The 56,930-nt window shown below is 70.9% G+C and carries 48 protein-coding genes and 3 riboswitches (2 of these 51 only partly in view); of the genes, 16 read left to right on the top strand and 32 right to left on the bottom strand.

The window, feature by feature from the left end; translation table 11 throughout:
- The 5 genes from U5A56_RS22540 to U5A56_RS22520 form a co-directional block, all read right to left on the bottom strand.
- Window positions 1-367: the 5' portion of an MFS transporter gene (locus U5A56_RS22540; RefSeq protein ID WP_321924652.1), read on the bottom strand. It extends 962 nt beyond the left edge of the window; only the first 367 of its 1,329 coding nucleotides appear in the window; its start codon is at window positions 365-367; the stop codon falls past the left edge of the window.
- A gap of 164 nt (window positions 368-531) precedes the next feature.
- The gene (locus U5A56_RS22535; RefSeq protein WP_321924650.1) at window positions 532-1,587 is read right to left on the bottom strand and encodes a 3-keto-5-aminohexanoate cleavage protein; all 1,056 of its coding nucleotides are present in this window, start codon (window positions 1,585-1,587) and stop codon (window positions 532-534) included.
- Between the two features lie 120 nt (window positions 1,588-1,707).
- Window positions 1,708-2,556, bottom strand: a complete 849-nt coding sequence (locus U5A56_RS22530; RefSeq protein WP_321924648.1) for a TauD/TfdA dioxygenase family protein — start codon at window positions 2,554-2,556, stop codon at window positions 1,708-1,710.
- Between the two features lie 10 nt (window positions 2,557-2,566).
- Entirely contained in the window at window positions 2,567-3,547 is a 981-nt protein-coding gene (locus U5A56_RS22525; protein WP_321799563.1) for a quinone oxidoreductase, read from the bottom strand.
- Window positions 3,548-3,580: 33 nt separating this feature from the next.
- On the bottom strand, window positions 3,581-4,549 hold the full coding sequence (locus U5A56_RS22520) for a universal stress protein (RefSeq protein WP_321924645.1): 969 nt from the start codon (window positions 4,547-4,549) through the stop codon (window positions 3,581-3,583).
- 254 nt (window positions 4,550-4,803) lie between these two features.
- Between U5A56_RS22520 and U5A56_RS22515 the strand changes: the two genes are divergently transcribed.
- The 3 genes from U5A56_RS22515 (at window position 4,804) to U5A56_RS22505 (ending at window position 9,938) form a co-directional block, all read left to right on the top strand.
- Window positions 4,804-7,497: a LuxR C-terminal-related transcriptional regulator gene (locus U5A56_RS22515; protein ID WP_321924644.1), complete on the top strand. Its 2,694-nt coding sequence runs from the start codon at window positions 4,804-4,806 to the stop codon at window positions 7,495-7,497.
- 286 nt (window positions 7,498-7,783) lie between these two features.
- Complete coding sequence (locus tag U5A56_RS22510) at window positions 7,784-8,908, top strand: porin (RefSeq protein WP_321924642.1); 1,125 nt, start codon at window positions 7,784-7,786, stop codon at window positions 8,906-8,908.
- 325 nt (window positions 8,909-9,233) lie between these two features.
- Window positions 9,234-9,938, top strand: a complete 705-nt coding sequence (locus tag U5A56_RS22505; protein WP_044843541.1) for a glutathione S-transferase N-terminal domain-containing protein — start codon at window positions 9,234-9,236, stop codon at window positions 9,936-9,938.
- A 155-nt stretch (window positions 9,939-10,093) separates the two neighbouring features.
- Here the strand turns inward: U5A56_RS22505 and U5A56_RS22500 are convergent, their stop codons facing one another.
- On the bottom strand, window positions 10,094-10,606 hold the full coding sequence (locus U5A56_RS22500; protein ID WP_321924639.1) for a MarR family transcriptional regulator: 513 nt from the start codon (window positions 10,604-10,606) through the stop codon (window positions 10,094-10,096).
- Between the two features lie 134 nt (window positions 10,607-10,740).
- Here U5A56_RS22500 and U5A56_RS22495 point away from each other — a divergent pair, with 134 nt between their 5' ends.
- Complete coding sequence (locus tag U5A56_RS22495; protein ID WP_044843624.1) at window positions 10,741-11,925, top strand: MFS transporter; 1,185 nt, start codon at window positions 10,741-10,743, stop codon at window positions 11,923-11,925.
- 50 nt (window positions 11,926-11,975) lie between these two features.
- Here U5A56_RS22495 and cobM read toward each other — a convergent pair whose 3' ends face one another.
- Genes cobM through cbiE form a run of 4 tightly spaced genes read right to left on the bottom strand, consistent with a single transcriptional unit; the run spans window position 11,976 to window position 15,800 of the window.
- The gene (gene cobM / locus U5A56_RS22490) at window positions 11,976-12,704 is read right to left on the bottom strand and encodes a precorrin-4 C(11)-methyltransferase (RefSeq protein WP_124485487.1); all 729 of its coding nucleotides are present in this window, start codon (window positions 12,702-12,704) and stop codon (window positions 11,976-11,978) included.
- 44 nt (window positions 12,705-12,748) lie between these two features.
- Window positions 12,749-13,480 (bottom strand): cobalt-precorrin-6A reductase, encoded by a 732-nt coding sequence (locus tag U5A56_RS22485; RefSeq protein ID WP_321924637.1) that lies wholly within the window; start codon window positions 13,478-13,480, stop codon window positions 12,749-12,751.
- Complete coding sequence (locus U5A56_RS22480) at window positions 13,477-14,565, bottom strand: cobalt-precorrin-5B (C(1))-methyltransferase (RefSeq protein WP_124485489.1); 1,089 nt, start codon at window positions 14,563-14,565, stop codon at window positions 13,477-13,479. The genes U5A56_RS22485 and U5A56_RS22480 overlap by 4 nt, the downstream gene beginning before the upstream one ends.
- Window positions 14,565-15,800: a precorrin-6y C5,15-methyltransferase (decarboxylating) subunit CbiE gene (gene cbiE, locus U5A56_RS22475; RefSeq protein ID WP_321821332.1), complete on the bottom strand. Its 1,236-nt coding sequence runs from the start codon at window positions 15,798-15,800 to the stop codon at window positions 14,565-14,567. Before cbiE ends, U5A56_RS22480 begins: the two co-directional genes overlap by 1 nt.
- 237 nt (window positions 15,801-16,037) lie before the next feature.
- A riboswitch (cobalamin riboswitch) is annotated at window positions 16,038-16,230 on the top strand.
- Between the two features lie 106 nt (window positions 16,231-16,336).
- Between cbiE and cobG the strand changes: the two genes are divergently transcribed.
- From cobG to cobJ, 4 genes are read left to right on the top strand one after another with little or no spacing between them, the layout of a single operon-like run.
- Window positions 16,337-17,698 (top strand): precorrin-3B synthase, encoded by a 1,362-nt coding sequence (cobG, locus tag U5A56_RS22470; protein WP_321924706.1) that lies wholly within the window; start codon window positions 16,337-16,339, stop codon window positions 17,696-17,698.
- Window positions 17,691-18,317: a precorrin-8X methylmutase gene (locus tag U5A56_RS22465; protein WP_044843547.1), complete on the top strand. Its 627-nt coding sequence runs from the start codon at window positions 17,691-17,693 to the stop codon at window positions 18,315-18,317. The genes cobG and U5A56_RS22465 overlap by 8 nt, the downstream gene beginning before the upstream one ends.
- Window positions 18,314-19,048, top strand: coding sequence for a precorrin-2 C(20)-methyltransferase (locus U5A56_RS22460; RefSeq protein ID WP_044843548.1), 735 nt, complete (start codon window positions 18,314-18,316; stop codon window positions 19,046-19,048). Before U5A56_RS22465 ends, U5A56_RS22460 begins: the two co-directional genes overlap by 4 nt.
- A complete protein-coding gene (cobJ, locus tag U5A56_RS22455) occupies window positions 19,045-20,838 on the top strand; it encodes a precorrin-3B C(17)-methyltransferase (protein ID WP_321924634.1) in 1,794 nt (597 codons plus the stop codon). The genes U5A56_RS22460 and cobJ overlap by 4 nt, the downstream gene beginning before the upstream one ends.
- Window positions 20,839-21,092: 254 nt before the next feature.
- Here the strand turns inward: cobJ and U5A56_RS22450 are convergent, their stop codons facing one another.
- The 4 genes from U5A56_RS22450 to U5A56_RS22435 form a co-directional block, all read right to left on the bottom strand.
- The gene (locus U5A56_RS22450; RefSeq protein ID WP_124485494.1) at window positions 21,093-21,836 is read right to left on the bottom strand and encodes an IclR family transcriptional regulator; all 744 of its coding nucleotides are present in this window, start codon (window positions 21,834-21,836) and stop codon (window positions 21,093-21,095) included.
- A 52-nt stretch (window positions 21,837-21,888) separates the two neighbouring features.
- Window positions 21,889-23,055: an acyl-CoA dehydrogenase family protein gene (locus U5A56_RS22445; RefSeq protein WP_321924632.1), complete on the bottom strand. Its 1,167-nt coding sequence runs from the start codon at window positions 23,053-23,055 to the stop codon at window positions 21,889-21,891.
- A 106-nt stretch (window positions 23,056-23,161) separates the two neighbouring features.
- The gene (locus tag U5A56_RS22440) at window positions 23,162-24,463 is read right to left on the bottom strand and encodes a CitMHS family transporter (RefSeq protein WP_257773201.1); all 1,302 of its coding nucleotides are present in this window, start codon (window positions 24,461-24,463) and stop codon (window positions 23,162-23,164) included.
- 119 nt (window positions 24,464-24,582) lie between these two features.
- Complete coding sequence (locus tag U5A56_RS22435; protein WP_257773200.1) at window positions 24,583-25,779, bottom strand: CaiB/BaiF CoA transferase family protein; 1,197 nt, start codon at window positions 25,777-25,779, stop codon at window positions 24,583-24,585.
- Between the two features lie 271 nt (window positions 25,780-26,050).
- On the opposite strand from U5A56_RS22435, the gene U5A56_RS22430 reads away from it, so the two are divergent.
- Together U5A56_RS22430 and U5A56_RS22425 are read left to right on the top strand one after the other, a co-directional pair.
- Window positions 26,051-26,293: a hypothetical protein gene (locus U5A56_RS22430; RefSeq protein WP_321799590.1), complete on the top strand. Its 243-nt coding sequence runs from the start codon at window positions 26,051-26,053 to the stop codon at window positions 26,291-26,293.
- 145 nt (window positions 26,294-26,438) lie between these two features.
- Window positions 26,439-26,867 carry an NUDIX hydrolase gene (locus U5A56_RS22425; protein ID WP_124520781.1) on the top strand — a complete coding sequence of 143 codons (429 nt, stop codon included), beginning with the start codon at window positions 26,439-26,441 and terminating at the stop codon, window positions 26,865-26,867.
- Between the two features lie 15 nt (window positions 26,868-26,882).
- Here the strand turns inward: U5A56_RS22425 and U5A56_RS22420 are convergent, their stop codons facing one another.
- From U5A56_RS22420 to U5A56_RS22385, 8 genes are all read right to left on the bottom strand, one after another.
- A complete protein-coding gene (locus U5A56_RS22420) occupies window positions 26,883-27,209 on the bottom strand; it encodes a low molecular weight protein tyrosine phosphatase family protein (protein ID WP_321924628.1) in 327 nt (108 codons plus the stop codon).
- A 36-nt stretch (window positions 27,210-27,245) separates the two neighbouring features.
- Window positions 27,246-27,818: a DUF1993 family protein gene (locus U5A56_RS22415; protein ID WP_124485500.1), complete on the bottom strand. Its 573-nt coding sequence runs from the start codon at window positions 27,816-27,818 to the stop codon at window positions 27,246-27,248.
- 128 nt (window positions 27,819-27,946) lie between these two features.
- A complete protein-coding gene (locus U5A56_RS22410) occupies window positions 27,947-28,399 on the bottom strand; it encodes a YaiI/YqxD family protein (protein WP_044843557.1) in 453 nt (150 codons plus the stop codon).
- A gap of 84 nt (window positions 28,400-28,483) precedes the next feature.
- Entirely contained in the window at window positions 28,484-29,092 is a 609-nt protein-coding gene (locus U5A56_RS22405; RefSeq protein WP_321924625.1) for a vWA domain-containing protein, read from the bottom strand.
- Between the two features lie 68 nt (window positions 29,093-29,160).
- Window positions 29,161-30,249: an ATP-binding protein gene (locus tag U5A56_RS22400; protein WP_044843559.1), complete on the bottom strand. Its 1,089-nt coding sequence runs from the start codon at window positions 30,247-30,249 to the stop codon at window positions 29,161-29,163.
- On the bottom strand, window positions 30,246-34,058 hold the full coding sequence (cobN, locus tag U5A56_RS22395; protein ID WP_321924623.1) for a cobaltochelatase subunit CobN: 3,813 nt from the start codon (window positions 34,056-34,058) through the stop codon (window positions 30,246-30,248). Before cobN ends, U5A56_RS22400 begins: the two co-directional genes overlap by 4 nt.
- Window positions 34,059-34,064: 6 nt before the next feature.
- Entirely contained in the window at window positions 34,065-35,162 is a 1,098-nt protein-coding gene (gene cobW, locus U5A56_RS22390; protein WP_321924621.1) for a cobalamin biosynthesis protein CobW, read from the bottom strand.
- Between the two features lie 25 nt (window positions 35,163-35,187).
- Window positions 35,188-36,246: a HoxN/HupN/NixA family nickel/cobalt transporter gene (locus tag U5A56_RS22385; RefSeq protein WP_044843562.1), complete on the bottom strand. Its 1,059-nt coding sequence runs from the start codon at window positions 36,244-36,246 to the stop codon at window positions 35,188-35,190.
- A gap of 184 nt (window positions 36,247-36,430) precedes the next feature.
- Window positions 36,431-36,694: riboswitch (cobalamin riboswitch) on the bottom strand.
- Window positions 36,695-36,825: 131 nt separating this feature from the next.
- Window positions 36,826-37,062, top strand: a riboswitch (cobalamin riboswitch).
- Between the two features lie 109 nt (window positions 37,063-37,171).
- Here U5A56_RS22385 and cobA point away from each other — a divergent pair.
- Genes cobA through U5A56_RS22365 form a run of 4 tightly spaced genes read left to right on the top strand, consistent with a single transcriptional unit; the run spans window position 37,172 to window position 40,300 of the window.
- A complete protein-coding gene (gene cobA / locus U5A56_RS22380; RefSeq protein ID WP_415749211.1) occupies window positions 37,172-37,981 on the top strand; it encodes a uroporphyrinogen-III C-methyltransferase in 810 nt (269 codons plus the stop codon).
- Window positions 37,978-38,355: a cobalamin biosynthesis protein gene (locus U5A56_RS22375; protein WP_321924617.1), complete on the top strand. Its 378-nt coding sequence runs from the start codon at window positions 37,978-37,980 to the stop codon at window positions 38,353-38,355. The genes cobA and U5A56_RS22375 overlap by 4 nt, the downstream gene beginning before the upstream one ends.
- A gap of 34 nt (window positions 38,356-38,389) precedes the next feature.
- Window positions 38,390-38,992, top strand: a complete 603-nt coding sequence (cobO, locus tag U5A56_RS22370; protein WP_321924615.1) for a cob(I)yrinic acid a,c-diamide adenosyltransferase — start codon at window positions 38,390-38,392, stop codon at window positions 38,990-38,992.
- A 3-nt stretch (window positions 38,993-38,995) separates the two neighbouring features.
- Window positions 38,996-40,300, top strand: coding sequence for a cobyrinate a,c-diamide synthase (locus U5A56_RS22365; protein ID WP_321924612.1), 1,305 nt, complete (start codon window positions 38,996-38,998; stop codon window positions 40,298-40,300).
- A 35-nt stretch (window positions 40,301-40,335) separates the two neighbouring features.
- On the opposite strand, the gene bamE is transcribed toward U5A56_RS22365, so the two are convergent.
- Complete coding sequence (gene bamE, locus U5A56_RS22360) at window positions 40,336-40,875, bottom strand: outer membrane protein assembly factor BamE domain-containing protein (RefSeq protein ID WP_124521791.1); 540 nt, start codon at window positions 40,873-40,875, stop codon at window positions 40,336-40,338.
- Window positions 40,876-41,126: 251 nt separating this feature from the next.
- Window positions 41,127-42,290, bottom strand: a complete 1,164-nt coding sequence (locus U5A56_RS22355) for a M20 aminoacylase family protein (RefSeq protein ID WP_124485510.1) — start codon at window positions 42,288-42,290, stop codon at window positions 41,127-41,129.
- Window positions 42,291-42,645: 355 nt separating this feature from the next.
- Here U5A56_RS22355 and U5A56_RS22350 point away from each other — a divergent pair, with 355 nt between their 5' ends.
- Together U5A56_RS22350 and U5A56_RS22345 are read left to right on the top strand one after the other, a co-directional pair.
- Complete coding sequence (locus U5A56_RS22350; RefSeq protein WP_321924704.1) at window positions 42,646-43,716, top strand: type IV toxin-antitoxin system AbiEi family antitoxin; 1,071 nt, start codon at window positions 42,646-42,648, stop codon at window positions 43,714-43,716.
- Window positions 43,685-44,590: a nucleotidyl transferase AbiEii/AbiGii toxin family protein gene (locus U5A56_RS22345; protein WP_321924609.1), complete on the top strand. Its 906-nt coding sequence runs from the start codon at window positions 43,685-43,687 to the stop codon at window positions 44,588-44,590. The genes U5A56_RS22350 and U5A56_RS22345 overlap by 32 nt, the downstream gene beginning before the upstream one ends.
- A gap of 42 nt (window positions 44,591-44,632) precedes the next feature.
- On the opposite strand, the gene U5A56_RS22340 is transcribed toward U5A56_RS22345, so the two are convergent.
- The 8 genes from U5A56_RS22340 to U5A56_RS22305 form a co-directional block, all read right to left on the bottom strand.
- A complete protein-coding gene (locus tag U5A56_RS22340) occupies window positions 44,633-45,055 on the bottom strand; it encodes a PIN domain-containing protein (protein WP_257773187.1) in 423 nt (140 codons plus the stop codon).
- The gene (gene vapB / locus U5A56_RS22335) at window positions 45,052-45,318 is read right to left on the bottom strand and encodes a type II toxin-antitoxin system VapB family antitoxin (protein ID WP_044843570.1); all 267 of its coding nucleotides are present in this window, start codon (window positions 45,316-45,318) and stop codon (window positions 45,052-45,054) included. Before vapB ends, U5A56_RS22340 begins: the two co-directional genes overlap by 4 nt.
- A 276-nt stretch (window positions 45,319-45,594) precedes the next feature.
- A complete protein-coding gene (locus tag U5A56_RS22330; protein WP_321924607.1) occupies window positions 45,595-46,611 on the bottom strand; it encodes a GNAT family N-acetyltransferase in 1,017 nt (338 codons plus the stop codon).
- Complete coding sequence (locus tag U5A56_RS22325) at window positions 46,611-47,450, bottom strand: formyltransferase family protein (RefSeq protein WP_321924605.1); 840 nt, start codon at window positions 47,448-47,450, stop codon at window positions 46,611-46,613. Before U5A56_RS22325 ends, U5A56_RS22330 begins: the two co-directional genes overlap by 1 nt.
- Window positions 47,451-47,536: 86 nt before the next feature.
- On the bottom strand, window positions 47,537-49,801 hold the full coding sequence (locus tag U5A56_RS22320) for a TonB-dependent siderophore receptor (RefSeq protein WP_321924603.1): 2,265 nt from the start codon (window positions 49,799-49,801) through the stop codon (window positions 47,537-47,539).
- A gap of 46 nt (window positions 49,802-49,847) precedes the next feature.
- Complete coding sequence (locus tag U5A56_RS22315) at window positions 49,848-51,224, bottom strand: lysine N(6)-hydroxylase/L-ornithine N(5)-oxygenase family protein (protein WP_321924602.1); 1,377 nt, start codon at window positions 51,222-51,224, stop codon at window positions 49,848-49,850.
- Between the two features lie 34 nt (window positions 51,225-51,258).
- Entirely contained in the window at window positions 51,259-52,284 is a 1,026-nt protein-coding gene (locus tag U5A56_RS22310; protein ID WP_321924600.1) for a GNAT family N-acetyltransferase, read from the bottom strand.
- On the bottom strand, window positions 52,274-56,930 hold the 3' portion of the coding sequence (locus U5A56_RS22305) for a non-ribosomal peptide synthetase (protein WP_321924598.1). Its footprint extends 344 nt past the window's final position; only the last 4,657 of its 5,001 coding nucleotides appear in the window; its start codon lies off the right edge, out of view; its stop codon occupies window positions 52,274-52,276. The genes U5A56_RS22310 and U5A56_RS22305 overlap by 11 nt, the downstream gene beginning before the upstream one ends.

Below are 56,930 nucleotides of genomic sequence, written 5' to 3'. Positions count from 1 at the left end.
GGCCGCGCGCAACCAGCATTTGGGCGTAGTTGGTCGACAGCGCGCAGCCGAGTGTCGCGACGCTCCACAGCGCGGCCATCAGCACGATGCTGCGCACGCGGCCGAAGCGGTCGGCGAGCACCGACAGCGGGAACGTCAGCAGGCCGACCAGCAGCGCGACGACGCCGGACAGCGAGCCGAGCTGCGTGTCCGACAGTCCCCACGCGTGCTTGAGGAGCGGAAACACGGCATTGAGCACCTGCCGCGACATGTAGTCCGACAGCAGCAGGCCGACGGTCAGCCCGAACACGAGCCAGGCATAGGCCGGCGCGCGCCGCCCGGTGGCCGCCACGTCCTGCAGCGACGGCTCGACGTGATGAATCAGCATGCGTGTCTCCTCCGGCACCGGTGCGGCAACGCGCCGGCGCGGCTTGCGCGGCCCCGCTCCGTTCGTCGGAGCTTGCCTCGCGCACCGCGCGAGGGGGGGTGCCGCGCCACATCGATCGGCGGGCGGCGCTCGCGGGCCGCCCGGTTGCACGGTCGCCCGGTGCGTCAGGCCGCGCGCAGCGGCACGCTCAGCTGGCCCGGCCGGCGGTTCGGCGCCATCCCGAGCTGCGCGAGCGTCTCGTCGGCGCCGTCGTACTGCACGCCGATCCGGTAGATCGCCTTCGCCTCCTTGCCGGTGGCGATCTCGCGCCCGAGTTCGCGCGCGATCCGCGCGCACTGCTCGACCTGCTGCACCGACGTCATCCGGTTGCCCTTCTGGTCGATGATCGTGTCCTCGATCCCGCAGCGCGGATGCAGGCCCAGCGCCATCGCGACCGTGTTGATCGGCAGCACGTTCTTCATCAGCGATTCGAGCGTGATGCACGCGCCGTCCGGGCAGCGCCGCACGAATTCCATGAAGTTGTACGGGTTCGGGCCGTCGAAGCCGCCGCCGATGCCGACCCACGTGACGTTCAGCGGCCCGCGATAGACGCCGCGGCGGATGATCCGCTCGAGCGTCTCGAGCGCGTGCATGCCGGTGAGCTGGAAATGCGGCTGGATGCCGGCCGCCTGCAGCCGGCGCAGGTGCTCGTCGACCCAGCCGGGGCCGGCCGGCACGGTCATCTCGCGGTACGCGTCCCACAGCGCGGCCTCGTTCAGCGACGTGCCGGCGATGTCCTTGCGGTTCATCAGCTCGGTGATGTTCATCTGCACGGTGTTGATCGCGACCGTCACCTGGTCGGGCTTCGGCGTCAGCTCGGCGAGCATGTGGCGCGTGTCGTCGGACAGCCATTTCGCCTCGGCGCCGTCGCCTTCCGGCGCGAACGAGATCGAGCCGCCGACCTGCAGGATCATGTCGGGCACCGCCTCGCGCAGCCGGCCGAGCAGCTCGTTGAATTTCGACAGCCGCTTGCTGCCCTTGCCGTCGAGCTCGCGCACGTGCAGGTGCAGCACCGTCGCGCCCGCGTTGTAGCAGTCGACGGCCTTCTGCACGTGCTCGTCCATCGTCACCGGAATGTCTTCCGGAAAGTCGGCGGGCATCCATTCGGGGCCGTACGGCGCGACCGTGATGACTACCTTGTCCTGGTTTTCCGGGTGCAGCGAATCGTCGAGAAATTGCATGTCGTCCTCCAGTGGGAATCGTTTTAGTGCAGGCGTACGGGCGTGCGTATCCCGCCGCGCCGGGCGGCTGGCCCGGCGCGTCGTGTACAGGGTTGCGAGTCGGTTACGGTGCGGGCGCGTTCAGAACGGCACGTCGCCGACGATGCCCGCGCGCTCCATCCTGCGCACGCACGGCGGGTAGTCCATCACCGCGTAATGCTGGGTGCTGCGGTTGTCCCAGATCGCGACGCTGTTCTTCTTCCAGCGCCAGCGCACCTGGTATTCGGGGATGTAAGCCTGGCTGATCAGGTATTGCAGCAGCTGGCCGGCGCCCGGATTCGCGTCCTGCCCGAAGCGCACGCGCGCGGGCGTATGGAAGTTCGTGAAGTGCGTCGTGAACGCGTTCACATACAGCACCTTCTCGCCCGTTTCGGGATGCGTGCGCACGACCGGATGCTCGGCGTCCGGATACTGCGCTTTCAGCGCGAGGCGCTTGTCGACCGGCATCGCCGCGCCGAAGCTCGCCTCGATGCTGTGGCGTGCGCGCAAGTCTTCGATCTGCTGCTTCACGTGTTCCGGCAGGTTCTCGTACGCGAGCACCATGTTCGCCCACATCGTGTCGCCGCCAACCGGCGGACCCTCGATGCAGCGCAGCACACAGCCGAGCGGCGGCGCCACGCGCCAGCTCGCATCGCTGTGCCACGCATTCTCGTAGCGGTCGTTCGGCTGGTCGGGCGACTTGTAGATCCGCACGAGCCCCGGGTGCTCGGGATCGCTGCCGGCGACCGGATGATCCTCGAGCTCGCCGAAGCGGCGCGCGAACGCGACGTGCTCGGCGCGCGTGATGTCCTGGTCGCGCAGGAACAGCACGCGATGGCGCAGCAGTTGCGTGCGGATCTCGGCGAACAGGCCGTCGTCGTGCACGGCGTCGGCGAGGCTCACGTCCAGCAGCTCCGCGCCGATCGCACAGGTCAGGGGTTCGACTCGCATGCGCGTCTCCTCAGACGATGAACACCGACGAGCCGGTCGTCTTGCGCGACTCGAGATCGCGGTGCGCCTGCGCCGCGTCCTGCAGCGCGTAACGCTGGTTGATCTCGATCCGGATGCGGCCGGCCGCGACGTGCGCGAACAGCTCGCCGGCCAGGTCGTTCTTCTCGGCCGGATCGGCGATGTAGTCGGCCAGCGCCGGGCGCGTCAGGTACAGCGAGCCCTTCATCGCGAGGCGCTGCGGGTCGAACGGCGGGATCGGGCCCGACGCGGTGCCGACGCAGACCATCAGCCCGCGCCGCTTCAGCGAATCGAGCGAGCCCTCGAAGGTGTCCTTGCCGACGCTGTCGAACACGACGTCGACGCCGGCGCCGTCCGTCAGTTCGCGCACGCGCTTCGCGACGTCCTCGCGGCTGTAGTCGATCGTATGGTCGCAGCCATGCGCGCGGGCGATCGCGGCCTTGTGCTCGCTCGACACGGTGCCGATCACCGTGAGCCCGAGCAGCTTCGCCCATTGCGACACGATCAACCCGACGCCGCCCGCGGCCGCGTGCAGCAGGATCGTGTCGCCCGGCGCGAACGCGTGGATGCGGCGCAACAGGTACGCCGACGTCAGGCCGCGCATCGTCATCGCCGCGGCCGTTTCGCAGGCGATCCCGGCCGGCAGCTTCACGAGCGGCGCGGCGGCGATCAGCCGTTCGGTGCTGTACGCGCCGAGCGTGTTCAGGAAGCCGGTGTAGGTCACCCGGTCGCCGGCGGCGACGTTCGTCACGCCGGGGCCGACGGCCTCGACCACGCCGGCGGCCTCGACGCCGATGCCGGCCGGCAGCGGCACCGGATACAGGCCGCTGCGGAAATACGTGTCGGCGAAGTTCAGGCCGACGGCCTCGTGCCGCAGGCGGACCTGCCCCGCGCCCGGGTCGCCGACTTCGACCGCTTCCCAGCGCAGTACGTCGGGGCCGCCGGTTTCGTGGAATCGCACTGCATGTGCCATCTGGTTCTCCGTAGGGTTTCAGTCGGATGCGCGTCACGCATCGTCGGGTTCGTCCGCGCCCGGCGTCGTCGCGGCTGAGCCGCTCGCCGGAGGCGCGTCCAGTTCGGTCCAGTCGGCGTCGCTCAAATAGCGCCGCGCGGCCGGGAAAATCACGCCTTCCATGCGCCCCATCTGCTCGAACGCGCCGCGCGCATAGACGGCGAGCGCGGCGTCGAACGCGGCCGACGGCAAGCCGTCGGCCGCGAGCCGCGCCAGCGCGTCGAGCGCGTGCGCATCGCGGCGCCGCTGGCGGTCGAGCTCGTCGAGTTCGGCCGCGGTGCTCTCCGTCCGCCTGCGCAGTGCCGCGCACAGGCGTGCTTCGGCGGACGTGCCGGAACGCGCGTCCTGCAGCGCCGCGAGCGACGCCAACGCGGCCCGCACCGCCGGCATGCGCGCCGACTCGGCGGCCGGCCGCGTTGCCGTGTCCGGGTCTTCGCTCGCCAGCGTCGGCGCCTGCAACTGCGTCAGCGCCTGCAACTGCGCGCCGAGCGCGCGATGCGCGGCGAGACAGCGGGCCATCACGCGCGCCTCTGCCGGCGCACGCCGCGCCGGGCACACGAGCACCGGCACGCCGCTCGTCGCGAGCAGCAACCGCCGTTGCGCGGCCGCGCCGGCATCGGCATCGTGCGGCAGCGCCGCGACGCCGATCAGGTCGCAGCCGAGTTCGCCGGCGAGCGTGGCGGGCGACGTGCCGCCGGCCCCCGGATCGCCGGCCGCCGGATCGCCGGCCGCCGCGATCGCATGGGACAGGCCCTGCGCCCGGGCGGCGGCTTCCACTTTCGCACCGTGTTCCGGCATCCGCGCTCCGGATAAACGCGAGTCGGAGCCGGGCGATTGCGGCGCCGCGCCGGACAGCACGAACGTGACCCGCGCGCCGACCGCACGCGCCAGTTCGAGCGCATGGCCGATCGCGTCGATGCCGCCGGGCACGCCGTCGACCGTCACGAGCAGATGGCGATACATCGTGCCGCTCCGTTTATCCGGCGCTCGGCGCGCTGCGGCGCGCGCCGGTCGATACGATGTTCATGGTCCCTCCCCGTTGCATTCGTCAATCGCGTTCGTCACGCCTCGGAACCCATGCTATCGGCCGGGCGGCGGCGCGGCCCCACTCGCCGCGGGGGGGATTGACGCGCGAACGCGGTTCGGCCGATCCTTCCCCCCACGCCCACCCCGGACGCCGGCCTGCACGGCAGCGCCGGATTCCGACTGCTGCCCCGATGGCCCACCCACCCGATCGCGCCGACGCGCCCCCCACCGAACTCGTGCTGAAGACGACCGCGCCGCGCGTGCCGGCGCAGTTGCTCGTGCGCGCGCGGCTGAGCCTCGCCGCGGCGGCGTTCGACGCCCGGCCCGTCACGCTCGTGCAGGCGCCGGCCGGCTACGGCAAGACCTCGCTGCTCGCGCAATGGCGACGCGAATCGCTCGCGCTCGGCCGCGCGGTCGTGTGGCTGTCCGCCGACGAGCGCGACGACGCGCCGCGCCTGCTGCAGGGGCTCGTGCAGGCGGTGCGCACCGGTTGCGCGCGGCCCGCGTTCGGGCGCCTGATTCCGGACGGCGCGGCCCGCGCGCTGGAGGGGCTGACCGCGTGGCTGGCCGAAGTCGCGCAACTGTCGATCGACGCGCTGCTGATCGTCGACGACGCGGAGCGGCTGCCCGCCGCCGGCCTCGACGCGCTGACCTACGTGCTGCACAACGCGCCGCAGAACCTGCGGGTGGTCGTCGCGGCCCGGCGCGGGCTCGATCACGCGGCCGGCGACCTGCTCGCCGGCGGGCAATGCACGCTCGCGGGCCCCGACTGGCTGCGCTTCACGCTCGACGAGACGATCGCGCTGGTCGGCGCGCGCTTTGCGCAGCGGGTCGACGCCGACGCGTGCGCGCGGCTGTTCGAGCGCGTCGACGGCTGGCCGCTCGGGCTGCAGCTCGCGATGGCCGCGATGGCGCGCTCGGCCGATCCGCGCCAGGCCGTCGATGCGCTCGCCGCGCGCATGGACGGCACCCGCGACCGGCTCGTCGAACTGCTGCTCGCGAATTTGTCGGCCGACGACACCGCGTTCCTGACCCGCACGAGCGTCGCCGACCGCCTGCATCCGTCGCTGTGCGCCGCGCTGCTCGACGACGCGGCCGCCCCTGACCGGCTCGCACGGCTCTCGCGCGACACGCCGCTGTTCATCGCGTCCGACGCTTCCGACTGGTGCCGGCTGCATCCGCTCGTGCGCGATACGCTGCGCGACCGTCTGACAACGAGCGCCGAAGCGGACCGCAGCGCGCTGCACGCCCGCGCGGCCGCGTGGCTCGACGCGCACGGGATGACGGAGGAAGCGGCGCGCCACGCGTATGCGGCCGGCCAGTTCGAGACGGCATACGCGCTCGCGCAGCGCTGCCTCGAGGACGCGATCAAGCAGGGCCGCATCAACGACGTGCTCGACTGGCTCGCGCTGCTGCCCGATGCGGAACTCGACAAGCGCCCGACGCTGCGGATCGCGGTCGCGTGGGCGCTGGCGCTCGGCGAGCGCCATGTCGAGGCGCGGCGCCAGATCGCCGGCATCCTCGCCGACCCCGGCACGCCGGCCGCGATGCGCTACGAATGCGCGCTGATCCTCAGTGCGGCGGCCTACTACGCGGACGAAATCGACCATTTCGTCGAGCTGTTCGAACCGTGGGCCGACTTCACGCCGCCCGCGGCGACCTGGCTCGCGCAGATGCACGCGAACCGCCTGTCGGCGCGCGCGATCATCGTCGGCGAACCGGCGCAGGCGCGCCGCTTCCAGCAGGCCGCGCCGCGCGGCGCGACCGCGGCCGGGTTCGGCTACGTCGCGCGCTGGGGCGAGCTGATCACCGGTCTTAGCTATCTGCGCGAAGGCCAGATCCGGCTCGCGGACGACGCGTTGTCGCCGGCGCTCGCGCGCGCGGAAGCGGACCTCGGCCGCCGCCATCCGCTGACCTGCATGCTCGCGGCGATGTGCGCGGCGATCGCCTGCGAAGCCGATCGCGTCGACCAGGCCGCCGCGCTGCTCGCGAACCGGCTCGACGTGCTCGAGCACGCGGGCACGCCCGACACCGTGCTGCTCGGCTACCGGACGGCCGCGCGCATCGCGCTGCTGCGCGGCGTCGAGCATCGCGCGATCGACCTGCTCGAGGCGCTCGACGCGATGGGCGTCGCGCGCCGGCTGCCGCGCCTGTCGGTCGCGAGCCTCGCCGAGCAGGTGCGCATTCACGCGGCGCGCTATCGCGAGGCGACCTGCCATGCGCTGGTCGAGCGGATCGATGCGATCGCCGCGGCCGAGTTTCCGTCGCACGGGCCGCTGTGGCGGCGCCCCGTCGTGCTGCTGCAGGCGATGGCGCACGCGGGCGCCGCGCTTGCCGCGCGCCGCTGGGACGATGCGTGCGCGGCGCTCGACGAAGCCGCCGTGCTGGCCCGCGAAATGAGCATGGGACGCGAGCGCATCGAGATCATGGCGCTCAGCGCGTTCGCGCTCGAACAGTCCGGGCACGGCGGCCGCGCGCTGCTCGACGAGGCGATGAACCTCGCGGACATGTTCGGCCTCACGCGCACGCTCGCCGACGCGCATCCGGCCGTCGCCGACTGGGCGCGCCGCATCGGCGACGAGACGGCCGCGGGCGACGGACCCGCCCGGCCCGCGCAGCCGCAGCCGCGCATCGTGCCGCCCGCGCCGCGCAGCACGGCCAGCCCGCGCGCGGTGCCGAGCGTCGTGCTGACGCCCAAGGAGCGCGCGATCCTCGAGCTGCTCGCGCGCAACCTGTCGAACAAGGAGATCGCGGTGGCGCTCGCCGTCGGCGAGGAAACCGTGAAGTGGCACCTGAAGAACCTGTTCGGCAAGCTCGACGCCAGCTCGCGCAAGCACGCGGTGCGCCGCGCGCTGGTGCTCGGGTTGCTCGAAAGCGCGCCTTGACGCGCGCGTTGCCCGCCTGCGCACGTCCGAAGCGACTTAACTGGCCTTGATCCGCCTCGATCGGCCTTGCCCGGCCGTTGATGACAACCGCGTTGCCCGGGTTCCCCGATTCTCCGCAACCCTGCCCCCCGCGCATGGGGGGGAGCGGCCGCGCGCCGTTGCGTAGTCTTTCCGCACGGCTCGCACCGGCGTCGCACCCGGCGCCCTCCCGCCTGCCTCGATGCTTCCCCCGCTGCACCCGCCCGGGCTCGATCCCGGGCGGTCCATTACGATCCTGGAGACTTCGATGAAGACGAAACTGGCCGCGCTCGCGGCGCTTGCCGGCAGTGCGGCGCTCGCGCACGCGCAATCCTCCGTCACGCTGTACGGGGTGGTCGACACGGGCCTGCTGTACCAGAACACGTCGGCCGCGTCGTTCGGCCCGAACGCGCCGAACACCGGCAAGGTGTTCCGCATGAAGGACGGCGGCATCTATTCGAGCTTCTGGGGCATCAAGGGCAGCGAGGACATCGGCGGCGGCTACAAGGTCAACTTCAAGCTGCAGGGCTCGTTCGACAGCGGCACCGGCAGGATGCAGCTGAGCGACACGCCGGGCGCCGTCGCGATCTTCAACCAGGTTGCGTCGCTCGGCGTGTCCGGGCCGTTCGGCACCTTCACGGCCGGCCGCCAGATCGTGCCGATGATCTACGCGATGGCCGACACCGACGTGCGCAACGCGCAGTTCTTCGGCAGCGTGCTGACCGCGTGGCTCGGCCTGAACACCGCGGCCGGCTGGCCGGGCACGAGCACCAACGGCGCGATCGGCGCGCTGTACGACAGCAATGCGCTCGTCTATCAGTCGCCGACCTTCGCGGGCGCGTCGATCGCGCTCGAATACGCGCCCGGCGGCGTCGCCGGGCAGTTCCAGGGCGGCACGCGCGAATCGGTCGTGCTGCGGTATTCGAACTACGGGCTCAACGCGTCGGCCGTCTACTACAACGGCCACGACACGAATCCGGCGCCGGGTGTCGCGCCGACCGGCGTCGACAACAACCGCTTCATCTACGTCGGCGCGAAATACACGATCCGCGACTTCTCGGTGTCGGCGTCGTACGGCAACGGCAGGAATCCGTCGCATGCGGACAAGGTGAACCTCGACATGCTGTCGGCCGGCGTCGGCTATCGCTTCATGCCCGCGTTGCAGGTGACGTCGGCGGTGTATTACCTGAAGGACCGCAACCGTTCGGAAAACCGCTCGACTGCCGTCGTGCTCACGGCCGACTACAGCCTGTCGAAGCGGTCGATGGTCTATGCGCAGGTCGGCCACGTGAACAACCGCGGCACGATGAACCAGATGCTCGTGTACGGGCAGCCGGTCGCGCCCGGGGTCGGCACGACCGCGGCGATGGTCGGGCTGCGGCACAACTTCTGACGATGCAGCAGTGCGGTGTGGCACGGGTGCCGCAGCGCGCAGGGCCTGGCGCGATGTCCACAGGCACCCGTTCGCAACACGTCGATGCGTCGTCTGTTGAGGCGGCTGACCGAAACAGGCAGGCGCGCTGCGCGCGGCGGCGCACGGACACGACGCGCGGCCGCCGTCTGCAGCGATCGCGGGGATCGGCTACAGTGGGCGTCTTCGGCGCGCCCCGCCCGCCGGTCGATGCGTTCGTCCCGTTCCTGCCGCCGTGTCAGCGGCTGCCGGCGACGCGCGGCAGGCCGGCGGGGCGCGGATCCTCAACGTTGACGAACGAACCTCCATGCCCGATCTGTCCGCCTTCCCGATCACGAAAAAATGGCCGGCCCAGCATCCCGACCGTCTCCAGCTGTACTCGCTGCCGACGCCGAACGGCGTCAAGGTGTCGATCATGCTCGAGGAAACCGGCCTGCCGTACGAGCCGCACCTCGTGCGCTTCGACACGAACGACCAGCTGTCGCCGGAATTCCTGTCGCTGAACCCGAACAACAAGATCCCGGCGATCATCGATCCGAACGGCCCCGACGGCCGGCCGCTGGCGCTGTTCGAATCCGGCGCGATCCTGATCTATCTCGCGGACAAGACGGGCCAGCTGATCCCGAAGGATCCGGCGGGCCGCTACGAGACGATCCAGTGGGTGATGTTCCAGATGGGCGGCATCGGCCCGATGTTCGGGCAGGTCGGCTTCTTCCACAAGTTCGCGGGCCGCGACTACGAGGACAAGCGTCCGCGCGACCGCTACGTCGCCGAATCGAAGCGCCTGCTCGGCGTGCTCGACGCGCATCTCGCGAATCGCAAGTGGGTGATGGGCGATACGTACACGATCGCCGACATCGCGATCTTCCCGTGGGTGCGCAACCTCGTCGGCTTCTATGAAGCGGGCGACCTGGTCGGCTTCGGCGAATTCAAGCATGTCGCGCGGGCGCTCGACGCGTTCGTCGCGCGTCCGGCCGTCGCGCGCGGGCTCAACATCCCGGCACGCGGCTGAGCCGCGCGGCGGGCCCACGCGGTGCGGCCCGCCGTCTGTCCGGCCCGCCGCAGCGCGCGGCGGGCGGTTCACGCGCTGCCTTTCTTTTACGCGTTTCCTGTCGGCGTTTCCATTTCCCGCTCGTCGCGCTCGTTCGACGTGACGATACGGCGGCGCTACTTTTCGGCCGACGCCGACGCTTCTCCTCCCAATCCCGCCAGCAGCTTTTCGAGCAACGCCGCAAGTTGCGCCTGCTCCGCCTCCGACAGCGCGGCCAGCATCGCACGCTGATTGTCGACGTGCGCGACCACCGCATCGTCGATCAGCGCGCGGCCGGCGTCGGTCAGCGCGACGAGCGTGCCGCGGCCATCGGCCGGGTTCGGCCGGCGCTCGACCCAGCCGGCCTTCTGCAGCCGGTCGATGCGCGCGGTCATCCCGCCGGACGACATCATCAGCGCGTCGTACAGCGCGGTCGGTGTCAGCGCGAACGGCGCGCCGCTGCGCCGCAGCGTCGCCAGCACGTCGAACTCGCCCGGCTGCATCCCGTAGCGCGCGAACAGCGGATTGAGACCATCGCGCGCGATCACGAGCGCGGCTTCCTGCAGCCGTCCCATCACGAGCATCGACGATGCATCCAGATCCGGACGCTCGACGCGCCACTGCGCGAGCGCATGCGCGGCTCGATCCATTAACCCTCCTCGGCTCACCAGTTATCTTGACGTCGAGATAAATACGCATTTATCTTGATGTCGAGATACTTTACATGAAAATGCACGGCACGCAGACGAAGGTGTCGTGCACCGATATCGAGGGCCACTCCATCATGAATCGCTTCACTTCCCCCGGCTGGCGGCTGGCCGCCATCGTACTGGTCGGGTTGAACCTGCGGCCCGCGCTGGCCGCGATCGGTCCGCTGCTCGACATGATCCAGCGTGCGACCGGCATCGGCGACGGCGCGGCGAGCCTGCTGACCACGATCCCGATCCTGCTGATGGGCCTGGGCGCGCTCGGCGCGCGGCGGCTGCAGCGCGTGACGGGGATCGCCGGCGGCGTGTGGCTCGGCGTCGTGCTGATCGGGCTCGCGTGCGCGTCGCGCTTCGGCGCGCAGCACGCATGGCTGCTGCTCGCGAGCGCAGGTTGCGCGGGCATCGGGATCGCGATGGTGCAGGCGCTGCTGCCGGGGTTCGTGAAGGCGCATTTCGCGACGCGCATCGGCGGCGCGATGGGCGTCTATTCGACGTCGATCATGGGCGGCGCGGTACTCGCGAGCGTCGTCGCGCCGTTCGCCGCGGCCCGCTGGAGCTGGCTGGTCGCGCTCGCGGGCTGGGCGCTGCCGGCCGCGGTCGCGGCGCTCGCGTGGCCGCTGGCCAGTCGTGGCGGCGACGCACCGGCGTCCGGGCCGACGGCCGCGCCGCTGGTGCAGGCGCGGCCGTCGCGCTCGCCGCGGGCCTGGCGGCTCGCGATGTTCTTCGGGATCGCGACGGGTGCCTACACCCTCGTGCTCGCATGGCTGCCGCCGTACTACATGCGGCTCGGCTGGTCGCCGACCGCGGCCGGCAGCCTGCTCGGCGGCGTGACGCTCGCGGAAGTCGTCGCGGGGCTGGCGATCTCGGCGACGATCGACCGCCTGCCCGATCGCCGGCCCGCGCTGCACGCGGCGATCGCGTCGCTGTTCGCCGGATTGCTGGTGATGCTGGCCGCGCCGGACACGCTCGCGATGCCGGCCGCGCTGCTGCTTGGCGCGGGGATCGGCGCGCTGTTCCCGCTGTCGCTGATCGTCACGGTCGATCATGCGGCGACGCCGGCCGACGCGGCATCGCTGACGGGGTTCGTGCAGGGCGTCGGCTATCTGGTCGCCGGGTTGTTTCCGTTCGCGGCCGGCATCGTGCGCCAGCATCTCGCGGATCTGACGCCGGCATGGATCGCGATGGCATGCCTGTGCGTCGTGCTGTTCGCACTGGCGGCGGGCTTCGCGCCGCAGTTTGCGCGGCGTGTCGCGCGTGCGTAGCGCCGATCAGACGCGGCGCGTGAAGGCGTCGCCCCGGTTCGTGGCCGGCATCACCCCCCGCTTGCGTACAGCGTCGAATCCGCGAACCCTTCCGCGTCGAGCACGCGTCCGATCAGGATCAGCGCGGTGCGTTCGATCTGCGTGCCCTGCACCTTGCCGACGATGTCGGCCAGCGTGCCGGTCACGCGCTCCTCGTCGGGCCAGCTCGCGCGGTAGATCACGGCGACCGGGCACGCGGGCCCGTAATGCGGCAGCACTTCGTCGACGATCCGCGCGAGATGCCGCACGCCGAGGTGAATCGCGAGCGTCGCGCGATGCGCGGCGAGCGCGCCGAGCGCTTCGCCTTCCGGCATCGTCGTCTTGCCCGCGAAGCGCGTGAGGATCACCGTCTGCGCGACACCGGGCAGCGTCAGCTCGACCCCGAGCGTCGCCGCGCAGGCGGCCGTGGCCGTCACGCCCGGCACGATTTCATAGGGAATCCCGAGCGCTTTCAGCCGCCGGATCTGTTCGCCGATCGCACCGTACAGCGACGGATCGCCCGAATGCACGCGCGCGACGTCCTGCCCTTTCGCATGCGCGTCGGCGAGCAGCGCGACGATCGCGTCGAGGTCGAGCTCGGCGGTATTGACGACCCGTTCCGCACGATGGCCGTCAAGCACGGCCGGCGGCACGAGCGACCCTGCATACAGGATCACCGGGCACGTGCGCACGAGGCGCTGGCCCTTTACCGTGATCAGCTCCGGGTCGCCGGGGCCCGCGCCGATGAAATACACCGTCATCGAAAAATCTCCGTCAATTCATGGGGCAGCCGGGTCGTGCGGCATCAAGCACGCGCGGCCGGGTCGAGCGCATCGAGCAGCGCGGCGGCCGAGTCGAACGCGCGGTCGGCGTCAGGCAGCGGCGGCCGGCGCAGCATCACGACCGGCAGCCGGCGTTCGCGCGCGACGTCGAGCTTGGCTTCGGTCGCGCCGCCGCCGCTGTTCTTGCTGACGACGACGTCGATGCCCGCGAGCGCGAACAGCGCGCGTTCATTCTCGAGCGTGAACGGCCCGCGCGCGGCGACGATCTGCGCGCGCGCGTTGCCGGGATGCGCATCGAGGCAGCGCACCAGCCAGAACTGGTGCGGCGGGATCGCGTCGAGATGCGCGAGCGGTTCGCGGCCGAGCGTGAACAGCGGCCGCCGGAACGGCGCGAGCGCGGCCTCGATGCCGGCCCAGTCGTCGACCATCCGCCAGTCGTCGCCGGGTTGCGGCGCCCACGGCGCGCGGCGCAGCGCCCACAGCGGCACGCCCGCGTCGCGCGCGGCGGCCGCCGCGTTCGCGCTGATGCGCGCGGCATACGGATGCGTGGCGTCGATCACGAGGCCGATGCCGGCACTGCGCAGATACGCAGCGAGCCCAGCCGCCCCGCCGAAGCCGCCGACGCGCACGTCGCAGCGCAGGTCGTCGGGCACCTTGCCGAGACCCGCGAGGCTATAGACGTGCCGCGGACCGAGCGCGCGTGCGATCTTCAGCGCGTCGCCGGTGCCGCCGAGCAGCAGGATGCGCGCGCTCATCGTGCGATCCCGACGAAGCGGCCCTGCCGGTCGATCGCGAACATCTCGACGGCGACCGATGGCGGTACGATGTCGCGCGCGACCCGCAGCGCGTGCGCGCAGACGAGGTCGCCGAGCGGCACGCCTTCGGCCTGCGCGAGCTTCAGCGCTTCCTGGCTGGTGTTCGCCGCGCGCATCGCGGCCTGCAGCGCGTCGTTCGCGCCCGCCTCGGCCGCCCACTGCGCGAGCAGCGGCAGGTCGATGCTCGAATGGCGGCTGTGCAGGTCGAGATGGCCGGCCGCGAGCTTGCTGAGCTTGCCGAAGCCGCCGCACATCGACAGGCGCGCGACCGGCGCGCGGCGCAGGTGCTTGAGCACCGCGCCGGCGAAATCGCCCATTTCGATCAGTGCCATGTCGGGCAGGCCGTAGTGCGCGCGCATCGCATCCTCGCTCGCGTTGCCGGTGCACGCGGCGATGTGCGCGATCCCGTTCGCGCGTGCGACGTCGATGCCCTGATGGATCGACGCGATGTATGCCGAGCACGAGAACGGCCGCACGATGCCGGTCGTGCCGAGAATCGACAAGCCGCCGACGATGCCCAGCCGCGGGTTCATCGTCTTCAGCGCGAGCGCCTCGCCGCCCTCGACACCGATCGTCACGTCGAAGCCGCCCGTGTAGCCGTATTCGGCCGCGAGCGCGTCGAGGTGCGCGGTCATCATCTGGCGCGGCACCGGATTGATCGCCGGTTCGCCGACCGGCAGCGTGAGCCCCGCGCGCGTGACGGTGCCGACCCCCGGCCCCGCGTGAAAACGCACGCCGGGCACGGCGGCGAGCGCGACCCGCGCGAAGATCAGCGCGCCGTGCGTGACGTCCGGATCGTCGCCGGCATCCTTGATCGTGCCGGCTTCCGCGCCGTCGGCCGTGGCCCGGCAGAACGCGAGCCGCATCATCACGCGCTGCCCCTTCGGCAACACGATCTCGACCGCATCGTCCGCGCGGCCCGCGAGCAGCACGCGTGCGGCGGCGAGCGACGTCGCGGTCGCGCAGCTGCCGGTCGTGTAGCCGAAGCGCAGCGGTGCCGGTTGTTCGGGGGTTTCGTCGCGCATCAGGCAGGGTCCGCGAGGTCGGTCGCCGTGGAAGCGGGCTTGTGCACGTCGTACAGCGTGACGGGCAACGGCTGCCGCCACGTGTCGAAGCGGCCGAGCGGCTCGGCGTGCGCGAGCGATACGCGCGTGAGCGTGCCGCCGTGCGCGTCGCGCCACGCGGCGAGCGCCAGCTCGCCCTGCAGCGTGACCGCGTTCGCGACGAGCCGGCCGCCGGGCTTCAGTGCCGACCAGCACGCGTCGAGCACGCCGGGCACGGTCGCGCCGCCGCCGATGAAGATCGCATCGGGCGCGGCGAGCCCCGCGAGCGCATCGGGCGCGCGCCCGGCCACGAGTTGCAGGCCCGGTACGCCGAGAGCGTCGCGGTTGTGCTCGATGTAGCGCTGCCGCTCCGCATGCGACTCGATCGCGATCGCCTGGCACGACGGATGCGCGCGCATCCACTCGATGCCGATCGAGCCGCTGCCCGCGCCGACGTCCCACAACAGTTCGCCGGGGGCAGGCGCGAGGCGTCCGAGCGTCAGCGCGCGCATGTCGCGCTTGGTGAGCTGGCCGTCGTGGCGGTACGCGTCGTCGGGCAGGCCAGGCGTGAGTGCGCGGCGCGGCGCATCGGGGCCGGCCTGGCAGTCGAGCGCGACGAGATTGAGCGCGGCGGTTTCGTCGATGTGCCAGTCTTGCGCGAGCCCGTCGATGCGCCGCTCGAGCGGGCCGCCGAGGTGCTCGAACACGCTGATGCGCGTCGGGCCGAAGCCGCGCGCGGCGAGTTCGGCGGCGACCGTGGCCGGCGTGCGGCCGTCGGCGCTCAGCACGAACAGGCGCCGGCCCGGCAGCAGGTGACGCGCGAGCGTCGCGAGCGGCCGGCCGACGAGCGACACCGCGCCGACGTCCTGCAACGCCCAGCCGAGCCGCGCGGCCGCCAGCGACAGCGACGACGGTGCGGGCAGCACGCGCCATTCGTCGGGGGACAGTTCGCGCGCGAGCGTCGCGCCGACGCCGAACAGCATCGGGTCGCCGCTCGCCAGCACGCAGACGGGCGAACCGCGCTGCGCGAGCAGGCCCGACAGGTCGAACGGCGACGGCCATGCGGCGCGTTCGGCCGGCAGCCGCGCGGGCAGCATGTCGAGGTGCCGCTTCGCACCGACAACCCGCTTCGCCTCGAGCAGCGCGCGCCGCGCGCCGCGCCCGAGCCCCGCGTAGCCGTCGTCGCCGATGCCCACTACCGTCAGCCACGCCGTCATGCACCCTTCCCCTTCGTCCGATTCCATCGAGTCGCCGCACGGCGGCCGTGAAGGCGCCGGTGCGGCCGTCCGCATTGCGAAAGTCGGCATGGTACCGTGTTCCACCGCGCGTTTCATCTGCGAGCCCGCCGACGCCGGGCCGCGTTTCGCGTCGGCCACGGCGCCTGCCCGACGGTCGCCCGACGGTCGCCCGACGGTCGCCTGGGGGTCCCGAAACGCCGGTGAAATCGGGTATCCTACGGCCGTTCGTTCGCCGGTGCCCTTCGGGGCCGAAGAGGGAACACAGGGCGCGCCGCGCGCCGCTGTGGCTGCCCCCGCAACTGTAGACAGCGAGCCGATCTCCCCCCTCATGCCACTGGTTTCACCGGGAAGGCCGGGAGCCGGCGCCGACCTGTCAGCCAGGAGACCTGCCGGCCTGAAAGTGCGTGCGTGCCAGTCGGCGTCGGGCGGGGTGTACCGATGCGTTGGCCGCGGCGCGACACTGTCCCGGTATCCCGTTGAGATCCGCCCCCGATTCGAATCCTGCTTCGCCCGTCGTGCGCCCTTCGGCTTGCCCGGGGCTCGTGCGCGTCGTCGCGGCCGCCGACGGCGGGCTGTGCCGGATCAAGCTGCCGGGCGGCCGGCTCGACGCGCGGCAGGCGCGCGCGATCGCCGCCGTCGCGCGTGCCTGCGGCTCCGGCGCGATCGACGCGACCAATCGCGCGAATCTCCAGCTGCGCGGCATTCGCGACGGCACGGCCGATACGCTGGTCGACGCGTTGCTCGACGCGGGCCTGGGCCCACGCATCAACGCGGGCGAGGCCGCTGACGACCGCGCCGCGCTCGCCGCAAGCGACGACGTCCGCAACCTGATGCTCAGCCCGCTTGCGGGGCGCGATCCCGACGCGCTGCTCGACAGCCGCGCACTCGCGCTTGCGCTGCTCGACATGCTGACGCACGAGCCGCGCCGCGGCGAACTGTCGCCGAAATTCTCGATCCAGCTCGACGGCGGCGAATCGGTCGCGGCGCTCGATCATCCGCACGACATCTGGCTCGCCGCGTGGCGTCGCGGCGACGGCGCGGTCCGCATCGCCGCGGGCCTGGCCGGCTGTCCGCCGGTCGCGCCCGGCGATCCGCCCGCCGCGTTCGACGTGGCGCCGGACCAGACCGTCGCGCTCGTGCGCGCGTTGCTGCTGGCGTTCCTCGATCTCGCGCCGACCGACGTCACGCGGATGCGCGCGTGGCTCGCGACCGGCGGAGCACGCGCGTTGCGCGAGCGTGCGCAGCATTACGTACCGTTCCCGCTCGAAGCCGATCCGGCACTGGCCGGCTGGCGGCGCACGCAAGCGGATGCCGCGCTGCGTTTCGGCGCACGGCCGTCGCGCGACGCGGATCGCTGCAGCGTCGGCGCGCAGTTCGTGCTCGGCCGGCTCGACGCGTCGCAACTGGAACGGCTCGCGGCACTGGCCGACGCCGACGGCGACGGCACACTGTCGATGACGCCGTGGCAAGGCGTGTTCGTGCACGGCGTGCGGCACGAACGTGCGCCGGCCGTGCTCGACGCGCTCGCGTCGCTCGGGCTCGTGTGCACGACATCCGACCCGCTGGCGGCGCTGGTCGCCTGCACCGGCAGCGCGGGCTGCGCGAAGTCGCGCGCCGATACGAAACGCGATGCGCTCGCGCTGGCCGCGCGCGTCGGCCATCCGGTCGACGTGCACCTGACCGGCTGCGAGCGCCACTGTGCGCTGCCGCACCCCGCGACGCATACGCTCGTCGCGGTCGCGCCCGCGCGCTACGACCTTTACCGGCGCGACGCCGCCGCGGGCCTCGGCGCCCCGCTCGCGCGCCATCTGACGATTGACCAGGCCGCGGCCCGACTGACGGGCGCGCGCCACAGCCAGGACACCACCGATGCTTGACTACATTCGCGACGGGCAGGAAATCTACCGCCAGTCGTTCGCGACGATCCGCGCCGAGGCCGACCTGTCGCAGGTTCCGCCCGATCTCGAGAAACTCGCGGTGCGCGTGATCCACGCGTGCGGGATGGTCGATGTCACCTACGACCTGCGCTTCTCGGCCGGCGCCGGCACGGCGGGCCGTATGGCGCTCGCGGCCGGCGCGCCGATCCTGTGCGACGCGAAGATGGTTGCCGAAGGCATCACGCGCGCGCGGCTGCCGGCCGGCAATCGCGTGATCTGCACGCTCGGCGAACCGGAAGTGCCCGACCTCGCGCGGCATCTCGGCAACACACGCTCGGCCGCGGCGCTCGAACTGTGGCGCCCGCATCTGGCCGGCAGCGTCGTCGTGATCGGCAATGCGCCGACCGCGCTGTTCCACCTGCTCGACATGATCGACGCCGGTGCGCCGCGCCCAGCGCTGATCCTCGGCTTTCCGGTCGGCTTCATCGGCGCGGCCGAATCGAAGGCGGCCCTCGACGCCGACAGCCGCGGCGTGCCGTACGTCGCGCTGCTCGGCCGGCGCGGCGGCAGCGCGATGGCGGCTGCCGCGGTCAACGCACTCGCGACGGAGGCCGAATGACGGCCCCGCGCGGACGCCTGTTCGGGGTCGGCGTCGGCCCCGGCGATCCTGAACTGATGACGATCAAGGCGCTGCGCGTGCTGCAGGCCGCGCCGGTGGTCGCGTATTTCGTCGCGAAGGGCAAGAAGGGCAATGCGTACGGAATCGTCGAGGCGCACCTGCGCGACGCGCAGACGCAATTGCCGCTCGTCTATCCGGTGACGACCGAGGCGCTGGCGCCGCCGCTTTGCTACGAGACCGTGATCGCCGACTTCTACGACACGGCGGCCGAGATCGTCGCGTCGCATCTCGACGCCGGGCGCGACGTCGCGGTGATCTGCGAAGGCGACCCGTTCTTCTACGGGTCGTACATGTACCTGCACGATCGCCTCGCGCCGCGCTACGACACCGAAGTGATCCCGGGCGTGTGCGCGATGCTCGGCGGCACGGCCGTGCTCGGCCAGCCGCTCGTCTATCGCAACCAGAGCCTGTCGGTGCTGTCCGGCGTGCTGCCGGAGGACGAATTGCGCGCGCGGCTCGCGCAAGCCGACGCGGCCGTCGTGATGAAGCTCGGCCGCAACTTCGACAAGGTGCGGCGCGTGCTCGACGAACTGGGGCTCGCGAAGCGCGCGCTGTACGTCGAGCGCGCGACGATGGCGGCCCAGCGCATCGTGCCGCTCGACGAAGTCGATCCGATGGCGTCGCCGTATTTCTCGCTGCTCGTCGTCCCGGGGGAAAAATGGCAAGGATGACGACCCCGCCCGCGATCGTGATTCTCGGCGCGGGCGCGCTCGATACCGCGCGGCGCATCCAGGCGCGTTATCCGGGGGCCGCCGTGCACGGGCTCGCGTCGCGCGTCGAGGCCGACGTGCCGTTCGACGAACTCGGCGCGCACCTGCGCGAACTCTACGCGCGCGGCTTGCCGATCGTCGCGCTGTGCGCGGCCGGCATCGTGATCCGTTGCGTCGCGCCGGCACTCGCCGACAAGGGTGTCGAACCGCCGGTGCTCGCGGTCGCGGAAGACGGGTCGGCCGTCGTGCCGCTGCTCGGCGGGCTGACGGGCGTCAACGTGATCGCACGCGAAATCGCCGAATGCCTCGGCGTCGCGCCGGCGATCACCACGAGCGGCGAACTGCGCTTCGGCGCATGCGTGCTCAACCCGCCCGACGGCTATGCGCTCGCCGATCTCCAGCAAGGCAAGCGCTTCGTGTCCGACCTGCTCGCGGGCGCGGCCACGCGCGTCGACGGCGCGGCGCCGTGGCTCGACGACGTCGCGCTGCCGCGCGACGACGCGGCCGCGCATGCGATCCGCGTGACGCCCGATGCGTGGCGCGGCGCGCGCGACGAACTCGTGATCCATCCGCGCAGCGTGGTGGTCGGCGTCGATGCGCGCGGCGTGCGGGCCGATGCGGCGCCGTCGCTTGCCGAACGCATCGACGCGCTGCTCGACACGCACGGCCTCGCGCGGCTGGCGCTTGCCGCGCTCGTCGCACCGGCGACGTTGCTCGGCGATGCACGGGTCGAAGCCGCTGCACGGACGCTGGACGTGCCGCTGCGCTTTGCCGAAGGCGATGTCGAAGTCGATGGTGATAGCGAAGGCGATGGTGATGGCGATGGTGATGGCGAAGGCGAAGGCGAAGGCGATAAGGCCCGCGCTGGCAACACCGCCGCCGCCGCCCTGCTCGCCCGCACGTTGCGCGTCGCGCATACGCTGCGCGCAGCGACCGATGGCCTCGCGTGCGCGGTCGCTGCCGAGCCCGTCGATCCCGCCACGCTCGGCCGTGCACGCGGCCGCCTGACGGTGCTCGGCCTCGGCCCCGGCGACGCTGCATGGCTCACGCCCGCGGCGCGCAGCGCGCTCGCGGACGCCACCGACATCCTCGGCTATACGACCTACGTGACGATGGCCGGCCCGTTCCGCGCGGAGCAGCGCGTGCACGGCACCGACAATCGCGAGGAAATGCAGCGTGCGCGCCATGCGTTCGAACTGGCAGCCGAGGGCCGGCGCGTCGCGGTCGTGTCGTCGGGCGATCCGGGCGTGTTCGCGATGGCCGCGGCCGTGCTCGAAGCCCTCGACGAAGCGCGCGATCCGCGCTGGGCCGCGGTCGAACTGCGCATCGAACCCGGCGTATCGGCATCGCTCGCGACCGCCGCGCAAGCCGGCGCGCCGCTCGGCCACGATTTCTGCGCGATCTCGCTGTCGGACAACCTGAAGCCGTGGGACGTGATCGAGATGCGCCTGCGGCATGCGGCGCAAGCCGATCTGGTGATGGCGTTCTACAACCCGATCTCGCGTGCTCGGCCGTGGCAGCTCGATCGTGCGCTCGATGTGGTGCGCGCGCACCGCGCGGCCGACACGGTCGTCGTGCTCGGCCGCGACATCGGCCGGCCCGGCGCGACGCTCGCGACGACGACGCTCGGCGCGCTGCGCAGCGATCAGGTCGACATGCGCACGATGGTGATCGTCGGTTCGTCGACGACGCGGCGTTTCGCGATCGGCGACGGGCGTGAGTGGGTGTATACGCCGCGCTGGTATCGCTGAACTTCGATGCGGATTGAGCCACAGTCCAGCCTTGCCGGCCGGGGCGGTGGCGTGGTTCGGGCGTCGAGCTGCCCGGATATCGCGCAGCAGCCGTTCGCGTTCGCAGCGACCTTCGGGACGCTCGACGGCGAGCGGCGTACCGGCACGTGATGCGATGCGGCCGTTCCCGGTCGCTATCCGCTATCCGGCATCTGGCATTGCGGTGAACGAGACGCGAAGCGAAGCAAGCGCCCCGCCCCGCTTCGCGGCCTTTGCTACCCGCGCCCCTGCTCGGCCAGCAGCCGCGCCTTCGCATCGACCAGCAGCGCTGCATGCGTGTCGCGATGCTGGCGGATCCGCTCGGTCGGCCCGACGACCGACAGCCCGTACCAGTCGCCGTCGAGCGTCAGCGCGACCGCGATCGCCGACAGCTCGGGCGCGCTCTCGCCGAAGTTCTCGGCCCAGCCGAGTTCGCGAAACCGCGCGGTTTGCGCGACGAGCGCCGGCAGGTCGGCCACCGTCGCATCGGTGAAGCGCTCGAACGACAACTGCGCGCCGAGCGCCTGCTGCGCATCGCTCGCGAGTTCCGCGAAGATCGCCTTGCCGATCGAGTTCGCATGCAGCGGGCGCAGCTCGCCCGGCTGGCGCGTATAGCGGATCGCCTGCTCCGACTCGACGACGTCGAGATACGTGACCGACGCGCCCTGGATCTTGCCGAGCACGGCCGTCTCGCGGCTCGCGTCGCGCAGCGCGACGAGATGCGGATGCACGATGTCGACGACGGGATCGGTCGCGTCGATCGCGGCGGCGATCGTCTGCAGGCGCCGCGTCGGATAGTAGCCGCCGCGCTTGCGCACCTCGTACAGATAGCCGCGGCTCACGAGCGTGCGCGCCATCGCCAGGCAGCTCGACGCCGGCACGTTGAGCAGGCGCGCGAGTTCGGTGAGCGGCAGCGGCCGCCGTTCGGCGGCGAACAGCTCGAAGAGATCGAGCGTGCGGGCAACGAGTTTGACGTCCATGACGAGCGCTTGATTCGGAACGGGAAACGCGCGCCGGGCGAGCCGCCGCGTGTCAGTACGACTTCGGCAGCCCGAGCACCTTCTCCGCGATGTAGCACAGGATCAGTTGCGGACTCACGGGCGCGAGCCTCGGAATCATACACTCGCGCAGGTAGCGCTCGACATGGTATTCCTTCGCATAGCCCATCCCGCCGTGCGTCGCGATCGCCGTCTGGCACGCCTGGAACGCGGCTTCCGCGCCGAGGTACTTCGCGGCGTTCGCCTCCGCGCCACACGGCTGCCCCGCGTCGTAGCGCGTCGCGGCCTTCATCACCATCAGCCACGCGGCCTCGAGCTGCATCCACGCCTGCGCGAGCGGATGCTGGATCGACTGGTTCTGCCCGATCGGCCGGCCGAATACGACGCGCTCGCACGCATACTGCGTCGCGCGTCGCAGCGCGGCCTGACCGAGGCCGATCGCCTCGGCGGCGATCAGGATCCGCTCGGGGTTCAGCCCGTGCAGCAGGTAGCGGAAGCCGTCGCCTTCGTTGCCGATCAGGTCGTCGCGCGGCACGCGCAGGTTGTCGATGAACAGCATGTTCGAATCGACGGCCTTGCGGCCCATTTTCTCGATCTCGCGCACCTCGACGCGCGCACGGTCGAGGTCGGTGTAGAACAGGCTCAAGCCGTCGGTCGGCTTCGCGACCTGGTCGAGCGGCGTCGTGCGCGCGATGATCAGCATCTTGTTCGCGACCTGCGCGGTCGAGATCCAGATCTTGCGGCCGCTCAGCACGTAGTGGTCGCCGTCGCGGCGCGCCTGCGTGCTCAGGTGCGTCGTGTCGAGGCCGGCGTCGGGCTCGGTCACCGCGAAGCAGGCCTTGTCGCGCCCGGCGATCAGCGGCGGCAGGAAGCGCGCCTTCTGCGCGTCGTTGCCGAACACCTGCACCGGGTTCAGCCCGAAGATGTTCATGTGGACGGCCGAGGCACCCGACAGGCCGGCGCCCGACGCGCTGATCGCGCGCATCATCAGCGCGGCCTCGGTCATCCCGAGACCGGCGCCGCCGTGGGCCGGATCCATCGCGATGCCGAGCCAGCCGGCCTCGGCGAGCGCCGCGTGAAAGTCGGACGGAAATCCGCCCGCGCGGTCGCGCTCGAGCCAGTAGTCGTCGCCGAAGCGTTCGCAGATTTTCTCGATCGCGCTTTCGATCGCGCGCTGGTCGTCGGTCAGGTCGAACTGCATGGATTGCTCTCCAGGAAAACGTGAACGGCCGCGCCGCGCTCGAGACGACACCGGGCTTCGAGGCGCGTCGGTGGCGGCCGGCGCGGCGCGACAGGCACGCGGACGCTCACAACGGAAACACGCCCGCCACGACCGCGGCGAAGACCATCAGCACGGTGGCGGCGAACAGGAACGGGATCGTGAACTTCTGGTGCTCGGCCAGCTCGACGCCGGTCAGGCCGACGATCAGGAACGTCGCGGGCGTGAGCGGACTGACCGGGAACCCGGTGGTCATCTGGCCGAGCAGCGCGGCCTGCGCCATCTGGATCGGCGGCACGCCGAGCAGCTTCGCGCTTTCCGCGAGCACCGGCAGCACGCCGAAGTAGAACGAATCGGGATCGAACAGCAGGCTGAGCGGCATCGACAGCAGGCCGAGCACGAACGGCATGTGGCGCGCATGCTCGACCGGCACGTGCGCGACGACGACCTCGGCCATCGCCTTCAGCATCCCGGTGCCGGACATGATCCCGGTGAACGCGCCGGCCGCGAGCAGCACGCTCGCCATCATCAGCGCGGCCTTCGCGTGCGCGTCGATCCGCTCGCGCTGCGCCTGCACGTCCGGATAGTTGATGACGAGCGCGGCGACCGTGCCGAGCATGAACATCACCATCGGGTCGACGATGCCCGACACCAGCGTGCCGAGCACGACGAGCGTCAGCGCCAGGTTGATCCGGAAGCGGCCGGGCCGGCGCAACGCGCGCTCGGCGTCGGTCAGCTCGCGCGGCGCGACCGCGAGCGACGCCGCGCCGGCGCGATCGAGCCCGAGCCGCTTGGCCTCGCGCACGCCGAGCACGTAGGCGGTGCCGAACACGAACGCGAGCCCGACGATCTGCACCGGGATCATCGGCATGAAGATCGCCGAGCCGGGAATGTGCAAGGCCGCCGACGCGCGCAGCATCGGCCCGACCCATGGCAGGAAGTTGACCCCGGCCGCCATCGACGCGACGCACGCGAGAATCCGCCGGTCCATGCCGAGCCGCGTATAGAGCGGCATCATCGCGGGCAGCGTGACGAGAAACGTGACGGCGCCCGAGCCGTCCAGGTGGATCAGCAGCGCGAGCAGCGCCGAGCCCGTCACGATGCGCGGCGGATGGCAGCCGATCACGCGCAGCACGCCCGCGATGATCGGGTCGAGCATCCCCGCATCGGTGAGGATTCCGAAAAATAGAATCGCAAAAACGAACATCCCGGCGATCGGGCCGATGTTCTGCACGCCGCGCACGATGAACGTGCCGGTCGAGAGTCCGAAGCCGGCCGCGAGCGACGCGGCCACCGGCACGACGATCAGTGCGACGAGCGGCGACAGCCGCTTCGTGATGATCAGGCCGAACAGCGCGACGATCGCGATCGCGCCGATCCATGCGAGCATGATGTGTCTCCTCTGGCGCCGGCGCGCGTCGGGCGCGGTGCGGCGCGATGTCCGAAGCGGCGTGCGGGCGTGCTGCGGCGTCGGGGGCGCCTTCGCACGGCCGCCGGCCGCCACGCGTGTCAGTTGCGGCGCGTGCGGCCGGCGTTGTCGTTGGCGTCGTTGCCGTGGCCGGCGTCGCATGCATCCTCGGCAAACACCTGTGCCGCGTGTTCGTTCAGCGCCGGCGGCGGCCGCCGGTACGTGGCCGGTGTGCGGCCGAGCTTGATCGGCGACGCGATGCCGCGATGCCGGCCCAGTTCGACCTTCATCTGCCGATGCGCGACGTGCGGATGGTCGAGCGCCGCATCGAGCCCGAGCACCGGCGCGCACGGCACGCCGCGGCGCATCAGCTGCTCGGCGAGTGCCGCGCCGTCGTGCGCGGCCAGCGCCGTTTCGAGCAGCGCGCGCAACGCGGCGCGGTTCGCGCTGCGCGCGCGGTTGTCGGCGAAGCGCGGATCGGCGGGCCAGTCGCGCGTGCCGAGCACGTCGCACAGCGCGGCGAACTGCCCGTTGTTGCCGACCGCGAGAAAGATGTCGACGCTCGCGGTCGGAAAACTGTCGTACGGCGTGATGTTCGGATGCGCGTTGCCGGTGCGCGCCGGCGCCTTCCCGGAATGGAAGAAATTCGGCGTATGCGGATGCAGGATCGACAGCGCGCAGTCGAACAGCGTCGCTTCGACGAACTGGCCGCGCCCGCTCGCATCGCGTTCGCGCAGCGCCATCAGCACGCCGAGCGCCGCGTTCAGCCCGGTGACGAGATCGACGATCGGCACGCCGACGCGCAGCGGCGCGCCGCCCGCCTCGCCGTTCACGCTCATCAGCCCGGCCAGCGCCTGCACGGCCGCGTCGTAGCCGGGCAGGCCGCCGAGCGGGCCGTCCGCGCCGAAGCCCGACACGCGGCAATGGACGAGGCGCGGAAAGCGCGCGTGCAGCGTGTCGAAGCCGAGGCCCCAGCGCTCCATCGTGCCGATCTTGAAGTTCTCGACCAGCGCATCGGCGTGCTCGAGCAGGCCGAGCAGCCGCTCGCGATCCGCCGGCTGCGTCAGGTCGAGCGCGATGCCGAGCTTGTTGCGGTTCACGCCGAGGAAATACGACGCCGTGTCGCCGTCGAACGGCGGCCCCCAGGTGCGCGTCTCGTCGCCCGACGGCGGTTCGACCTTGATCACCTCCGCGCCGTGGTCGGCGAGGATCTGCGTCGCGTACGGGCCGCCCAGCACCCGCGACAGATCGATGATGCGCAACCCCGCCAACGCGCCCTGCTGCTTCAGTTCCGCCATGCGTCTCGCTCCTGCTTCCGGTTGATCGGACCGCCGGTTCCGCCGTGCCGACAGCGACGGTACGGTTGTCCGGACTCGAAGAATAATTCTTGTGTGTGAATTTATATTCACACTCACGAATTTAGTTGTCAAGCCGGAGATGCCCCGGCGGCCGCGCCGAGAACGCGGCCGGCCGCAAGTGGGGCGACACCGAACGCCGGCCGGTTGCCGCGCCGGGCCGCGATTCGCTAAGCTGGCGGACGGTGCTCAACTGAAGAAAGATGGAGATTTCATGAAACGCATGCTGCTCGCGGCCATCTTGCTGGCGTCGACGCTGGGCGTCGCCCGCGCGCAAACCCAGACCTTCCATTTTGGCGAGGGACAATTACAGCCGCGGGCCGCCGCGCCGGTGGCACGACCCGCGCCGGTGCGCCCGCACGTGACGCCGCCGCATCACCATCGGCGTGCCGTCCACAAGCAGCGCCACGGGCGGTCCGGAAAGCCGCCGCGCGCGGGGATCGACACGCACGCGTGACGTGATCCGCGTTGCGCGCGGCAACGCACGGAACTGTCACGAACGGCCGGTATGATCGGCGCGGCGGCTTGCATGCCGTCGTGCCCGGCGATCGGCCGACGTGCATTTCCCTCCACGATTGAGCACCTGTTTTGTTTTGCCGAACATGAATACCGGGCCGGATACCGTCGTCAGCATCAAGGAACGCGCCACGATCGTGTGCCGCCAGCGCAGCAGCGTGCTGCTGGTCGCCCGTACCGCGGCGCGCTGGTCGCTGCCGGGCGGCACGATCCGGCGCGGCGAGACGCCGCTGGAGGCCGCGCAGCGGGAACTGGCGGAGGAAACGCGGCTGGAGGGGCTCGCGCTCGACTACGCGGTGCAGTTCGGCGGCCTCACGAAGCTCCATCACGTGTTCGTGGCCGACGTGCCGAAACACCTGACGCCACGCGCGAGCAACGAGATCGCGCGCTGCAAGTGGTTCGACGTCGAGCGGCTGGAGACGCTGCGTGCGAGCGTGCCGACCCGCAAGATCATCGAGCTGCTGCACCTCGACCGCTTTTCCGCGCTCGCGGACGGCCCGCTTCGCTCGCGCTGAACCGGCCCGCGCGGCTCACGCGCGCAGCAATGGCCCGGCCTTGCGCTCGAGCAGTGCGACCAGCTCGGGCTGCATGTAGGCGTAGCGATCGGGGATGTCGAGACAGACGATCTTCTTTTGCTTCAGCCGGGCGCCGAATCGGGCGTGCAGCTTCGCCTGGTGCGCGCGTTCCATCACGAACACGATCTCGGCCCATTCGAGCTGTTCCGCGGACAGACGCGTTTCCGCGTCGGGCGCGAGGCCCGCGGAGTCGGTTTCGACGCCCGGCCCCGCGGCGAACACCGCCTCGGCCGTCGGGCTGCGCAGCCGATTGCGGCTGCAGATGAACAGGGCGCGTGTCATGCCGGTGCGCGGCGGCGGGATCGTCCGCTCGACCGTTCAACCCTGCGGAATCGTGCCGGGCCGCACGTAGGCCAGCATGTGCGGCACGTAGTCGGCCTTGCCCAGCTCGACGCCGTGATGGCGCAGGATCGCGTACGCAGCGATCGAATGAAAATAGAACTGCGGCAGCGCCCAGTCGCGCACGTACTGCTCGCCCGTCATGTCGAACGCGATACCGTTCGGCAGTGCGAGCGCGATCGGCAGCGCGGCGCCACCGTCGAGTGCGTCGGGCGCGAGTTCGCCGAGGAACGCGATCGTGCCGGCGAGGATGCCCTGCGCGTCGCCCAGCGTGCCGGGCTGCGCATCGGCATGCCAGCCGGCTTCCCGCAACGCCAGCAGCGCGTCCGGCAGCGGTTCGCCGCGCAGCCGGTAGACGGGTTCCATCGCCTGGAAACACGAGAACCGCACCTGCGCCGCAAGCGGATACATGTCGGGTGCGAGCTTCAGTGCGAGCACCGCATCGGGCGCGTCGCCGGCGGCCTGCCGGTGTGCCACGGCCTTGTCGAGCCACGCGGATTGCGCGCGCAGCATCTGGGTGAACGTTGGAACGAGAAGTTGAGTCGGTGACATCCATGCCCTCCGGTGGGTCGTTCGCGCCACGACATCGATGCCGGGGCAGCATCCGTATTCTGCCGTAGCGGACGGTTCGACGCGAAACCGGTGGCGTATCGCACGACCGACCCGTGGGGCCTGATGGGTCAGGGCTTGCCGTGGCGTGCGAGGAACCGGTCGAGCTGCGACGCGAACGCCTTGCCGTCGCGTGCGCTGAACGGAGCCGGCCCGCCCGTGTCGATGCCCGCGCTGCGCAGCTGATCCATCATCGCGCGCGTCGACAGACGCTCCTCGATGTTCTCGCGGCTGAACCAGTTGCCGCGCGGGTCGAGCGCATGCGCGCCCTTGTCGAGGACGGCGGCGGCCAGCGGGATGTCGGCGGTGATCACGAGATCGCCGGCTGCCGCGAGCTCGACGATCCGCGCATCGGCCACGTCGAAGCCGGCCGGCACCTGCAGCGCCTTGATGAACGGCGACGGCGGCGTGCGCAGGAACTGGTTCGCGACCAGCGTCACGCAGATCTCGGCACGACGCGCGGCGCGAAACAGCATGTCCTTGATGACGGCGGGACACGCGTCGGCATCGACGAGTACTTGCATGGCAGGCATTCCGGTGAGTAGAAACGGCGATCATAGCGCAGCGCCGGCAATCGACCCGCCCGGCCCGCGCGCCCGATCACCGGATCAGCCGGCCAGCCCTGGGCACAGCGACGCGGCCGTCATCCATTGCGCCCCCCATGCATCGGCGAGCCGCCTGCCCTGCCCGATGCGCACCGCTGCATCGTCGAAATCGACGAACACGACGTGATCGGCGGCCGCCGGTTTCGGCGGTATTTCGCGCGTGCGTCCGTCGGACAGCACCCACAGCCAGCGCTGCTGGTCCGGCGTGCGCCGTGCGGCGCGGGCGAGCAAGTGCGCGGCGGCCGCGATGCCGTCCGCAAGCGGCGTGCCGCCGCCGCCGTCCACCGGCTCGAGCCAGCGCGCATTCCACCAGCGCGGCACGGCCGGGCCGAAGCGTCGCGCGGCGCCGTTGCCGCCGAAGCAGATCAGCGCGGTTTCGACACGGTCGCGCGCGGCCTGGTCGAAGTACGCGACGATCAGCCCTTTCGCGAGCGCGAGCCGCTCGTGCGACAGCATCGACGCCGAACAGTCGAGCACGAAGCAATGGAGTGCGCACGGCGTGCCGGCCTGCTTGCGAAAACGCAGGTGGTCGGCGTGCAGCGGGCCGCCGCGCTTCGCGGCGAGCGTCGCCGGCCATGCAACGGCCGTGCCGGCACGCACCGTACCCGGCACGCGCGCGGCAGCGCCTGGCAGCCATCGAGGACCGCGAACGGTGTTCGCGGCGGCGTCGGCTCGATGGCTCAGCGTTTTTTTAGCGGCAGCGGCACCACGCCTTTCACGTCGCGCAGTCCAGCAGGCTCGGGCGGCAGGTAGCCCCAGTCGCCTTGCGACGCCGTTGCATCGTTGCGTGCCGCGCCCGGTCGATGATCGGGCTGCCGGTGCAGGTCCGGCGGCGCAGGGTCGTCGTGGTCGCCGCCGCCCTCTGCATTCGACTGCGATGCGCCCGACGACGGCGGCGCACCCGCATGACGCCGATGCCGCAGCACCGCGTCGGCCACGCGTTCGACATGGGACACCGTCACCGCGTCGGCCTGTTCCAGCGCCGCGAGCGCGCGCGCGGCGCGCAGCATCACGAGGTCGGCGCGCAGGCCGTCGACGGCCGCGTCGATGCACAGCGCGCTGACGCGCGCGTGAACCACATCGTCGAAATCCAGCGTCGACAACTTTGCCCGCGCCGCGTGGATGCGGTCGCGGAGGTCGCGCTGTGCAGTCGCGTGACGTGCGCGAAACGCATCCGGATCGAGATCGAACGCGAGGCGCGCCTTCACGATCTGCTCGCGCTGCGCGGCGTCGAAGCAGTTCGCGAGTTCGACCATCAGCCCGAAGCGGTCGAGCAATTGCGGGCGCAGTTCGCCTTCCTCGGGGTTCATCGTGCCGACCAGCACGAAGCGCGCGTCGTGCGCATGCGACACGCCATCGCGCTCGACCACGTTCACGCCGCTCGCGGCGACGTCGAGCAGCGTATCGACGAGCCCGTCGGCGAGCAGGTTCACCTCGTCGACGTACAGCACGCCGCGATGCGCGCGCGCGAGCAGGCCCGGCCGGAAGCGCACGCCGTTTTCCGCGAGCGCATGCGCGAGATCGAGCGTGCCCGTGACCTGCTCGTCGCTCGCCGACAGCGGCAGCGTGACGAATGCCCCTTCGGGCAGCAGTTCGGCGAGCGCGCGTGCGGCGGTCGATTTCGCGGTGCCGCGCGGCCCGCTGACGAGCACGCCGCCGAGCGACGGGTCGATCGCCGCGAGCAGCAACGCCTGCTGCAGCGGTTGCTGCGCGACCAGCGCCGCGAACGGGAATACCGCGCGTGCGTGCTGCGTCGTCGGATCGGTCATCGCCGTCCTCCTTCCTGAAGTTGTTCGCTGTCGAGCCAGACCGCTTCGATCCGCTCGCGATAGTCGCCCGGCTGCTGCCACAGCCCGCGCTGCATCGCTTCGACGAAGCGTTCGCAGATGCCGTGCAGCGCCTTCGGGTTGTGGCGTTCGAGGAACGCTCGCGTGTCGTCGTCGAACAGGTACGCGTCGGCGACGAGCGCGTACTGGTGGTCCGACAGCACGCGCGCGGTCGCGTCATAGCCGTACAGGTAGTCGACGGTCGCGGCCATTTCGGCCGCGCCCTTGTAGCCGTGGCGCTTCACGCCGTCGAGCCATTTCGGATTGACGACGCGCGAGCGGATCACGCGCGCGATCTCCTCGCGCAGCGTGCGCATCTTCGGCGCGGCCGGGTTCGCATGGTCGCCGTGATAGATGCTCGGCTGCTGCCCGGACAGGTGCCGCACGGCCGCGGTCATCCCGCCCTGGAACTGGTAGTAGTCGTTCGAATCGAGGATGTCGTGTTCGCGGCTGTCCTGGTTCTGCACGACGACGTCGATCGTCGCGAGCCGCTCGCCGAACACGTCGGGGGCCGCGTCGCCCGCGCTGTTCTGCGCGTACGCATGGCCGCCCCACTGGCGGTACGCATCGGCGAGATCGGCGTCGCTCTGCCAGCGGCGCCGGTCGATCAGGTCCTGCAGGCCGGCGCCGTAGCTGCCCGGCCGCGCGCCGAACACGCGCCAGCCGGCACGGCGCCGCGCTTCGTCCGGCGCCACGCCCCGCTCGATCCATGTTGCGCGTTCGCGCTCGATGCGCGCGCGGATCGGGTTCAGTTCCTCGGGTTCGTCGAGCGCGGCAACGGCCTGCACGGCGGCGTCGAACAGGTGCATCAGGTTCGGGAACGCGTCGCGGAAGAAGCCGGACACGCGCAGCGTCACGTCGATGCGCGGCCGGTCGAAGATCTCGATCGGCAGGATCTCGAAGTCGGTCACGCGATGGCTGCCGTGCGCCCATTTCGGCCGCACGCCGAGGAGCGCGAACGCCTGCGCGATGTCGTCGCCGCCGGTGCGCATCGTGGCCGTCCCCCAGACCGACAGCCCGATCGCGCGCGGATAGTCGCCGTGATCCTGCAGGTGACGTTCGATCAGCTGCTGCGCGGATTTCAGCCCGAGCGACCACGCTGCCTGCGTCGGCACCGCGCGCGTATCGACCGAATAGAAGTTGCGGCCCGTCGGCAGCACGTCGGGGCGGCCACGCGACGGCGAGCCGCTCGGCCCCGGCGGCACGAAGCGGCCATCGAGCCCGCGCAGCAGCTGGCGCAGTTCCTCGCCGCCGCACGCGTCGAGCGCGGGCATCAGCGTCGCGCGCACGCGTTCGATGACGGCGAGCGTGTGCGGCCAGTCGCCGGGCGGCGTCGTGCCGATCCCGGAAGCGCCGGACGTGCCGGCCGCGCACACGCCGTCGAGCCACTGCTGCGCGAGCCGTTCGAGCCGCTCGCGCGTGTCGCCCGCATGGCGCCACGGCGATGTGTCGAGCGCCTGCAGCACGGCCGGCCGCGGGCCCGTCCACGGCGCGGCCCAGTCGGCCGCGAGCGGATCGAAATCGTCGCCGAGCGCGAGATCGCGCGCGAGCGCGCCGATCAGCCCCGCACGTTCGCCCTTGCCGTCGCCGACCGGAAAGCGCGCGAGCGCGAGCAGCGTGTCGCGGCGCTGACGGTCGGCCGGCGACGCGCCGAACACATGCAGCCCGTCGCGAATCTGCGCTTCCTTCAATTCGCACAGCCACGCGTCGACGCGCGTCAGCAGCGCATCTTCGTCGCCCGCATCGCGCGGCGGCGACACGCTCAGTTCGTCGTGCAGCCGGTGTTCGGCGATCGTCGCGAGGATCGTCTTGCGCAGCAGCTTCGCGCGCCGCGCATCGACCATCAGCGCCTCGTAGTATTCGTCGACCTGCCGTTCGAGATCCTGCAGCGGGCCGTAGTTTTCCGCGCGCGTGAGCGGCGGCATCAGGTGATCGATGATCACCGCCTGCGCGCGGCGCTTCGCCTGGCTGCCCTCGCCCGGATCGTTGACGATGAACGGATACAGGTGCGGCAGCGGCCCGAGCGTCAGGTCGGGCCAGCACGCGTCGGACAGCGCGACGCTCTTGCCCGGCAGCCATTCGAGGTTGCCGTGCTTGCCGAGGTGGATGACCGCGTCGATGCCGAACGCATCGCGCAGCCAGAAATAGAACGCGAGGTACGCGTGCGGCGGCACGAGATCCGCATCGTGGTAGCTCGCATAGTCGTTCTCGCCGCGCGAACGCGACGGCTGGATGCCGACGAACACGTTGCCCGCGCGCCAGCCGGCGATCGTGAAGCGCCCCTGCCGCAGCGTCGGATCGGCTTCGGGCGGGCCCCAGCGTGCGTTCAGCGCGTCGCGCACGGCGGCCGGCAGCCGCGCGAAATGCGCGACGTAATCGGCCAGCGCGAAACTCTGGAACGCCGGGCGCAATGCGCGCACGGCCGGGTCGTTGGTCACGCCTTCGGTGAGCCGCGCGATCAGCGCGTCGCCGTCGGCCGGCAGGTCGGCCACGCTATAGCCCGCGTCGCGCAGCGCCGCCAGCACGCGCAGCGCGGACGCCGGCGTGTCGAGCCCGACGCCGTTGCCGATCCGCCCTTCGCTTTGCGGATAGTTCGCGAGGATCAGCGCGATGCGCTTGTCGGCAGGGTCGAGCGTGCGCAGCCGGCACCAGCCGCGCGCGAGCGCCGCGACGAACGCGATCCGCTCGGCGTCCGGCTGGTAGCGCACGACGTCGACTTCGGTGTGCGGACAACGATATGCCAGCCCCTTGAAGCTCACCGCGCGGGTGACGATGCGCCCGTCGACCTCGGGCAACGCGATGTGCATCGCGATGTCGCGCGCATGCAGGCCCTGGTTGTCGGCCACCCACGCGTCGCGGTTGCCGCCGGACAGGATCACCTGCAGCACCGGCGCGTCGCCGGCGAGCACGTCGGGCTCGGGGCTGTCGATCGCGCCGGCCGCGAAGGCCGTGGTGTTCAGCACGAGCGCGACACCGTGCGTGTCGCACAGCCGCGTGATGACCTCGCGGCTTACGGCATCCTTCAATGACGTGACCGCGATCGGCAGCGGATTGAGCCCTTCGCGCACGAGCGCATCGGCCAGCGCGTCGAACACGGCGGTGTTCGCGGCCTGCCAGTGCGCGCGATAGAACAGGATCGCGACGACGGGCGCGCCGGGCGTCCAGCGCGGACGCCAGTCCTCGACGCTCGCCGGGTCGCGCGCCGGGTGATACAGCGCGGCGGCCGGCAGCGGGCGCGGCAGCTCGGGTTCGTCGCCGACCCCGAGCGTATGGAACGCAATGCTGCGCAGCAACGCTTCGGCGTTGTGCATCCCGCCTTCGCGCAGATAGCGCCACCACAACCGGCACAGGTCCGGTGCGACAGTGCTCTTCGCGACGAGGTTCGGATCTTCCTGCAGGTCGCCCGAGAACATCGCGAGCTGCTGCCTGCGTTTCGACGCGAGCGACACGGCCTGTTCGATCCCGTACGGCCAGTACGCTTCGCCGCCCAGATGATCGATCACGACCGTCTTCGCGTGACGCAGCACGTCGTCGACATAGAAATCGACCGACGCCGGCTGCCGCAGGAACGTGACGTTCGCGAGCCGCACGCTCGGAAAGCCGGTCGGCAGCCTCGGCACGACGCTGGCCAGCAGCGACAGCGTCGTGTCGGCCGAGCTCAGGATCACGATGTCGGCCGGCTGCTGGTCGATCCGGACGACACCCTGCGTATCGTCGACGAAGCCGCCCGGCGTGGTGCGCAGCAGATGCATCGTGCGTTACGCCTGTTGCGGCTCGGCCGCGCACGCGACGTCGAACGCGCGCTGCAGCGCGGCCGCGTCGAGATCCTCGCCGATCAGCACGAAGCGGCTCGCACGCGGCTCGCCGTCCTGCCAGCGACGGTCGAAATAGCTGTCGAAGCGACGGCCGACGCCCTGGATCACGAGCCGCATCGGCGCATCGGGCAGCGCCGCGAAGCCTTTCGCGCGGTAGATCGTGTGCGTCTCGACGACACGCTGCAGCGCGGCGATCGTCGCCTCGCGCGAGCCCGCGTCGCCCGACACCACCACCGAATCGAAATCGTCGTGATGGTGATCGTGATCGCCGTCGTCGGCCGAGCCGTGATGGTCGTGGCGCAGGTGGATCGTTTCCTCCGATGCCGACTCGAGCCCGAGCAGCATCGAGAGATCGAGTTCGCCGCGCGTCGCGCGCACGATCTTCACCTGCGGCGGGATTTCCTCGCGGATCGCGGCTTCGACTTCGGCGAACTGTGCGTCGCCGACCAGGTCGGCCTTGTTCACGATCACGAGATCCGCCGACGACAGCTGATCGGCGAACAGTTCGTGCAGCGGCGATTCGTGGTCGAGGTTCGGATCGGCGCGGCGCTGCGCGTCGACGGCCTGCGGGTTCTCGGCGAACTGGCCGCTCGCGGCGGCCGGCCCGTCGACGACGGTCACGACCGCGTCGACCGTGAAGCTGTTGCGGATGGTCGGCCAGTTGAAGGCCTGCACGAGCGGCTTCGGCAGCGCGAGGCCCGACGTCTCGATCAGCACGTGATCGATGTCGGCGCGGCGCTCGACGAGCGCTTCCATCACCGGATAGAACTCCTCCTGCACGGTGCAGCACAGGCAGCCGTTCGCGAGTTCGTACAGCTGGCCCGACGCTTCGCTGCGGGCGCCTTCTGCGCCGTCTGCATCCTCGCAGCCGATCCCGCAGCCCTTGAGGATTTCGCCGTCGATGCCGAGCTCGCCGAATTCGTTGACGATCACCGCGATGCGGCGGCCTTCTGCATGCTGCAGGATGTGGCGCATCAGCGTGGTCTTGCCGCTGCCGAGAAAGCCCGTGACGATCGTGACGGGAAGCTTGCGTAGGGTCATGGTGGGTCCTGTGTCTAAAAGGGAGTCAGGCCGAGAGCGTCACGTCGATCTCGTCGTAGCGTTTGAGGCGGTAGATCGCGGCCGATACGATCCAGCATGCGACGAACAGGCCGATCACGACGTAGCCGAGCATGCCGAAATGCGATGCGACCATCGTCGCGAAATCCCATACCGGGCCCTGCAGCGAGAGTTTGTCCGCGAGCAGCGCGAGCACCTCGATGCCGCCGATCAGCGCGGCAACCAGCACCGACACGAACGTGATCGTCATGTTGTAGTAGATCTTGCGGATCGGCCGCACGTACGCCCAGCGGTACGCGCCCATCATCAGGATGCCGTCGGTCGTGTCGACGAGCGTCATGCCCGCGGTGAACAGCACCGGCAGCACCATCACCGACCAGAACGACAGGCCGCCCTGCACCTGCGTGGCCGAAATGCCGAACAGCGCGATCTCGGTCGCGGTATCGAAGCCGAAGCCGAACAGGAAGCCGACCGGATACAGGTGCCAGCTGCGCGACACGAGGCGGAACAACGGCCGGAACAGGCGGGCCAGCACGCCGCGCTGGTTCATCAGCATGTCGAGGTCGGCGTCGACGATCGGCTCGCCGCGGCGGGCCGCGCGAAACGTCCGGTACACCGAGATCAGGATCAGCAGGTTCGCGGCCGCGAGCACCAGCAGGAAGAACGCCGACACGCTCGTGCTGATCACGCCGCCCCAGGTCTTCATGCTCTCGAAGCGCGCGAGCGACGCCGCGGTCAGCGCGACCGCGACCGACATCACGATCACCACCGTCGAATGGCCGAGCGAGAAGAACAGGCCCGCGCCGAGCGGGCTGCGGCCCTCCTGCATCAGCTTGCGCGTGACGTTGTCGATCGCGGCGATATGATCGGCGTCGACCGCGTGGCGCAGCCCGAACACGTAGGCGAGCAGCGCGGTACCCAGCAGCACGGGCTGGTCGCGAAACGCGATGAAGGCCCAGATCCACGCGCCGACGTTGAATGCGACGAGCAATGAATAGATCGCGACGATTTTGCCGCGCAGCCCGGACGGGCTGTCGTTGAACAGGCGGAAGAACGAGTCGAGCATGATGCTCCTTTGCGAACGGTCGACATGATGTATGCCAACACGGCCGTCGTCGGCCTGCCCGCGGCGCTGGCCGTTCTTCGCCCCGGCCCGCACGCGTGCAGCGGCTGACGGATCGGCGAAGGAAGGGCAACGCCCGGGCGTCCGGCGAACTGCGGCCGTGGACGATGCGCCGCCTCCCCGCGGCGCTGAACCCCAACGTCTCGGCCGGTATCCGGGCTGACGAACACGCCGCTTCGCCTTCCCGGATGCGCGGCATCCAGTGGCGGTCGTCCGCATGCGGCAGGCATGCGGCGAAGCGGCGCTGCATCGCGCTGGGCGCGACGCGTTCGCTTACCGTTGCGGGGGCAGCACAGGTTGGCCCGACTGCGGCGCAGGCAGGCTCCCTGTTTCCCGTTTAACTGCGCGCGCCGGAGGAGCGCGCGCGAGCACCGAAACGCGTGCGAGTGTAGGCGGCGGTGCGGGGAGCGTCAAGGTAAAGGCGGAACGGCCCGCCGCGGCGCGTCCGGCGTGGTGGCGGCATCGCACCGGGGGCGCTTGCGGCGCCCGCGCGGCGGGTTCGCGCGGGCCGACCGCTGTGCTATCGTATGCGCCGCGTTCGGTGCTCGCATGCGCATTCCGCGCACGCAGTTAAACGGGAAACAGGAGGCGGAAGTCCGCCCGGCCTGTGCTGTCCCCGCAACGGTACGCCGCCCGCGCGCCGCGGTTCCCCCCGCACGCGCCCAGGCCGCCCGCGATGCCACTGCCCTTCAGCGGGCGGGAAGGCTGCGGCCTGGCAAGCGGCCAGCCCGGATACCGGCCGACGCAAGGGGCGAGCCCGCTGCTCGCCGAACGCCCGATCCGCGGGGGACGGATGGGGTGCGCTTTCCGCCCGCGTTCGCGCGGGCTTCGCCCGATCCGTCATGCCTTGCCTGTCCGCCGGCCGCCGATGCGCCGCTCGCTGTCCCCTTTCCACTGCCACGACACGGTGTGCGCCGTGCCGCGTCCGATGAGCCGCGCCTGGCTCGTCGGCGCCGGCCCCGGCGACGCCGATCTGCTGACGCTGAAGGCCGTGCGCGCGATCGCCGCGGCCGACGTGCTGCTCGTCGACGATCTCGTGAACCCCGATGTATTGCGCCATGCGCGCGCCGACGCGCGCATCGAGCACGTCGGCAAGCGCGGCGGCCACGCGTCGACGCCGCAGGAAACGATCGTCGCCGCGATGCTCGCGCACCTGCGCGCGGGCCGCAGCGTCGCGCGGCTCAAGGGCGGCGATCCGTTCGTGTTCGGCCGCGGCGGCGAGGAGCTGCTCGCGCTCGGTGCGGCGGGTTTCCCAGTCGAGGTCGTAAACGGCATCACGGCCGGTATCGCGGCCCCGGCCGCGCTCGGCATTCCGGTCACGCATCGCGGCGACGCGCAGGGCGTGATCTTCGTCACGGGCCACGGCGCGGGCGCCGACGAGCCCGACTGGCGCGCGCTGGCCGCGACGCGGATGACGATCGTGATCTACATGGGCATACGCCGGCTCGACACGATCGTGGCCGCGCTGCGTGACGGCGGCGTGCCCGGCGACATGCCGTGCGCGGCGATCGAGAACGCGACGCGCGACGGGCAGCGGCACGCGCTCGCGACGCTCGACACGGTCGTCGAACGCGTGGGCGCCGCCGGTATCGGCTCGCCCGCGATCGTCGTGATCGGCCGCGTCGCGGCACTCGCCGACGATCCGGCGGTGCGCGCGGCGCTCGGCGGCCGCGCATGATGCGCGTCGCGCTCGGCGTCGGTTTCCGCGCGGGCGTGACGGCCGCGCAACTCGATGCCGCGATCCGCGCGGCGCTGGCGCGCTACCCGGGCGCCGAACCGGCCGTCGTCGCGACGCTCGCCGACAAGGCGCGTGCCCGGCCGCTGCGCACGCTGTGCGCACGCCGCGGCTGGCCGCTCGTCGCGTTCGACGCGGCGCAGCTCGCGCGGTGCTCCGAACCGGCCTTGAGCGGCCCGTCGGCTGCCGCGCTCGCGCGTTTCGGCGTCGCGGGCGTGGCCGAGCCGTGCGCGCGGCTCGCGGCGCCCGATGGCCGGCTGCTCGGCCCCAAATCCATCCGGGACGGCGTGACGGTCGCGCTCGCCGGCCCGCTCTGAACCTTTTGTTTCGCTTTCGACAGGACGATTCCCGATGAAGACCGATGCCGAATCCCATCAGCGGATGACCGAACGCCGCCGCGCCGGCCATGAAAAGAAGCAGGCTGCCGCTACCCAGGAAAAGGGCCTGCTGATCGTCAATACCGGCAACGGCAAGGGCAAGAGCACGGCCGCGTTCGGCATGGCCGTGCGCGTGCTCGGCCATGGCATGCGGCTCGGTGTCGTGCAGTTCATCAAGGGCGCGCTGCACACGTCCGAGCGCGACTTCCTCGCCGCGGTCGCGCAATGCGACTTCGTGACGATGGGCGACGGCTATACGTGGAACACGCAGAACCGCGACGCCGACATCGCAACCGCGCGCAAGGGCTGGGACGAGGCGCGCCGGATGATCGAAAGCGGCGAGTACCGGATGGTGATCCTCGACGAGCTGAACACCGTGCTGAAGTACGAATACCTGCCGCTCGACGAAGTGCTCGCGACGCTCGTCGCGCGCCCGGAATCGGTGCACGTCGTCGTCACCGGGCGGCATGCGCCCGATGCGCTGATCGACGCGGCCGACCTCGTCACCGAAATGCGGCTCGTCAAGCATCCGTACAAGGAGCAAGGCGTGAAGGCGCAGCCCGGCGTGGAGTTCTGAGCGATGCCGGCCTGCCCCGCGCTGTTCGTCAGCGCGCCCGCGTCCGGCCAGGGCAAGACGTCGGTGACGGCCGGCCTCGCGCGGCTGCACCGGCGGCTCGGCCGGCGCGTGCGCGTGTTCAAGACCGGGCCGGATTTTCTCGATCCGATGCTGCTCGAACGCGCGAGCGGGGCGCCCGTGCACGCGCTCGACCTCGGCATGGTCGGCGAAGCCGGCTGCCGCGCGCTGCTCGCCGATGCGGCGCGCGACGCGGACCTGATCCTGATCGAAGGCGTGATGGGGTTGTTCGACGGCACGCCGAGCAGCGCCGATCTCGCGGTCGCGTTCGGCGTGCCGGTCGTCGCGGTGATTGCCGCGAAGTCGATGGCGCAGACGTTCGCGGCGATCGCGTTCGGGCTCGCGCGGTTCCGGCCGGAGGTGCCGTTTCACGGCGTGCTGGGCAATCGTGTCGGGTCGCCGCGACACGCGGAACTGCTGCGGCAGGCGCTGCCGGACGACCTGCGCTGGCTCGGGCACGTGCCGGCCGATGCGGGCATCGCGCTGCCGGAACGGCATCTCGGCCTGCACCAGCCGGCCGACATCGGCGATCTCGATGCGCGGCTCGAGCGTGCGGCCGACGTGCTCGCGCAGACGGCGCTCGCCGAATTGCCGCCGGCCGTCGCGTTCGCGGAGCCGGACGTTCACGCCGCGCTGCCGCGCGTGCTCGCCGGCAAGCGGATCGCGATCGCGCGCGATGCCGCGTTCTCGTTCATCTATCCGGCCAATCTCGCGCTGCTCGACGCGCTCGGTGCGCAGCTGCGGTTCTTTTCGCCGCTTGCGGACGAACCCGTGCCCGACGATTGCGACGCGCTGTTCGTACCGGGCGGCTATCCGGAACTGCACGCGGCGACGCTCGCGGCGAATGCCGTGACCGCGCGGACGATTCGCGCGCATGCGGCGGCCGGCCTGCCGATCGTCGCGGAATGCGGGGGGATGGTGTATCTGTGCGAATCGCTGACCGACGTGGACGGCGCGACGACGCCGATGCTCGGACTGTTGTCAGGCCAGGCGACGATGCAGCGTCGGTTCGCGGCGCTCGGGATGCAGCAGCTGGACACGCGCACCGGGCCGATGCGCGGTCATACGTTTCATTATTCGCGGCTCGATACGCCGCTGGCGCCGGCGGCGACGGCGGCGCGGCCCGACGGCGTGCCCGGAAGCGGCGAAGCCGTGTATCGCGCGGGCCCGATCGTCGCGACCTACATGCACATGTACTGGCCGTCGAATCCGGAGATGGCGGCCGCGCTGTTCGGCGGCACGGCATTCTGACGAAAAATACCCCGGGACACCGCGCGGCTGCGCGGTCAGGGTTTTTCGCGGCCCGGCGCTTCCGAGCGCGAAGTCCGGATCACGGTGCCGTCGGGGGAGAAATGCGCGTTGAACATCGCGTCGCCCGATACGCCGCCCTCGGCCCAGTGCCAGCTCCACACTTCCTCATGGCTCAACGCGTATTGCGCGACCTCGGTCGGCTTGCCGAGCAGTTGCCGTACGTCGTCCTTCGACATCCCCGGCACGACCTTCGCGATGTTCGCCGCCGTCAGCGCCTGCGTGATCGACACGAGCCGGCCGTCGGGCCCGAAATCGAGCATGTACGTGCGCGTGCCGTACGGGCCGCGCGGATACTCGAAACGCTGCGAGCCGTCGTCGCCCTGCCGGACCATCTCGGGCTTGCCCGCCTGGCGCAGCACGTCCTCGGTCGTCGAGACGCCCGGCTGCAGATTGCCGAACGCCATCGGATCGGGCTTGATCGCGTTCACCGCGTCAGCCACCTTCTGGTCGTCGCATCCGGCCGCCAGAACGCCGACCGCGCAAGCCGTCAGCACGGTCAGAAACTGTTTTCGCATGTCGTCCACACCTGTATTCATCGAGCCGATCCGGCGTCGCGCGCAGCGTAGCACGCGGCCCGTGCCGTCGATGTCAAGGAGCGTCAAATTCAGCGCGTGAGCGCTTTCCAATGGAACAGGAGCCTGGGCGAGGGTTTGCGGTAGCTCTTGTGTAGCGCCTTTGGCGCGTTTCCAATGCGTCCCGCGCGGCCGGTGTCATGGCCGCGCGGGCGCGCACCGGGTGGCGGTGCCCACGTCGATGCGCCGCGGCGTCACACCAGGAAGGTCTCCGCCAGCTTGACCCAGTACGATGCGCCGATCGGCAGCGCCGCGTCGTTGAAGTCGTAGCCGGGGTTGTGCACCATGCAGCCGCCCTCCCCGTCGCCATTGCCGATGATCAGGTAGCAGCCCGGCCGCTTCTCGAGCAGGAACGCGAAATCCTCGCTGCCGGTGAGCGGCACCATCCCGTCGATCAGGTTCGCTTCGCCGACCCACCCGCGCGCGACGCCGCGTGCGAACGCGGTCATCTCCGCATCGTTGACGAGCACCGGATAGCGACGCTGGTAATCGATCGTCGCGGTCGCGCCGAACACGGCCGCCTGCGCATGAACGACTTCCTTGATGCGTGTCTCGAGCAGGTCGCGCACCTCGGGCTTCAGCGCGCGCACGGACAGGCGCATCTGCGCACGGTCGGGAATCACGTTCGGCGCCTCGCCCGCGTGGATCGCACCGACCGTGACGATCGCCATGTCGAGCGGCGATACGTTGCGCGAGACGATCGTCTGCAGCGCGATGACGATCTGCGCGCACACGACGACCGGGTCGATCGCCTTGTGCGGCACCGCGCCGTGGCCGCCGCGCCCCTGCACGTCGATGGTCACGGTATCGGACGACGCCATGAACGGCCCGGGCAGGAAGCCGAACTTGCCCGTCGGGAAGCCCGGCATGTTGTGCATCGCGAAGATCGCGTCGCACGGGAACTGCTCGAACAGCCCGTCGTCGAGCATTTTCTTCGCGCCGCCGAGCCCTTCCTCGGCCGGCTGGAAAATCAGGTTCAGCGTGCCGGAAAAGCGGCGCTCGCGCGCCAGGTGCTTCGCGGCCGCGAGCAGCATCGCCGTGTGGCCGTCGTGACCGCACGCGTGCATCTTGCCGGGGATCGTGCTCTGGTACGGCAGGCCGGTCGACTCGTGGATCGGCAGCGCGTCCATGTCGGCACGCAGGCCGAGGCGCTGCGTGCCATTGCCCACCTTCAGCTGCGCGACGACGCCCGTGCCGCCGAGCCCGCGCTGCACCGTGTAGCCCCACGCCTGCAACTGCCCGGCGACGAGATCGCTCGTCGCGAATTCCTCGAAGCCCAGTTCGGGGTGGGCATGAATGCGGTGCCGGATCTCGATCATTTCGTCGGCGAGGCCTGCGGGGATCACGCTGTGCGTCACGGTGTCGTCTCCTGGGTTCCGTGGGGAATGTGCAGGCAAGGATAGTCGGTTGAGCGGCAACCGGACAGACAGAAAGTCGTCGCTGAGACAACCTTGAGTTGCCGGTCTATCCTCCGGCACAAGACGAATCGCACGGCGGGAGGAAACCGGCCATTCGGGCGACTGCCGGCCACGCATCGGGATGCGGGACACTGCGAGTTCGTCTTGATTTCTCGGGTGGGAGTGCACGTTGAGTTCCGTTCGTCATTCCGGAATAATCCCGTCCTATCAAAGGGTTGAGCGTTCTTGTTCATTTTTTGACGGTTGTACATTTTTTGTGTACGCTGGCAGAAAAGTGAACAAGCAATCCACCCCGATGCCCGAGAACGCCACCCTGCCGATAGCGGAACAGCACGTGCTCGACGAAGCCTGCGCCGCGTTCGAACGCGCGACCCGGCGCTTCCGTGCGCGACCCGTGCGCGTGCCGGCCGCCTATGACGCGCATGCCGACGCGATGATCCGTTTCGCCATTGCCGGGCAGGCCTTCGAGATGCCGGCGGCAGTGAGCGTCGGGGTCGAATCGATGCAGGACGCACGCGCGGCGCTGCGCCGGCGCGGCGGCGCCCCGCTGCCCGGCGAGCGGCCGCTGATGCTGGTTGCGCCGTACGTATCGGTCGAGCTGGCCGCCCGCCTGACCGATCAAGGCATCCCGTTTCTCGATACGGCCGGCAATGCGTGCCTGATCCAGCCGGAAGCGACCGTGATGATTTCCGGCCGGCCGAAACCCGCCCGCACGCCGCGCCGGCAGACATCGCGCGCGACGACGCCCAAGGGGCTGGCCGTGATGTTCGCGCTCGCGACGCAGCCGGGCCTCGTCGCGCAACCGTACCGGGCGATCGCTGCCGCGTCGGGCGTCGCGCTCGGCACGGTCAATCTCGCGATGGACGACCTGCTCGCGCGCGGCCTTGTCGCACAGCGGCGCAACGGCGAACGGCTGATGCCCGACTGGCCGCGCTTCATGCAGGAATGGGTCGCGCTGTATCCGAGCCGCCTGCGCGCGAAACTGCCCGCCCGGCGGTTTGCCGCGCTCGCGCCCGACTGGTGGCGCGGCTTCGATTTCGCGGCATTCGACGCGCGGCTGGGCGGCGAACCCGCGGCCGACTTGCTGACGCACGACCTGAAGCCGGCCGCGATCACCGTCTATACGCATGGCGCCGTGTCGAACCGCCTGCTGCTCCAGGCACGCCTGCGCCCGGACGAGCGTGGCGACGTCGAGCTGCTCGAAGCCTTCTGGCCGCCGTCGCCGGCACTCGACTGGCGCGAGCAGGACGTGCCGCTCGTGCCGCCGCTGCTGATCTACGCGGATCTCGTCTCGTCCGGGGACAGTCGCAATCTCGCCGCCGCCGAACACATCCATGACCGATACCTCGCCCGCCCGCCCGCTTGAAGTCGACGCGCGCCGGCCGCTCGAGCCGGCGGCGGTCGCGCTGCTGCAGGCGGTCCGCGCGGCCTGCGCGCAGCTCGACGCGGCATTCGTCGTCGCCGGTGCGACCGCGCGCGACATCCTGATGTGGCATGTGCACGGCATCCGCCCGGTGCGGGCGACGCGGGACGTCGACGTCGCGGTGTGCGCGGTGAGCTGGCCGTTTCACGAACGGCTCGTCGACGCGCTCGTCGCGACCGGGCAATTCGCGCGTGCGCCGAAGCATCAGCAGAAACTGCTGTTCGACAGCGGGACGCAAGGCTTTCGCACGGAACTCGATCTCGTGCCGTTCGGGCCGCTCGAAACGCCGCCCGGCGAAATCGCGTGGCCGCCCGGCGGCGATTTCGTGTTGAACGTGCTTGGCTTTCAGGAGGCGATCGATACGGCGCTGGTCGTGTCGATCGCGGCCGACGTCGCGGTGCCGGTGGCGAGCCTGCCGGCCCTTGCGCTGTTGAAGTTGCTCGCGTGGAAGGACCGGCGCGCGCGCCAGAACAGCGACGCGTACGACCTGTTGTTCCTGCTCACGCATTTCCACGACGCAGGCAATCGCGAGCGCATCTGGGAGGTGGCGCCCGACCTGCTCGAGCAGCACGGTTTCCAGCCTGAGGTGGCGGCGGCTGCGCTGCTGGCGCGCGATGCGCAGCGGATTGCTTCGCCGCCGACGTACGATGCGATCCGCGCGCTGTTGTCCGACGAAGCAATCTACGCGACGCTCGGGCAGGATCTGCAGGCCCGCGCGTTCGCGCTGCTGCCGGGGGAATTCAGCGCGGACGCCGACCGGTATCTCGACGCGTTCCGCAGCGCCTTCCTCGCGGATCCGCCTGTTCCTCGCGCGTGACGTGCGACCGCGCGGGCGCCACGCCATCGCGCGTTCACGACCTCAGGCCGAGGCCGCCCAGTCTTCGAGCGACAACCCCGCGACGCGGCCGAACTCGCGACGATTGTTCGTGACGAGCACGGCACCGGCCGCGATCGCGTGACCGGCGATCGACGCATCGTTTGCGCCGATCGGCGTGCCGCGCGCGGCGAGGTCGGCGCGAATCGCCGCCGTTGCATCGACCGCCGCGGTATCCCACGACAGCACGCCGTCCAGCCGAGCGACAAAGGCCGTCACGAGTTCCGCATGCTTCGGCGATGCCTTTCTGCCGACCGCGCCGAACCGCATTTCCGCATAGGTAATCGCCGACACGACGATCCGGTGCTGCGCATTGACGCACGACTGCAGCCGGGACAACACCACCGGTGGGCGCTCGCGCATGATGAACGAACAGATGTTCGTATCGAGCATGTAGAGCGTGGTCACCGGCCCGACTCCGTCGGTGCGGCGTCATCGGCGCCGGACAAGTCGAAACGGCCGGATTCGACGACAGCCGGGCGCTCGACGAGGAAGTCGGCATCGGCCAGCGGTTCACTCGCGAGCGACAGCCACGTCGGCCGCACCGGCCGCAGCAACAACGTGTCGCCCTCGCGGCGGATCTCGAGTTCCGTCACCCCCTCGAATTCCATGTCCTTCGGGATGCGGATTGCCTGGTTACGGGCGTTCTTGAAAATGGAAACGGTGCGCATGAGCCACTCCAAGGGAGTACGATGCGTCCATTCTAGGCATATGCTGGCATATGTCAATATCGGGCGGCGCGGATGCGGGATCGCGCCTGATGCTGTCGCGGGTGTGCTTGCCATGTCGTCACGACCTGTCTGCGATGAGGGAGCGACCATTCTTCCTCATGCCGCCCACCCGATCCATATCCCGAACGGCCGATGCGCGCCCCCTGCAAGCCGCGCGAAACGTCGACGCTTGCGAATCGACGTTTCGACGAATCGACACTTCGCGCCCCCGTCCCGTCACGGCAACCGGAAAGTGTCGAAGAATGTTTCGCGCTCCATCACGGTAAGCGCCGCGCGCTTGTGCGGGAAATCGAACTCCTTCAACGTATGGAACCCGAGCCGGTGCATGTACGCGATATGCCGCACGTGATCGACGCGCGGCTCGCCGACGAGCCGCTGCGTGCGCGGTTCGTCGACGAACATGTAGTGCAGCACCCCGCTCCACCATGCATGCAGCTTGCCCGCGCTCTGGAAGCGCGAGTCGCCGATCAGCAGGTGCAGCCCGCGATCGTAATCGTGCGCGTCGTAGAACGGCGCGAGGCGGTCCTCCTTCGCCCAGTAGAACTCGAAATAGCCGAACGGCGTGTCGTCGAAATAGCCGATCATCGGATGCATGTGCGGATCGGCGAGCCGCTCCGCGAGATACGCGGCGTGCTCGTCGAGCGTGCCGCGCTGATCCCAGAAATGCGCGACGCGATCGAGGTTCATCCAGTCGCTGAACAGCTGCGCATGTGCAGCGATGTCGACGGTGCGCAGGCTGAACGTCATCCCGACCTGCGGCATGTAGCGCGCATAGATCTCGCCGGCCGGCGACGGCGGCCGCACCGGGTGCCGGTGGCCGTTCGTGATCGTGTAGCGCAGCGGCATCCCGCCCGACGCGGGGGCCTTCAGCCACGGCCGCGGGTTCTGCCAGAACGTCGCGCGCGATGCGGTGACGCGCAGCCGGTCGCCCGCGATCCGCGCGCCGTCGATCACGCCTTCGCGCACCGCGCGCGCGACGTACGACGCGACGGCCGCCGGATCGGCGCCGCCGAGCGGCACCGACACCGTCGCCGCGTCGTGCCGCGTGTCCGTGTTGAACAGCGCGACGAATTCCGCGAGCAGCGCCGCCGGCGGATCGCCGGGCCGCCACGCGGCGAGCGTGCGCTCGACGGCGGGCGGCTCGTGCCCGTGCACGGCGCCGTCGAGTGCCGCGGCCACCTCGCCTTCGACCGCGTCTGCCGCGTTGGCCGGCTTCGTCAGCGTGTCTTCCATCACAGTGCTCCCGCGTCGTGGCGGTCGGCGAGGATGTGCAGCCCCTGCTCGAGCGCCGGAAACAGGCTGCGCTGGAAGTTGTTCCAGCGCAGTTCGAGAATCGTGTCGTCCGGCGCGATCGGCGTGTCGAGCACGTCGCAGATCACCTCGCCGGAATCGATGCCGTTGTCGACGTAGTGGAACGAGGCGCCCGTCATCGTCACCGGTTCGACGCGCGAGGTCGCGCCGCTCGCCCAGTCGACCCGTTCGCCGCGCGCGCCGTGCAGCGCGTCGAGCGTCGCCCACGCACCGCGCCGCTGGTACGGTGAAGCGTCGGCCGTAATGCCGGGATGGATGTTCGCGATGCGGCGGTGAAAGCGCGCGCCGGGACGCACGAGCTCGTCGAGGATCACGAGCAGCCCGTCGAGCACGACCACGTCGGCATCGAGTTCGAGCAGGCGTTCGAGCAGGCGGCGCTCGAACGCCTGCTTGCCCGTCACGCGCTCGCGCGCAGCGCGCGGCAGCCGGCGGTACGTCGATGCAATCGTGCAGAACAGTTCGTCGACCGGCCGGCCCTGCACCGTCAGCCCGTCGGGCAGGATCCACGGGCGGCCCGGCGTGCGCGCGAAGCCGTAGTCGGCGACCTTCGCGCGGTCGGCCGGCGAGCCTGCGTCGTCGTCGACGATCACGCCCTTGAGCGCATAGCGTTCGCCGAGCGGCGAGTCGTTCAGGCGTTCGACGAGGAATTCGAGCGGCGCCTTCATGTAGCGCGTGCCGCCCCGGTAGGCGACCGGCTGGCCGGCGCGATCGGCCGCGCCGTTGCGCAGCGACTGGATGTAGACGAGATTTTTCTTCGGCATGGAGGCGTCGTGGAAAAAACGGACGACGGCGCCGCGGCCCGCCCGCGCCGGCCCGAAGGCCGGCCGGCGCGCCGCGGCGCGCGGCGTCACCAGTTGTATTTCGCGGTGGCGAGCACCGTGCGGTCGGTCCCGAAAATGCAGACGCTCGTCGACTGGCAACCGCTGATGTAGTGGCGGTTGAACAGGTTCGTCCCGTTCACGGCGAAGCGCCAGTTGCGCGTGTCGTAGTGCACGCCCGCGTCGAACAGCGTGTAGCTCGCGACCGTCAGCGAGTTGTCGGCCGCACCGGCCGACGCGCTCTGGTAACGCACGCCGCCGCCCAGGCCGAAGCCCGTGAGCGGCCCCGTGTGCCACGTCCAGTCGGCCCACAGCGACGCCATCTGGCGCGGTCGCGGAATGTCGACCGGCCAGTTGTTCAGCGATGCGTCGTTCGCCTTCACGTTCTTCACGTCCTGGTAGACGTAGGACGCGATCAGCGACAGGTTGCGCGTGAGCTTGCCGGTCGCGTTCAGCTCGATCCCGCGCGAGCGCACTTCGCCCGTCTGGACCGACGTCGTGCCGGACGAATCGAGATTGAGCGGCGTCGACGTGAGCACGTTGGTCTGGTTGATCTGGTAGATCGCCGCGCTCAGCATCAGGTTCTTGCCGGGCGGCTGCCAGCGCAGGCCGGCCTCGATCTGCTTGCCGCGGGTCGGCTGCGGCAGGCCGCCGCCGTACAGGTTCACGCCGATCAGCGGGTTGAACGACGTCGCGTAGCTGACGTACGGCGACAGCCCGTAGTCGCCCTGGTAGGTCAGGCCCACGCGGCCGGTGAACGCACTGATGTCGGCCTTCGACTGCGTGCCGCCCTCGCGGTCGTCCATCCGCTGGTTGACCCAGTCCTCGCGGCCGCCGAGCGTCAGCGTCCAGCGGTTCCACTTGACCTGGTCCTGCACGTACAGCCCGAACGTGTTCATCGTCGTGTACGTGTTGGTGCGGTACGTGGTGTTCGGCGGCGAGAACACGGACAGCGTGACGGGCGTGTAGACCGGGTTGTAGATGTTCAGCGTCGGCGCGGCGGCCAGCCATTCGCTGTCGGTCGCGGTCTGCCGGTTGTACTGGAAGCCGAGCAGCAGCGTGTGCTCGAGCGGCCCCGTGCCGAAGCGGCCCTGCAGGTTGTTGTCGATGTCGAAGCGGCTGTAGTTCGTCTGGAACACGCCGGCCCAGCGGTTGATGTCGGTCAGGCTGCCGTCCGCGAAGCCCGCGCCGAACACCGAGCCGTTGTCGAGCGACAGGTGCATCCAGCGCACGTTCTGGCGGAACGTCCACATCGAGTTCAGATTCCGCTCGAACTGGTAGCCGAGCGACCACTGCTTCTTGCGGTAGTAGTTGAAATCTGGGTCGCCGCCGTAGACGTCCTTGTCGAGCTGCCCGTTCGGGTTCGGCAACACCGTGCCCTCGGCCGGCAGGAAGTTCGACGAGATGTCGCCCCAGTCCTGCAGGTACGTGGCGGACAGCGTCAGCGACGTATCCGCGTCCGGGCGCCAGCGGAACGACGGCGCGAGCGCGACGCGCTGGTCGTTGTTCGGGCCGGTCAGCGCGTTGCCGTCGCGCGCGACGCCGACGAACCGGTACGCATACTTGCCGTCCGCATCGAGCTTGTCGCCGACATCGATCATGAACTGCTTGCGCGCATAGTTGCCGAACTGCACGCCGGCTTCGCGAACGCGCTCGCCGTCGGCCGTCTTGGTCTGCACGTCGATGATCGCGCCCGGGTCGCCGGCGCCGTACAGCACCGACGTCGGCCCGCGCAGCACGGTGATGCTGTCGATCATGTACGGATCGACGCGCCAGCTCGACAGGTTCAGCGTGTTCGGCACCTGCAGGCCGTTCACGTACGCGGTCGGCGTGAAGCCGCGCAGCGCCGCGTACCAGTCGGAACGGTTGTCCGAGCCGTACGACGAGAAACCCGGCACGTAGCGCAGCGCCGCGTTCACGTCGGTCGCGCCGGTCATCTCGATCTGCTGCGCGGTGACGATGTTGATCGTCTGCGGGATTTCGTTGATTGACGTATCGGTCTTGGTGCCGGTCCGGCTGCGCTTCGCGACGAGCCCGACCGTGCCGTCGCCTTGCGAGCCCGCGTTGACGTTGATCGCCGGCAGCGTGCCGGTCGTCGAGCCATTCTGCGCGCCGGTCGACGTGCTTGCCACCGCACTAGCCGCCGCACCGTTCTGCGCACTGCCGGCCGACACCGCGGCACCTGCGTTCACGGCCGGCGCCGTCTGGGCGTATGCATGCCCTGCCGCCATCCCGAACGCCACGCTCGCCGCGGCTGCGATCGCACGCACACGCGTGCCTGTTGCCCACTCCATCTTTCTCTGCTCCACTTTTTTGATGCGGTCTCCGACCGCGCCTTTGTCAAAGAGCGAAAGCCATGCGGCCCGCGCTCGCCCCGTTTTGGTGTCGTTGTTCATGCAGCGCCCGGACCGCCCCGTCGTCATGGTCAGGTGCGATCCCTTCCTCGAGCGACGCACAGATCTCGTCCGCACGGCGCGCGAGGACCGACAGCAGCGTGTCGGACAGGCCGTGGCTGTCTTCGCAGCAGCCTTGCAGGTAGATGCGCGGCGCGAAGTGCTCGGGCGTCGCGAGCAGGTAGTCGCGCGTGACGTCGCCGCGCGTGAGCGCATCGCCCAGGTGCGGCGCGAGTCCTTCGAGCAGCGCCGAATGCGTGTCGCGCCGGTAGCCGGTCGCCAGCACCAGCGCGTCGAAGCGTTCGACGTGCGTCGCGCCGTTCATCCGGTCGCGCAGCGTCAGCTCGATGCGGCCGTCGGCGGTGCGCACCGCGGCCTCGATCGCGCTGTTCGCGCGCAGCGCGTGACGCGGCGTGCCGTCGATGCGCTGCAGGTACAGCATTTCGTAGATCTGCTCGATCAGCGGCCGGTCGACCACCGCGTAGTTGGTGTCGCGATAGCGCTCGAGCAGCGCGCGGCGCGCATCGTGCGGCTGCGCGTAGACGACGTCGGTGAACGCGGGACTGAAGATCTCGTTGACGAACGGGCTGTCGTCGGCCGGTTTCAGTGCGCCCGCGCGCATCACGAGGCTCGCGTCGACGTGCGGGAAGCGGCGCGCGAGGTCGATGAACACCTCGGCCGCGCTCTGCCCCGCGCCGATTACCGCGACGCGACGGCGCTCGCCGTCCGGCGACGCGACCAGCCGGTCGATGTCGGTCAGGTAGGACGACGAATGGATCACGCGGTCGCGGCCGAGCGCGGCGAACGCGTCCGGCACCGCCGGCGTGCCGCCGACGCCGACCGACAGCGCACGCGTCACGCGCTGGCGTTCGCGGCCGGCCGCATCGCGCGACAACACGCGCAGCGCATCGACGCGCGCGCCGTCGCCGTGAACGGGCTCGATCGCCGTGACGGTTTCGCTGTAGTGGACGTGCTCGTCGAACGCGCCGGCGACCCAGCTCAGGTAGTCGTGGAATTCGACGCGGGTCGGATAGAAGTTCTTCAGGTTGACGAATTCGTTCAGCCGGCCGCGTTCGAACAGATAGTTGATGAACGTGTAGCGGCTCTTCGGATCGCGCATCGTGACGAGATCCTTCAGAAACGAGATCTGCATCCGGCAGTCGTCGAGCAGCATGCCGCGGTGCCAGCCGAATTCCGGCTGGCGTTCGACGAAGCAATGCGCGAACGGACGCGTGCCGCGGCGTTCCGCGAGGCGCACGGCCAGCGCCAGGTTCGACGGCCCGAAGCCGACGCCGATCAGGTCGAATACGGTTTCTCTCTGCATGTCTCTCAGCTCCCTTGTCGGTGAAACCGGCCCGTCAGACGTGACGGCCGGAGAAGAAGGTCTCGCGCAGCGTGCGCATCCACAGCGGCTGCCCGTCGGCGAGCGCCAGGCGGCGCTGCCGCGCGAAGCCGTGCCGCGCGAGGGTATCGACGACCCGCGCGCGGCCGGCCGGGACCGCGCAGCCGACCGCTTCGGTGCGCGGGTCGTCGAGAAACAGGTAATGCACGACGGACGACAGCCAGCCCGCCACGCAATGCGGGCCGCGCCAGCGCGATGCGCCGACCAGCATCCGCAGCCCGCGGTCGTAGTCGCGCGCGCCGACGTGCGGCGCGAGCGGGTCTTCCTTCAGCCAGTACGCCTCGACGTACGCGAACGGTTCGCCGTCGAAGCAGCCGACGAGCGGGCTCACGTGCGGATCGGCATCGGGCGCCGTGTCGTGCGCGCCGGGCTGCGTGCCCGGCCAGCCGTCGCGCACGCGCGGCTCGTCGAACCAGTGCGCAAGGCGCGCGGCATCCTCGCCCGGCTGCCAGCCGCGCAGCGTGAAGCGCACGCCGAGCGCCGGCAGGTCGCGCGCATACACGTCGCCGCGCGGCGCGGGCGGCCGGCGCGGATGACGCCGGCCGTCGGTCAGCATCGGCAGCGTCGCGCACGGCAGATGCGCGCCGACGCGCCACAGATCGGCCTGCTGGGCCCAGCCCTCGCGCATGCACCGGCCGCCGTCGGCCAGCACGCCGCTCGCGCGCAGCGCATCGAGCGCGACCGCCGGCCATGCGGCCGGGTCGAGCCGGATCGCCGCGTGGCGCGCGCTGTCCGAAAACGCCGCGGCGAGCGCGGCCAGCAGCGCGCGGCGCTGGTCGGCCGGCGCCGCGCGATGGTTGTAGGCGACGAGGCGCAGCGCGCCGTCGTCGCCGAGTTGCGCACGCAGCAGCTGCGCGCCGATGCCGTCGCCCTGTGCGACGCGGATCTCCGTGCCGTCGCGCACCGCGAACAAGCCGTCCGCGAACGCGAGGCGGTACGTATCGAGCAGCGTGAATCCGTCCGGGCGCACTTCAGCCAGCATCGCGCACCTCCAGCCGCGAGTGCGCCGCTGCGTCGAGATGCGTGCCGAGCGCCGCGAGCGTCGGCGCCGCGAACACGTCGGCGACCGTCAGCGCGTGCCCGTCGCGGCTCGCCGCATCGACGAAACGCACGACGTCGAACGACGTCGCGCCGGCCTCGAACAGATCGGCATCGGGCGCGGGCGCGGCCGTCGCGAACGTGTCCGACCACAGCGCGGCGAGCGCGGCAGCCGTGTTCGGCACGCGCGATGACGCCGCCGCATGGGTCGCGTTGCCGGCCGGTGCGACCGCGACCGCTGCCGGCGCGGCAAACAGCGCATCGGGCACGCCGAGCGGCGCTTGCGCCGCACCGGCGAAACGCGCGACTTCGTCGTGGTAAAGATCGACGAGCGCGTCGACGAAGCGGCCGTCGAGCAGTTCGTCCGCATAGGAGAACGCGGCGCTCACGCGGCCGTCCGGATGTTCGACGACGTCCAGCTCCAGCGTGAACACGACGCGATGACGCACGTCGTCGAAGCCGGCGAGCGACAGGCCGGCCCAGTCGCGTGCGGCCGCGCCGGTCGGGCGCAGGTAGTTGAACATCACCTGGAACAGCGGATTGGCCCGCGCGGCACGCGGCGCGCGCAGCGCCGCGACGACGTCGGCGAACGGCACGTCCGCATGCGCATAGGCGGCAAGCGCCGTATCGCGCACCTGAGCGAGCACGTCCGCGCGGCGGGCCGTGGAATCGAGCCGCGTGCGTACGACCACCGAATTGATGAAGAGGCCGAGCGCGTCGCGTGCGGCTTCACCCGTGAGTTCGCGCGTCGATGCCAGCACGCCGACCGGCTGGTCGGCCGCGCCGGTCACGCGGAACAGCGCGGTATTGAGCGCCGCATGCAGCAGCATCGGCAACGTCGCGTGCGACGCCGACGCGGCATCGCGCGCGGCACGGATCAGCGACGCGTCGAACTCGAACGCGATGCGCGCCGCACGCCATTGCGGCACGGCCGGCGCGTCGGCGCGCTGCGGCAGCATGGGCGGCGGCAGATCGGCCAGCGCGTCGCGCCAGTACGCGACACGGGCCGGCTGGCACGGCGCGGGCAGCACGAGCGGCGTGTTTTCTGGCGTCGTCGTCGTCGAAGAGGCCCGGGCCGCTTCGCCGCGCACGAGCGCGACATAGCGCGCGCGCACCGCGTCGAGCCACAGCTCGATCGATTCGCCGTCCGACACGATGTGATGGATCGTCACCGACAGCACGTGATCGTCCGCGCCGAGCCGCAGCACGCGGGCGCGCCACAGCGGCGCGTCGGCCGCGAGATCGAACGGTGCGAGCGCATCGGCGCCGGTCAGCGCCGCCGCGCGCGCGAGCGCGTCGGGCTGCGCGGACAAGTCGACGACCGGCAGCGCGACGCTCGCCGCGGCGTCGATCCGCTGGCCCAGCAGCATGCCGTCGCGCGCGACGAGCCGCGTGCGCAGCGCCGGATGCGCGGCCGCGACCGCCGAAAACGCCGCGCGCAGCGCATCGACGTCGAGCGGGCCGCGCACGCGCAGCGCGACCGGAATGTTGTATGCGGCGCTGTCCGGCTGCGCGCGCCACAGGAACCACAGGCCGAGTTGCGCGGGCGACAGCGGCCACACGCCGTGCGCATCGGGCTTCGCCATCGCGACGCCCGGCGCCGCGGCGCCGGCGTGCGCGGCGCGCGGCGCCTCAGCCACCTGGCGCGCGTATTGCGCGAGCACCGGCGCTTCGAACAGCGCGCGCACCGGCACGTCGCGGCCGAGCCGCTCGGCAACGCGCGTCGCGACGCGCACCGCCGCCAGCGAATGGCCGCCGAGTTCGAAGAAGTGATCGCCGCGGCCGACGCGCTCGACGTTCAGCACGTCGCGCCAGATCGCCGCGAGCGCGGTTTCGTCGCCGTCATGCGGCGCCTCGTAAGCGCGTTCGACGCGCATCGGCGCCGGCAGCTGCGCCCGATCGACCTTGCTGTTCGCGTTGCGCGGCAGCGCGTCGAGCACGATCAGCTGCGCGGGCACCATGTAGTCGGGCAGCATGCGGCGCAGATGCGCGTCGAGCGTCGCGGCCTCCACCGGTTGCGCGGCCGCCTGCGCGTCGGCGGTCAGTTCGACGTACGCGACGAGCTGCGCCTGCGCGCCCTGCCCGTGCACGACCGCGCACGCTTCGCGCACCGCATCGTGCGCGGCCAGTTGCGCCTCGATCTCGCCGAGTTCGATGCGCAGCCCGCGCAGCTTCACCTGGTGATCGACGCGGCCGATGAAGTCGAATACGCCGTCCGCGCGCCGCCGCACGAGGTCGCCCGTGCGATACAGGCGTGCGCCCGGCGCGCCGTACGGATCGGGCACGAAGCGCTCGGCCGTCAGCGCGGGACGGTCGAGATAGCCGCGCGCGACGCCGATCCCCTCGCCGCCGAGGTACAGCTCGCCGATCACGCCGACCGGCAGCGGATGCAGCCGCGCGTCGAGCACGTGCGCGGTGCGCGCGCCGACCAGCGTGCCGATCGGCAGGTACGCGGCGTCGCCGAGCGTCGCGAGATCGTCGCCGGGACGGAACATCCACAGCGTCGGCGTGATCACGGTCTCGGTCGGGCCGTAGCCGTTGACCACGCGTACTTTCGGCATCGCGCGGCGCAACATCGCGAACGCTTCGCGCGACGTCGCCTCGCCGCCGACGGTCAGCGAGCGCAGCGTCGGCGGCGCGCCATGCACGAGCGCCCATTCGGCAAGCTGTGCGGCGCAGCCGGGCGGCACGTAGGTCATCGTCACGCCGTCGCGAATCATCATCGCGCAGGTCTGCGCGGGCGGCCACAGCACGTCGGCCGTCACCGACACGGCGGCGCCCGACAGGTACTGCGAAAACCAGCCTTCGTGCGCGCCGTCGAAGTTGACCGACTGGAACAGCAGGAACACGTCGTGCTCGCCCGCGCCGTAGCGCTCGGCGATCGCCACGCAATGCCGCGCGAACGCCGCGTGATCGACGATCACGCCCTTCGGCTTGCCGGTCGAGCCGGACGTGTAGATCGCGTACGCCGCATGGCCGGGCAGCACGTCCGGCAGCGCGACGTCCGCGGCTTCGTCGAGCGCGTCGACTTCGTCCGCGCGCCAGACGCGCAGCGCCGGCAGCTCGGGCAGCGAGGCGGCGCTCGCGGCGTCGGTCAGCACGTGCGCGATGCCCGCGTCGCCGACGATCTGCGCGAGCCGTTCGCGCGGATGCGCCGGATCGAGCGGCACGAACGCGGCGCCCGACTTCAGCACCGCGATCAGCGCGACCAGCAGGTCGACCGAGCGCTGCAGCGCGACGCCGACGCGCATCTCGGGCCGCACGCCGGCCGCGACGAGATTGCGTGCGATGCGGACCGCGCGCGCGTCGACCTCGCCGCGCGTCAGCGCGCGATCGATGTCGGCGACACCGCGTGCGTCGGGCCGTGCGTGCGCGTGCGCTGCGATCCGCGCGTGCACCGGCACGAACGGTTCGGCTTCGGCCGCGCCCGCCGGTGCGTTCCACGCGAAGAGTTGTGCGAGTTCGTCGGCCGGCAGCCAGTCGAGATCGCCGATCAGCATGTCGGGGCGCGCGAGCGCATCGCCGAGCAGCGTGACGAAGCGCGCGGCCAGCCGCGCGATCGCGTCGCCGTCGAACAGGTCGAGCGCATAGATGAATGCGGCGTCGAACGTGCCGTCGGGCGTCGCCTCGACGGCAAGCGTCAGGTCGAATTTCGCGGCAGGCGTGCCGGACGGCAGCAAGGTCGCCGATGCTGCGCCCAGCGCCGGCAGCGCGCGGCGCTCGCCGTACGCGGCCATCACCTGGAACAGCGGATGGTGGCTGGCGCTGCGCGGCACGCCGAGCGCGTCGACGACCTGCTCGAACGGCACGTCCTGGTGCATCTGCGCATCGACGAGCGCGCGCTGCGTGCGCGCGACCAGCGACGCGAAATCGCCGTGCGCGGGCACGTCGACATCGATCGCGAGCGTGTTGACGAAAAAGCCGATCAGGCCGGCCGTTTCCGCGCGCTCGCGGTTCGCGGCCGGCACGCCGACGCAGATCCGCGCATCGCCGGTCGCGCGCGCGAGCAGCGCGTCAAGCGCCGCGAGCAGCACCGCGAACGGCGTCGCGCCCGACGCGGCCGCGAACGCGCGCAGCCGCGCGCCGGTGTGTGCGTCGAGGGAAAACACGTGACGCGCACCGCGTGCGCTGCGGCGCGCCGGCCGCGCTGCGGCGCCGGGCAGCGTCAGCACGCCGCGTTGCGGGTCGAGGCGCTCGCGCCAGAACGCCAGCTGGCGATCGCGCTCGCCGGCATCGAGCCAGCGGCGTTGCCACAGCGCATAGTCCGCATACTGGATCGGCAGCGGCGCGAGCGGCACCGGCGCGCCCGACGCATACGCGCGATAGAACGCCGCGAGTTCGAACCGCATCACGTCCGACGACCAGCCGTCCGACACGATGTGGTGAACGGTCAGCGCGAGCCAGTGATGCGTCGCGTCGAGACGGATCAGGTGTGCGCGCATGAGCGGCGCCGCGCCGAGATCGAACGCGGCGGCTTCGTCGGCCGTCGCGATGCTTTCGGCGCGTGCCATGCGCTGCGCGTCGGGCAGCGCTTCGAGACCGGTCTCGCGCCACGGGCAGCGCAGCGGCGGATGGATCGTCTGCGCGACG

The organism is Burkholderia sp. BCC1998, from assembly GCF_905339875.1.
GTDB lineage: Bacteria > Pseudomonadota > Gammaproteobacteria > Burkholderiales > Burkholderiaceae > Burkholderia.
Note: the sequence above shows the minus strand (reverse complement) of the source record. Positions and strands in the feature narration are given on the sequence as shown.

Bases quoted from the DNA above. Each gene is read 5' to 3' on its own strand.
- U5A56_RS22535 (WP_321924650.1), bottom strand. From the start codon at position 1,587: ATGCAATTTCTCGACGATTCGCTGCACCCGGAAAACCAGGACAAGGTA.
- U5A56_RS22530 (WP_321924648.1), bottom strand. From the start codon at position 2,556: ATGCGAGTCGAACCCCTGACCTGTGCGATCGGCGCGGAGCTGCTGGAC.
- U5A56_RS22525 (WP_321799563.1), bottom strand. From the start codon at position 3,547: ATGGCACATGCAGTGCGATTCCACGAAACCGGCGGCCCCGACGTACTG.
- U5A56_RS22520 (WP_321924645.1), bottom strand. From the start codon at position 4,549: ATGTATCGCCATCTGCTCGTGACGGTCGACGGCGTGCCCGGCGGCATC.
- U5A56_RS22515 (WP_321924644.1), top strand. From the start codon at position 4,804: ATGGCCCACCCACCCGATCGCGCCGACGCGCCCCCCACCGAACTCGTG.
- U5A56_RS22510 (WP_321924642.1), top strand. From the start codon at position 7,784: ATGAAGACGAAACTGGCCGCGCTCGCGGCGCTTGCCGGCAGTGCGGCG.
- U5A56_RS22505 (WP_044843541.1), top strand. From the start codon at position 9,234: ATGCCCGATCTGTCCGCCTTCCCGATCACGAAAAAATGGCCGGCCCAG.
- U5A56_RS22500 (WP_321924639.1), bottom strand. From the start codon at position 10,606: ATGGATCGAGCCGCGCATGCGCTCGCGCAGTGGCGCGTCGAGCGTCCG.
- U5A56_RS22495 (WP_044843624.1), top strand. From the start codon at position 10,741: ATGAATCGCTTCACTTCCCCCGGCTGGCGGCTGGCCGCCATCGTACTG.
- cobM (WP_124485487.1), bottom strand. From the start codon at position 12,704: ATGACGGTGTATTTCATCGGCGCGGGCCCCGGCGACCCGGAGCTGATC.
- U5A56_RS22485 (WP_321924637.1), bottom strand. From the start codon at position 13,480: ATGAGCGCGCGCATCCTGCTGCTCGGCGGCACCGGCGACGCGCTGAAG.
- U5A56_RS22480 (WP_124485489.1), bottom strand. From the start codon at position 14,565: ATGCGCGACGAAACCCCCGAACAACCGGCACCGCTGCGCTTCGGCTAC.
- cbiE (WP_321821332.1), bottom strand. From the start codon at position 15,800: ATGACGGCGTGGCTGACGGTAGTGGGCATCGGCGACGACGGCTACGCG.
- U5A56_RS22465 (WP_044843547.1), top strand. From the start codon at position 17,691: ATGCTTGACTACATTCGCGACGGGCAGGAAATCTACCGCCAGTCGTTC.
- U5A56_RS22460 (WP_044843548.1), top strand. From the start codon at position 18,314: ATGACGGCCCCGCGCGGACGCCTGTTCGGGGTCGGCGTCGGCCCCGGC.
- cobJ (WP_321924634.1), top strand. From the start codon at position 19,045: ATGACGACCCCGCCCGCGATCGTGATTCTCGGCGCGGGCGCGCTCGAT.
- U5A56_RS22450 (WP_124485494.1), bottom strand. From the start codon at position 21,836: ATGGACGTCAAACTCGTTGCCCGCACGCTCGATCTCTTCGAGCTGTTC.
- U5A56_RS22445 (WP_321924632.1), bottom strand. From the start codon at position 23,055: ATGCAGTTCGACCTGACCGACGACCAGCGCGCGATCGAAAGCGCGATC.
- U5A56_RS22440 (WP_257773201.1), bottom strand. From the start codon at position 24,463: ATGCTCGCATGGATCGGCGCGATCGCGATCGTCGCGCTGTTCGGCCTG.
- U5A56_RS22435 (WP_257773200.1), bottom strand. From the start codon at position 25,779: ATGGCGGAACTGAAGCAGCAGGGCGCGTTGGCGGGGTTGCGCATCATC.
- U5A56_RS22430 (WP_321799590.1), top strand. From the start codon at position 26,051: ATGAAACGCATGCTGCTCGCGGCCATCTTGCTGGCGTCGACGCTGGGC.
- U5A56_RS22425 (WP_124520781.1), top strand. From the start codon at position 26,439: ATGAATACCGGGCCGGATACCGTCGTCAGCATCAAGGAACGCGCCACG.
- U5A56_RS22420 (WP_321924628.1), bottom strand. From the start codon at position 27,209: ATGACACGCGCCCTGTTCATCTGCAGCCGCAATCGGCTGCGCAGCCCG.
- U5A56_RS22415 (WP_124485500.1), bottom strand. From the start codon at position 27,818: ATGTCACCGACTCAACTTCTCGTTCCAACGTTCACCCAGATGCTGCGC.
- U5A56_RS22410 (WP_044843557.1), bottom strand. From the start codon at position 28,399: ATGCAAGTACTCGTCGATGCCGACGCGTGTCCCGCCGTCATCAAGGAC.
- U5A56_RS22400 (WP_044843559.1), bottom strand. From the start codon at position 30,249: ATGACCGATCCGACGACGCAGCACGCACGCGCGGTATTCCCGTTCGCG.
- cobN (WP_321924623.1), bottom strand. From the start codon at position 34,058: ATGCATCTGCTGCGCACCACGCCGGGCGGCTTCGTCGACGATACGCAG.
- cobW (WP_321924621.1), bottom strand. From the start codon at position 35,162: ATGACCCTACGCAAGCTTCCCGTCACGATCGTCACGGGCTTTCTCGGC.
- U5A56_RS22385 (WP_044843562.1), bottom strand. From the start codon at position 36,246: ATGCTCGACTCGTTCTTCCGCCTGTTCAACGACAGCCCGTCCGGGCTG.
- cobA (WP_415749211.1), top strand. From the start codon at position 37,172: ATGCGCCGCTCGCTGTCCCCTTTCCACTGCCACGACACGGTGTGCGCC.
- U5A56_RS22375 (WP_321924617.1), top strand. From the start codon at position 37,978: ATGATGCGCGTCGCGCTCGGCGTCGGTTTCCGCGCGGGCGTGACGGCC.
- cobO (WP_321924615.1), top strand. From the start codon at position 38,390: ATGAAGACCGATGCCGAATCCCATCAGCGGATGACCGAACGCCGCCGC.
- U5A56_RS22365 (WP_321924612.1), top strand. From the start codon at position 38,996: ATGCCGGCCTGCCCCGCGCTGTTCGTCAGCGCGCCCGCGTCCGGCCAG.
- bamE (WP_124521791.1), bottom strand. From the start codon at position 40,875: ATGCGAAAACAGTTTCTGACCGTGCTGACGGCTTGCGCGGTCGGCGTT.
- U5A56_RS22350 (WP_321924704.1), top strand. From the start codon at position 42,646: ATGCCCGAGAACGCCACCCTGCCGATAGCGGAACAGCACGTGCTCGAC.
- U5A56_RS22345 (WP_321924609.1), top strand. From the start codon at position 43,685: ATGACCGATACCTCGCCCGCCCGCCCGCTTGAAGTCGACGCGCGCCGG.
- vapB (WP_044843570.1), bottom strand. From the start codon at position 45,318: ATGCGCACCGTTTCCATTTTCAAGAACGCCCGTAACCAGGCAATCCGC.
- U5A56_RS22330 (WP_321924607.1), bottom strand. From the start codon at position 46,611: ATGGAAGACACGCTGACGAAGCCGGCCAACGCGGCAGACGCGGTCGAA.
- U5A56_RS22325 (WP_321924605.1), bottom strand. From the start codon at position 47,450: ATGCCGAAGAAAAATCTCGTCTACATCCAGTCGCTGCGCAACGGCGCG.
- U5A56_RS22320 (WP_321924603.1), bottom strand. From the start codon at position 49,801: ATGGAGTGGGCAACAGGCACGCGTGTGCGTGCGATCGCAGCCGCGGCG.
- U5A56_RS22315 (WP_321924602.1), bottom strand. From the start codon at position 51,224: ATGCAGAGAGAAACCGTATTCGACCTGATCGGCGTCGGCTTCGGGCCG.
- U5A56_RS22310 (WP_321924600.1), bottom strand. From the start codon at position 52,284: ATGCTGGCTGAAGTGCGCCCGGACGGATTCACGCTGCTCGATACGTAC.